This is a genomic window from Paenarthrobacter sp. NPDC089714, assembly GCF_044748905.1.
Taxonomy (GTDB): Bacteria; Actinomycetota; Actinomycetes; order Actinomycetales; family Micrococcaceae; genus Arthrobacter.
Genome location: NZ_JBIVGX010000020.1, coordinates 1 through 51,813 on the forward strand (window position 1 = coordinate 1; position 51,813 = coordinate 51,813).

The window sequence follows — 51,813 nt, forward strand, 5'->3', positions numbered from 1 at the left end:
CACACCGGGCCGCACCCTTCAAGCGGCCCACGCAATCAACACCACGCGGGCCGCTCACCACTGCCCTTGACACCCCAACCTACATATCAGTTGGGCGGGTTAACGACGACGGCGACCCTCACCATTCCGGTGGGGGTCGCCGTCGTTTGGGGTGCTTGTGAGGGGTGTTGGTCCTAGCCGACCAGCATGCTGCGGAGGTCCTTGAGGATCAGCTTGGCACCCGTGGGGCCGAGGCCGAGGAACCAGACGTCGTCGTTGACTTGCTTGGCGTGGCCGGCCTTGACTGCGCCAAGCGTGGGCCATACGGCACCTTCAACCACCGACGTTTCGCCTGTGGCCGCGGGATCGCCGTAGCTGCTGTAGAAGATCCAGTCAGCGTCGCCCTGCTCGATGTTCTCCGCCGAGACCTCGGCGGCCAGTTCATCGATGTTCTGGTTCTCCGGGCGGGCCAGGCCAGCGTCCTTCAGGATCACGCCGATCAAGGACTTGTTGGCGTACAGCCGGATCTTGCCGGGAAGGAAGCGGACCAGGGAGATCTTGGGATTGCCGGTGACGTCCTTCTTCAGGGCGTCGGCTTCAGTCTGGTAGTCGTTGAGGGCCTTGACGGCCTTGTCTTCCTCGCCGAGGGCCTTGCCCACCAGGAGGAAGTTTTCCTTCCACGGGAAGCCGGGACGGATGCTGAACACCGTGGGGGCGATCGAGGACAGCTGCTTGTAGAGCTTGTCCGCGCGGAGCTGGCTTCCCAGGATGAGGTCCGGCTTCAGGGCCGCGATGGCTTCCAGGTTGAGGTTCTGGATGGTGCCAACCGACTGCACGTCCTTAACCTTGTCCGCCAGGTAGGTGGGGACAGGGTTGGCGCCTTCGGTGGTGGCCATGCCCACCGGAGTCACGCCCAAGGTGACGACGTCGTCCAACTCACCGGTGTCCAGGACCACCACGCGGCTGGGCTTCTTGTCCAGTGTGGTTTCCCCGTTGGCGTGGGTGAGTGTGCGGGGGAAGACGCCCGGGGCAGCGTCCGTGCCGAGCTTGGCTGTTTCCTGGTCCGCGGTGGTGAATTTGGAGCCACCGGTAGCAACATCGGCGTTACCGGCGCTGGAACCGGAGCCGCCGCTGGTGCCGCAGCCGGCAAGCAGGGCCATGGCCAGCACAGCTGCACCTGCCTTCACGGCGAGGCTGCGCATGCTTCCGGCTTTGCGCGGCTTCATTTCAGAATCGTCATTTTTCACGGAGTAAGGCTAACCTAATTAAGGCAACCCTGCGTAATGCGTGAGCATCATCACACGGATGTCCCTCAGATCGTCAGCCGAGCCCTCCGGAGTGGTGTTTGTTGTGTCCAACGTGACGGCTCCGGCCACCGAAGCAGGCGATGGCAAGCCGCCTGCCACCGCCCCCGCGGGCAACAACGCGGCCGCGGGTTCCGGCGTCGTACGCACCAACCGGTGGCGCGTGCTGATCCTTGCCGTGGCCGCCGCAGCCCTGCTCTGCGCCGCGCTCCTGAGCCTCGGCGTGGGCGCCAAGTTCATCCCGGCCGGCACCATCCTGGACGCGTTTACCCAGCCACAGAACACTGCGGACCACGGGATCATCCTGCAAAGCCGCCTTCCCCGCACCTTGATGGGGATCGCTGCCGGGATTGCGCTCGGTGTATCCGGCGCGCTCATCCAGGCCATCACGCGGAACCCGCTGGCCGACCCCGGCATCCTGGGGGTCAATGCCGGCGCCTCGTTTGCCATGGTGCTGGCCATCGGCATCCTGGGGATCAGCTCGCTGGGCGGCTACATCTGGTTCGCGTTCCTCGGAGCCATCCTGACCACCGCCGCCGTGTACTTGATAGGGACGTCCGGCCGGAATGTGGTGAATCCCATCCGGCTCACCTTGGCCGGCGTAGCCCTGGGAGCCGTACTGACAGGCATTGGTTCCGGGCTGACCCTGCTCAATCCCAAGGCGTTCGACCATTTGCGCTCATGGAGCATCGGCTCCCTGGACACCCGCAGCATGGAAGCCGTCACCACTGTGGCCCCGTTCATTGCCGCAGGACTCCTGATCGCCCTGTTCTGCGTGCGTGGGCTCAACGCCGTAGCCCTCGGCGACGACCTGGCCACATCCCTCGGGGCGAACGTCAACCGGACGCGGATCCTGGGCGTCATCGCCATCACGCTGCTCAGCGGAGCTGCGACAGCCGGCGCCGGTGCCATCGGCTTCGTCGGCCTCATGATCCCGCACGTCGCACGATGGATCGTCGGGCCGGACCAGCGCTGGATCCTGGCCACCACGTTGCTGCTCTCCCCTACTCTCTTGCTGGTTTCCGATGTGGTGGGCAGGGTGGCCGCGCCCGGCGAACTGCCGGTAGGTGTGGTCACCGCGTTTGTTGGCGCGCCCGTGCTGATCGCCCTGGCCCGGCGCCGGAAGGTGAGCGGACTGTGACGCGTTTGGACGCCCGGCAAGGGGTCGACTTTGGCCGTTCCACCGTCTTGGTGCGTGTTCGTTCCCTCAGCGTCCGGTTCGATGTCCGGAGCATCCTGGTGTGCTTCGCCCTGCTCGCTGCGACGCTTGCCGTTGCCGTGGTTTCCCTGTCCATCGGCGACTACGAGGTCTCCGTGCATCAGGTCCTGCAGGCGTTCACGGGCGACGCTCCCGGGTTCGCCCAGACCATCGTGATGGAGTGGCGGCTCCCCAGGGTCCTGTCGGCGCTCGTCTTCGGTGCGGCCCTGGGAATGAGCGGCGGCGTCTTCCAATCCATGACCCGCAACCCGCTGGGCAGCCCGGACATCATCGGCTTCAACACCGGCGCGTACACCGGGGCCCTCGTCGTGATGCTCACACTTGGTGGGGGCTACCTTGGAGTGGCCGCCGGAGCGCTGGTTGGCGGCGTGCTCACGGCGATCGCGGTGTACCTGCTCGCCTTCCGCCGGGGGTCGCAGGGCTTCCGGCTCATCATCGTCGGCATCGGCATCAGCGCCATGCTCGCGGCCCTCAACCATTGGCTCATCCTCCAGGCCGAGCTTGAAGCGGCCCTGGCCGCCGCCGTCTGGGGAGCCGGGTCCCTCAACGGCATCACGTGGGAGCAAGCGGCGCCTGCCGCCGTCGTGGTTGTCCTGGTTGGCTTGGCAACGCTTGTTGTGTCGCGGCGGATGCAGTTGCTGGAAATGGGCGACGACGCCGCACGCGCCTTGGGCGTCCGGGCTGAACCCACCCGTTTGCTGCTGCTGGTCCTCGGCGTAGCCCTGACTGCCGCCGTCACCGCGGTGGCCGGGCCCATCGCTTTCGTAGCCCTCGCCGCACCGCAACTGGCCCGCCGGCTGACCCGGAGCGCCGGCATCACCTTGCTGCCGTCGGCCTTCATGGGCGCGTTCCTCCTGGCCGCGAGCGACCTCGCGGCACAACGCCTGTTCGCCCCGATCCAACTGCCCGTGGGCGTGGTGACGGTGTGCATCGGCGGCATCTACCTCGTTTGGCTCCTGGCCAGGGAAGCAAGGAAATCATGACCACTCTTTCAACGGCACCCCAGCTCCGCGCCGAGGCCCTGACCATCGGCTACGAGCAACGCATCATCTCGAAGGACCTCACCGTCCAGATCCCCGAGGGCTCGTTCACGGTGATCGTGGGGCCCAACGCGTGCGGCAAGTCCACGCTTTTGAGGGCACTCGCCCGGCTGATCAAGCCACGCCACGGGCAGGTGCTGCTGGATGGAAAGTCCGTCCACTCGCTGCCTGCGAAGGAACTGGCGCGGCGCCTGGGCTTGCTGCCGCAATCGTCCATCGCTCCGGACGGCATCACCGTGGCGGACCTCGTGGCCCGAGGCCGGTACCCGCACCAGAAGCTGCTGCGGCAATGGAGTGTGGAGGACGAAGCCGCCGTGGTTTCCGCCATGGAGGCTACCGGTGTTTCCGCGTTGTCCGGGCGTTTGGTGGACGAGCTGTCCGGCGGCCAGCGCCAGCGGGTGTGGGTAGCCATGGTCCTGGCCCAGCAGACCCCGCTCCTGCTCCTCGACGAACCCACCACGTTCTTGGACATCGCCCACCAGATCGAGCTGCTGGAACTGTGCCGCGAGCTCAACCTGGACAAGGGCCACACGCTGGTTGCCGTGCTGCACGACCTCAACCACGCCAGCCGCTACGCGGACAACATCATCGCCATGAAGGACGGAGTGGTGGTGGCCGAGGGTGCGCCCGCTTCCGTGATCACCGAATCCTTGGTGGAGGAAGTGTTCGGGATGGCCTGCCGGATCATTGATGACCCCGTCACGCACACCCCGCTGGTGGTGCCGCTCGGCCGCCCCCGCTTACCCAACTGAGTCGCATTTGTGCGCGTTTTGACGGGTCAAAACGCGCTCAACTGCGACCCAGTTGGGCGGGTTAACGACGACGGCGACCCTCACCATTTCGGTGGGGGTCGCCGTCGTCGTTTGTGGAACTACCTGGCTTCGATCGCTGGCTTGGCCTTCGGATCCGAGTCGTTCAGGAACTGCTCGATCCGCTCCGGCTCGTCTGCTTCACCGATGGCGGCCGCAGCACGGCCCAGCGCGTAGAGCGCACGCAGGAAGCCCTGGTTGGGTTCGTGCTCCCACGGGATGGGCCCGACGCCGCGCCAACCGTTCCGGCGCAGGGCGTCCAGGCCGCGGTGGTAGCCAACGCGGGCGTAGGCGTAGGACTCGATGGTCCGGCCCTCTGCCCAGGCTTCCTCCGCGAGGATGGCCCACAGCAGGGACGACGTGGGGTTCTGCGCCACAAGGTCCAGTGCTTCCTTGCCGAGGGCAAGGTGCTGGTACACATCGGTTTCGGCGGGCAGGAGCGTGGGCTCCGGCCCCATGAGGTTCTTCCGGAATTCGTCGGACATTAGAACGTCTTGCCAGCCGATCCGAGCTGCTGGGCGGCCTCGACAATGCGTGCTGCCATACCGGCTTCAGCCGAAGCACCCCAGACGCGGGGGTCGTAGGTCTTCTTGTTGCCCAAACCGCCGTCGACCTTCAGCACACCGTCGTAGTTGGCGAGCATGTGGCCGGCCACCGGGCGGGTGAACGCGTACTGCGTGTCGGTGTCGATGTTCATCTTGATCACGCCGAAGGACACAGCGTCAGCGATTTCCTGCTCGGTGGAACCCGAACCGCCGTGGAAGACGAGGTCGAAGGGGTTTTCCTTGCCGATCTTGGCGCCCACCTCGGCCTGGATCTGCTTGAGCAGTTCAGGGCGGAGTTTAACGTTGCCCGGCTTGTAGACGCCGTGCACGTTGCCGAAGGTCAGAGCGGTCAGGTAACGGCCGTTTTCACCGGCACCCAGGGCTTCGATGGTGGCGAGGGCGTCTTCGGTGGTGGTGTAGAGCTTGTCGTTGATCTCGTTCTCCACGCCGTCTTCTTCACCGCCGACGGTGCCGATTTCCACTTCGAGGATGATCTTGGCGGCAGCCGCACGCTGCAGCAGTTCGCGGCCAATGCGCAGGTTGTCTTCCAGGGTCTCGTGCGAGCCGTCCCACATGTGGGAGTTGAAGATGGGGTCCTTGCCGGCCTTGACGGCTTCCTCGGAAGCGGCCAGCAGCGGGAGGACAAAGCCCTCAAGCTTGTCCTGCGGGCAGTGGTCCGTGTGCAGGGCGATGTTGACGTTGTAGTTCTTGGCAACCTCGCGGGCGAACGCGGCGAAGCCGAGGGAACCGGCCACCATGTCCTTGACGGAGGCGCCGGACCAGTAGGCAGCGCCACCGGTGGAGACCTGGATGATGCCGTCGGATTCGGCCTCGGCGAAACCGCGGATCGCAGCATTCAGAGTCTGCGACGACGTCACGTTGACCGCGGGGAAGGCGAAGCCGCCAGCCTTTGCGCGGTCGATCATCTCGGAGTAAATCTCTGGGGTTGCAATGGGCATGGTGACTCCTATGCTGAATTCGTCTGTGGGTTGGTGACCCTGGAGTAGACCGCTTACGGCTAGCACCATCCTAGCGACAACCATCCGGCCCCCGTGTTTCCGGTCACGCGGGCTGGTAACACTTCCGCTTCGAAGGTGCGGGAGGGCTACACGGGCTGGTTGAACACGTGCCGGCGCACCCAGGCGTGCATGGCAATGGCTGCGGCGGAGGCTGCGTTCATGGAGCGGGTGGAGCCGAATTGCTCGATGGAAAGCGTCGCGACGGCGGCATCGTGGACCTCGGGAGTGAGGCCCGGGCCTTCCTGCCCGAACACCAGCACGCACTTCCGGGGGAGGTCGTAGGTTTCCAGCGGCACCGAATCCGGGAAGATGTCGATGCCGATCACCGCGAGCCCTTCCTCCTCCGCCCACTGCACAAAATCCTCAACAGTCGGGTGGTGGCGGACGTGCTGGTAGCGGTCGGTGACCATGGCCCCGCGACGGTTCCACCGCCGTCGTCCGATGATGTGGACTTCCTTGGCGAGGAACGCATTCGCAGTACGCACCACGGTGCCGATGTTGAGGTCGTGCTGCCAGTTCTCGATCGCGATATGGAAGTCGTGGCGCTTGGCATCCAGGTCCGCCACGATCGATTCGTGCTTCCAGTAACGGTACTGGTCCACCACGTTCCGGCGGTCGCCGTCGCGCAGCAGGTCCGGGTCCCAGTGCCCGCCTTCGGGCCACTCACCTTCCCAAGGCCCGACGCCGACCTCCACCTTCGCTTCCGCCTCGCCTTCCGCAGGGGTTGCGTCGGGGGCGGGCAGGGCTGCGTTGGGCCCGGAGGCATCAGTGGGGAGGTCAGTCACCCTTCAACTTTAGCCGCGTGCGCGGTGCCCGCTCAGCCGAACGGGCTGGTTAGCCAACCTTCCACTTGTTGATGCGGTAGGAATTGGCCAACTGCTGCATGAGGCCCGGGTGCGCGTCCCAGTACGTCTTGTGTCCGCTCACGCCCAGCATCTGCGGGGTGCCCCACGGTGTGACGGAGAACAGGTTGACGGCCTGAATTTCTTCACCGCGTGCGTTGGTGCACGTGAACCCGACCACCACAGCAGCTCCGCGGCGGAATTCGCGGGTCTCCGGCATGGTGGTCTTGAAGTCCGAGGCGCACTTATGGCCCACCAGGTTCTGCGGCAATTCCGTGGCGGTCATGCCCTTGTAGCGGGCTTCAATGTCCGTGATGGCTTTCTTGACATCCGCGGGATCCTTCCCGAACTTCCCTTCCTCGGATTCGGCGAAGAAGGCGTAGGCCACTGCGATCCCGTCGCCATCGGTTTCCGTGGTGCCTTGGGCCTTCTTCTGGATTTCCTCACCTGTAGAAGGGTCCTTGGTGATGCCGAACGACTCGTCGTGCGTCCACTCGGCCAGGTACTGGAACGAGGATTCGCCCGTCACCCACTTGCTGAACAACGGATCGCCGTCGGCGGGCACGTTGCTGGGGCCTGCCAATTGGTCCCAGCCCGCGGGGAGCGGGATGGCGCCGGCGGGGATGTCCGAGGACGCCGACGGTTCGGCTTCCGCCGACGGCTCGGCCTCCCCCGACGGGTCCGCTTCCGCGGAGGGGTCCGCGGCAGCATCGCTGGCCTGCGCGCTTGGGGCTGCCGTGTCCACGGCCACGGGCTTGGCGACCGAAGGGATCAGCCAGGCGAAGACCACCACCAGCGCAATAACCACGACGACGGCGATCCCGCCGAGGATCAGGAACAGCGCCTTCTTGTTGTGGTCGCCCGGGTTGGGGTTGGGTCCGCCGGGCTGGCCGGGGTACCCAGGCTGGCCGGGCTGGGGTGCGGTTCCGGGGTAGCCGGGCTGGCCTGGGCCTCCGGGCTGGGTGGGGAACGCCTGGGTCGGGGCCTCGTTCTGGCCGGGAATCCCTGGTTGCGCCGGGAACGCCTGGGTCGGGGCCTCATTCTGGCCGGGAACCCCCGGTTGCGCCGGGAACGCCTGGGTCGGGGCCTCATTCTGGCCGGGAACCCCCGGTTGCGCCGGGAACGCCTGCGTAGGCGCCTCGTGCGGGTTGCCTGTTGCTTGTTGCGGACTGGCTTGGTGTTGTTCCTCCGGCCTGTACATCGGCTGCGCCTGGCCGGGCTGGTACTGCTGATACTGGCCTTGGCTGGTGTCATAGCGCGGCTGGGGAATGCCGTCGGGGTTGTAGGGAGGCTGCGGCGCTCCGTTGGTGTTGCTCATGTGGCAGGGCCCTTTCAGGAGACCGGCGTTTTGCGTTGCCGGCATGGCGATCAGAACAGGGGACCTGGTCCGCGCCGACGCCTCTGAAGTCACCGTGTCGATCCCCCGATCCACGGTTGCGGGACGCCTGCGCAGCCACAAGGGTAGTGCAGCCGAGGGAGGTGGCCGCAAGTCAAACTCCGCTTTCCGCATGGGGAGATCTATCCACATAGCAAGACCCCGAGGTGTCTGGAGGTCCGAATAATGAAAGACTGGGACGCAGTGCATGAACAATCCCAGCCGGAGGCAAATATGGCAGAAGAATCCACGCCCCAGACGTCCGACTCCGTGTACCGCAACGGCCATGAAATCGAGTGTTGGCTGACGGACATGGACGGCGTACTGGTCCACGAAAACCAGGCAATCCCCGGAGCTGCCGAGCTCATCCAGCGCTGGGTGGATACCTCCAAGCGCTTCCTGGTACTGACCAACAACTCCATCTTCACCCCCAGGGACCTCGCAGCACGCCTGCGCGCCTCCGGACTTGAGATCCCGGAAGAAAACATCTGGACCTCGGCCCTGGCCACGGCGCAGTTCCTCAAGGACCAGGTCAAGTCCTCGGACTCCGGAAACCGCGCCTACACCATCGGCGAAGCAGGCCTCACCACTGCCCTCCACGAGGCCGGGTTCATCCTCACGGACACCGATCCCGATTTCGTGGTCCTCGGCGAAACCCGCACCTACTCCTTCGAGGCAATCACCACGGCAGTGCGCCACATCCTGGCCGGCGCCCGCTTCATCGCCACCAACCCTGACGCCACCGGCCCTTCCAAGGACGGCCCGCTCCCCGCTACCGGAGCCATCGCGGCAATGATCACCAAGGCCACCGGCCGCGAGCCGTACATCGTGGGCAAACCGAACCCCATGATGTTCCGCTCGGCCATGAACCAGATCGATGCCCACTCCGAAACCACCGCCATGATCGGTGACCGCATGGACACCGACATCATCGCGGGCATGGAAGCCGGCCTCCACACCGTGCTGGTCCTCAGCGGCATCACCCAGCGCGACGAGATCGTGTCCTTCCCGTTCCGGCCTAACCAGGTCCTGAACTCCGTGGCCGACCTCAAGAGCCAGATCTAAGGACTCCACCATGGCTGTGCTCAATCTGCGTCCCCTGGCCGGCGGCCGGATTCTCAGGGGGAGCCAGCCGTTTGGCCTGGATGCCGCATCGACGTCGGATTTCCTGACGGAACACGGCATCCAGGCCATCGTCGATCTCCGAAGCGAGCTCGAGCGGACAATGGTTCCGTGGTTGGTCAGCGAGGGCTCGCCGGAACTGATCAACAACCCGCTGGATCCCAACGCAGTTGCCGGATCGCTGCAGGCTGTGGAGACGCCGGAAGATTTGGGCGATCTTTATCTGGGCTGGCTCCGTATCCGGCCCGAATGGGCTGCGGATGCGCTGCGACCTGTGGCCCAGGGGAAAAGGACCTTGATCCATTGCTCTTTGGGTAAGGACCGGACGGGTGTGGTGTCGGCCTTGGCGCTCCTGGCCTCCGGCGCTTCATACGAAGCTGTGGTGAACGACTACACGGCAACCACTGCCAACCTGCCTACCGTTCTGGAGACCATGGCTGCCACGTGGCGGCTGCACGTCCCTTCGACTCCGGCACAATACTTCAGCCCCGAGCTCATGATCCTGCAAAGCCCGGAAGCTGCCATCCGGCATTTCCTGGTTGGCTTTGCCCGCGAGTTCGGCGACGCCGGCGCCTTCCTGCGCCAGGCAGGCCTGACCGCCGTCGAGGTTGAAACCCTGCGCCTCGGGTCCTGAAAGCTACGCGGGGCGAATGGTCCGACCGTTCGGTTCCTTGTAAGACGGTTCTTCGCTTGTTGGCGGCAAGGGTTCCAGCTGGTTCTGCACATGCTCCAGCAACGGCCGGTACACGTCGGGGTTCCATTGCGGGCTGGCGTGTGCCGGCCGTGCTCCCTCGGTACTGAGGATGGGCAGCTTCATGTTCTCGGCGAACACCCTGCTCCACCCGGCACGGGCCGTCACGTAGTTCACGGTGGCATCGGCTGAATTGCCCATGTAGGCCATCTTTGCCGGGCCCAGCTTTCCCACGAAGCGCAGCCCATCGAAATGGTAGATGTAGGCGGACTCAGTCTGGACCAGCACACTCGACGGCGCGATCGGCGAGAGTTGCTCGGCGGTTTGGTCCAGGATCTGCCGCCAGGAGCGCTCGTCCTTATGGACCAGCCGCTCCCCCAGTTCGTAGCCGCCGCGCAGGACGGACGGAATGCGGAAGCCGTTCTCGTAAAGGAACACCACGCCGTCGAACCAGCTTTGATCCAGGACATCGGCCCTGCTGAAGGGACTGGAATCCAGGACGATCAGTTCGGTTTCCACACCGTGCAATTCCAGCAAACGGGCTGCGACCTGGGTGGCCAGCATCCCGCCGAAGCTGTGGCCGTAGAAATACAGCTTCTCCAGGCCCAGCTCGCGGACGTGGAGGACGAGTTCGCGGACAACCTCGTCAACGTCCAACCCCAGGTTGGAGTATCCGACGGCGGCCAGGCGTCCCCGCTGGTGCAGGGCAGGGCGCAATGAGTTGAGGATCCACTGGGCCTCTTCCCAGCTGGTTTTGTAACCCGGAAAGAGGATCCAGCTGGCCTTCGGGAAGTACAGGTCCGCGAAGGAGTCCGGAACGCGGAGGATCTTCGGAGCGCGGCGTTCGGCCTGCACATGTCGGGTGAAGAGCATGTCCCCCGCCAGTGCCGCCGAGGCGCCGGCGGTGATGAGGAAGTTACGCCGGGATGTCTTCTTCAACCGGGCAGCATAAGGCAGGATCCGGGCCCATGAACCCGGATCCTCCGCCGGCTCCGTCCCCGCTCCGGGCTCAGGGCCCGGCGCAGGCGTGGCGGGCAGCGGGAGGTCTTCCTCTACTTCCGGCGGTGCCGGAAGTTTCCCTACCTGAACGCCCACGCAGCAAGCATAGGCTTCGAAGGCACGGCCTTACAGCCCCGTGGAAAGTGCACCGCGGATGCCCGTAGGATGCGCCCTTGAGGACGCGCCCCCTGCCGCATTTTCCTTAGTCGAGGCCGAGTTCGTCCTTGCCGAACGCGAAGAGGTACGGAACGCCGGTTTCGGCTTCGATCTTTTCCTTGGCGCCAGTGTTGCGATCCACGATCACGGCGACGGCCACTACGTTGCCGCCCGCCTTGCGGACACCTTCGACGGCGGTCAGCGCGGACCCGCCGGTGGTGGAGGTGTCCTCGAGGACCACCACGTTGCGGCCTTCAACGGAAGGACCTTCCACCTGACGACCCATGCCGTACGACTTCTGCGCCTTGCGGACAACGAACGCGTCAACCACACGGCCCGCGTCAACGGCAGCGTGCATCACGGCGGTACCGACGGGGTCGGCACCCATGGTGAGTCCGCCGGCGCACTCAAGCGGGATCCCGGCGTCGTCAATCATTGCCAGCATGACCTGGCCCACCAGCTTGGAGGCCTCGTGGTGGAGGGTGATGCGGCGGAGGTCGATGTAGTAGTCGGCTTCCTTGCCACTGGAGAGGATCACCTTTCCGCGGACCACCGCCAATTCTTTGATGAGTTCAAGAAGGCGGGCGCGGGCAACGGAGGTCTCAGGCGAGGAAGTCATGGCTCCTATTCTACGGAGCATCCGACCCCCTTCGAGCCCGGGCCGGATCGTGACGCCGGAATGGAAAAAACCCGGCACGGCCTTGTGGGCCGTACCGGGCATTCCGCGCGTCCTCCGTGATGGCGGGGAGGACGCGCCCCTGTATCAAAGCCTCCCGGCCGAGAGCCAGGAGCTAGAGGCGGGTGTCGAATGAATCGCAGAACACGTTCTCGTTGAACGTTCCCTGGAACTCGGACTTCCCTTGGATTTTCTGGATGGTGGCACGGATTGCTTCGCGCGTCCCAGCGTGGGCGTGGATGGCGGTTTTGACCATGGGCACGTCGATCAGGTGGTTCGGCTGGTTCAAGGAGACGAACACCGTGGGAACCTCCGTGGCGTACCAGGGGATCTCGGCAGCCATCGGCGAGGACCACTTGATGCGGATGGCCGCTTCCTGCGCGAAACCCTTCACGTTGGCGAAGACGAGGGCCGCGTCATAACGCTCGGGGTAGTCGGCGGTGGCTTCCTCTGAGAGGACCCGCATGAAGTTCATGCCCGTCTCCCCCGCGGCTTCGCGCTGCTCGGCGGTCTTGAACACGTCAACCGCAAACCCCGCGGCTTCGAGCTCTTCCTTGACCGTGTCCAGATAGGCCAGAGGATCGGCCCGGGTAAAGTCCGCCCCACCCGAGATGCCGTAAAGCCGGATGCGCTTGTGGGTTTCCGGCGTGATGGGCAGGTTGTGGGCGGTGTCCTTGACCAGGGTGACAGTTTTGTCCGCGATGTCAGCGGCGATCGCTCTGTGGGCTTCACTGCCGATCACAGCCAGCGCTTCCGCTGGTGGAACCAGCTGGGTGCGAACGTGCAGCCCCAGGCTCGCCTTCAGCCCAAGGATCCTGCGCAGCGCATCTTCCAGGCGCGCGTCAGAGATGACACCGGCCTTGTAGCCATCCAGCATGAACCCGAAGTCCTCCTCCGGATTACGGAAGAAGAGGAACATGTCGCAACCGGCAGCGATGGTTGCAGGCACCAGGTCGCGCCGCTTCATGGCCTGGGTCAGGCCCACCATGAGCGAAGCGTCCGTGAGGACCAGGCCGTTGAAGCCCAGTTCGCCACGAAGGAGGTCCTGCAGCAGTTCAGGCGCGAGCGTTGCGGGACGGATCTCCGCGTCCGCCAACCCAGGCCGGAAATGCCGGGAAACCTCGGGGGCGCCTATATGCCCCACCATGATCGACTGCACGCCGTGCCCGATCATCTCCCGGTACACGTGCCCGTACGTGCGGTTCCATTCCTCGTAGCCCAAGGTGTTGTAGGAGGTCACCACGTGCTGGTCGCGCTCATCGATCCCGTCGCCGGGAAAGTGCTTCATGGCGCAGACGGTGGGCGACTCGCTGATGCCGTCGAAGTACTCCTTGGCCCGCTCCACCACAATCTCCGGGGTGTTCCCGAAGGCGCGCGTGGAGATGACGGTGTTCCGCCAGTTGTAGTGGATGTCCACGGATCGGCGCGAACGCCCAATTGCAGCCGAGGGCAGCGGTTTCGACGCCGGCAACCTCGCCCATGCGGCGTGCGATCGACTTGTCCGGGTGCGAACCGGCCTGCAGGTGCGTGGAGACGAACGTGCCGTCATCGCAGCTTCCTGCACCGCCCATTTCCGGGTTCGACGCCACCAACAACGGAATCCGCGTCTTGGACTGCGCGTACCGGATGTGTTCCTGCACCGCCGCGGACGGACCGGGCCGGTACCGCATCCCACCCACATGGAAGTTCTCCAGGACACCGTCAAGGTATTCGGGCGAGTAGTCATTGTTGTGGTTGATGAAGAGTTGCCCGATCTTCTCTTCGAGCGTCATGGACGCCAACGTGGATTCAACCCATTCCACGGCGGAATCGTCCAGGTTGAAGGGCGCGGCCTTGAGGTCCACCAGGAACCTGGCGGCATCATCCTGCGAGCCGAGCAACTCCTCCGCGGCTCGGTCAACGATCTGCTGCACGGGCGTTTCGATATCCACAACCACTCCTGCTTCGTCGGCCTGGAGATGTTCAAGGGTAGCCAATTGCGAGTCGAGCAGTGAGGCCGGCATGAAGTGGCCCGGGCGGGAGTTCATGCGTTCGTTCAGGATTTCGCGGGTTCCGTGCAGGTGCACGAACGTCACGGTCGGGTCACCGGACCGGATGATGTCCCGGTAGGCGCGCTTGAGCGCGCTGCACGCGATCACCAAGGGAGCGTCCGACGCCGAGAATCGCCTGCCGATTTCGGCCAGCCAGGGTGCCCGGTCGTCGTCGTTGAGCGGAGTACCGGAGGCCATCTTGTCGATGTTCGACTGCGGGTGCAGCGCATCGCCGTCGAGGAATTCCGCACCGAGGCGTTCGGCCAGGGCGGCACCGACGGTGCTTTTGCCGCAGCCAGCCACGCCCATCACCACAACGTGGCGACCGGAAGCAGCGGGGCGGGTGCCGCCGTCGTAAGTGCCGCCGTCATTAATTGCGCGGGATTTACCAGTCATGAACGGTGCCGTCCACGAGGCGGTTGTAAGGCAGGTAGGCCTGTTGGTACGGGAAGGCCGCAGCTGCTTCTTCGTTGAATTCGACGCCGATGCCGGGGTTGTCGCCCGGGTGCAGGTAGCCGTCCTTGAAGGTCATGGACTGCTGGAAGACCTCGTTGGTCTTGTCCGAGTGCTGCATGTATTCCTGGATGCCGTAGTTGTGGATCGCCAGGCCCACGTGCAGCTGCGCGGCGAACCCGACCGGGGAAATGTCCGTGGGGCCGTGGAAGCCGGACTTGATCTGGTACTGCGCGGCGAAGTCCATGACCTTCTTCAACGGGCTGATGCCACCGAAGTGCGTGGACGCGGCGCGGACGTAGTCGATCAGCTGTTCCTTGATGAGCGTCTGGTAGTCGTACACCGTGTTGAAGATTTCGCCGATGGCCAGCGGGGTGGTGGTGTGCTGGCGGACCAGGCGCAGGCCTTCCTGGTTCTCGGCCGGGGTGCAGTCTTCGAGCCAGAAGAGGTCGTACGGTTCCAGGGCCTTGCCGAGCTTGGCGGCCTGGATGGGGGTCATGCGGTGGTGGCCGTCGTGGAGGAGCGGGATTTCCGGGCCGAACTCGTTGCGCACAGCCTCGAACACGGTGGGCAGGTGCCGCAGGTACGCGCGGGTGTCCCAGTCCTCTTCCTGCGGGAACGCACCGCGCCCGGCAGGCTCGTAGTCGTACCGTTCACCCGAGGCCTGGGCCTGCGCGGCCACACCATACACGGCCTTGATGCCCGGGATCGCGGTCTGGATCCGGATCGACTTGTAGCCAAGTTCCAGGTGCTCACGGACCGAATCGAACAGCGACGGGATGTCCGAACCCGAAGCATGCCCGTACGCGCGCAGCCCGTTGCGGGACGCGCCGCCCAGGAGCTGGTACACCGGCATGCCGGCCATCTTGCCCTTGATATCCCACAACGCCATGTCGACGGCGGCAATCGCGGCCATCGTCACCGGGCCGCGGCGCCAGTACGAGGACCGGTAAAGGAACTGCCAGGTGTCCTCGATCCGGTGCGGGTCCTTGCCGATCAGCAGCTGGGCCACGTGCTCCTTCAAGTACGCAGCAACGGCGAGTTCACGGCCGTTCAGGGTCGCGTCACCGATGCCGGTCACACCGTCTTCGGTGGTGATCCGCAGGGTAACGAAGTTACGGGACGGGCTGGTCACGAAGACGTCAGCGGCGATGATTTTCATGATCAAGGATCCTTTCGGGCCGCGAGGGTGGGATCTCGGCTCTTTGACGGTGGGAAGACTTCGAATGTGTGGAAGCCGGGAGCAAGCCCCTCGGCGAGAGGTTGATTGGAATTGAGTGTAAAGCGGTTGGCAGTTTTTGGCAATCGGTTGCCAAGTGCTGGACTGAATGACTGGTGCTGTCTACGGGATGCGTGGGTGACGGTCGGAGAACCGGACCCCGCGAGTGCGCCTCTTCGGGTCAGGGGCCCGGTGACGCCAGGCCGCCTGAGGGTTTACTCGCAACCCCGCTGCGCTCACCCACCAAGCCCGGCAGCCCGCCGTCGTTATTTACGACGGCGGCGTGCCCCGCCTCAGCGGCGACCTCCCGCCCCGGCGGCGTTGCCCTGGGGTGCGTTGGCCGTCTCAGCGGCGTTGCCTTGAGGTGCGCTGTCCGCCCCAGCGGCGTTGCTCTGGGGTGCGTTGGCCGCCCCAGCGGCGTTGCCCTGGGGTGCGTTGGCCGCCCCAGCGGCGTTGCCCTGGCGTGCGTTGACCGCCTCAGCGGCGATGCCTTGAGGTGCGCTGCCCGCCTCAGCGGTGCGACGCGCCTTGATCTCATTGACGATCTCGGCGTGCATGGCATCGGTGAGCTTGTACTTGGCCATGACCGCGATGGCGAGGACCACCATGATGGCCGGCAGGGCGCCGGCGGCGAACTGGATACCCATCACGGCCTCCGGAGTCTGGGGGGCTCCGGACTTGTAACCGCCCATCGCCAGGGCGTAGGCAGCAAGGGCGCCGCCGACGGCCTGCCCGGTCTTACGGGTGAAGGAGAACAGGGCATAGGTGATGCCTTCTGTCCGGACGCCCGTCTTCCACTCGCCGTATTCAACGGTGTCGGCCTCGAGCGCCCAGACCACGATGCTCACAGCCATCACGCCGAGCATACTGACCAGCAGCCCGGAGAAGCCGACCCAGGTCATGGTGGCCGGGGTGAAGAAAATGATCACCCCTCCGACTGCGCTCAGGGCGCCGGCTGCAACATAGACGGTCTTCTTGCCGAACTTGTGGACAAGCCGCGGCATGAAGGCGGCCAGGACGAACGTCATGACGAGCTGGACGATGGACATCACGGCATACAGGTCCAGGCGGCCCAGGACGTCGCGCAGGTAGTAGAGCTGCACGGAGGACAGGGCCATGTAGCCGGTGAGGAACAGGAACGAGCTCAAGCACAGCATGAGCAGCGGGCGGTTGGTCTTCAACGTGTCCATGCTCTGCTTGAAGGAAACCTTGGGAACCGAGCGGTGCACTCGCTCCTTGGCTGTGACGAACGTGAAGAAGTAGAGGGCCGCGCCGATCACCACGAACACCAGCGTGATGGTGGTGAAGAGCCCTTGGAGGTTGGCGCCTGGCTTGATGAGCGGAGCGACGAAGATACCCAGGCCTGAGCCGACCAGCAGCGCGCCGACCATGCGGGCGGAGCCCAGCTTCGCGCGGTCGCCCGGATCCTGCGTCATGGCCCCTGCGAGTGAGCCGTAGGGAATGTTCACGAGAGAATACGCAAGGCCGAGCGCGGCATAGGTGACGTAGGCGTAGAGGAGGGTGCCCGTCTCGCCGATCTGCGGAACGGAGAACGTTGCGACGCTCAGGAGCAGCAGTGGAATGGAACCGAACATGATGAAGGGACGGAACTTGCCGAAGCGCTTGCTGTAGCTGCGGTCCACGAGGCGGCCCGCGAAGACATCGGCGAAGGCGTCGAACACCCGCACCACAAGCAGGAGGGTACCTGCTGCCGCCGCCGAGATGCCGGCAACGTCGGTGTAATAGACCAGGAGGAACATGGTGGCCGTGGTGAAGGCCAGGTTGTTGGCGGCATCACCGGCTCCGTAGCCGAGGATGCTGAGTTTGCTGAGCTTGTTCAATGCGGGCTCCTTTACCCATTGCGTCATTGCGTGCCGGACGTCTCAACAGTTGTTGTGCCACTGGAGCTTTGGGCCCGGCCTGTGCAGCTGATGTAATTCTAGTCACGTTGGCAAAGGTTTGGCAATCGGTTGCCGCAAATTGCTTCAGAACGATGCGACCCGTCCCTGCTTGACGACGCCGGGGACTTGCCTTGCCGGGCCTGCCTGCGCCCCACGATTCACGAATGGCACGCAGAGAAGGCCCAACAACAAGACCCACCCGCCCACACGAACACCTTGAGGGGCCCGCTTTGCACCCAGAACCCCCGAAATGCCAGGCAGATCGGGCCACGCAATGGGGTTGCTATAGCAGCGGGTTGTTAAAGCACAGATTGGCCCAGGCCAGTCCGGGACTACCGGGCGGCCTGAGCCAATCAAAGGGTGCGATGAATATGCCCGGAGGGCTACGCGGCGGTCCCCGAACCTGCCTCGGCGGGCACGGCTGCGAAGGCCTCGCCGAGTTCATGGATCAACGACACCACGCCCGCGTCCTTGGCCAACTCCGCGTCGAGCAGAGCCAGTAATGCCGCCGTTCGGGCTTGACCGGACAGGAGGGACGCTTGAGCCACTGCGTCGGACAGGGGGTCCTGCAAACCAGGTTGAACGGCCAGGAAAGCAGACCACACCGCGATCATCCGCGCCGCGGCCCGTCCGGTTCGGCCGTCCGCACGCTCCGCGCGAAGGACCGGAATGGCGCGCATCCGCAGCTTGGTGCTGCCGTCCAGGGCGATCTGGGCCAGGTGGTGGGCGATCCGGGAGTTCCCGAAGCGCTCCAGCAAGGCAGCCCGGTATTCGGTGATGCGAAGTTCTTCTCCGGGGAGGTGCTTGGAGGCTTCGTCCCAGAATTCCTCCACGGCGTCGCGGCATACGGGGTCGGCCAAAGCTTCGGACACTGTAGTGTGCCCGCGGAGTTGTCCGGCGTAGGCCAGGATGGAATGCGCGCCGTTGAGGAGCCAGAGCTTGCGGTTTTCGTACGGCTCAATGTCGTCCACGAAGACTGCGCCGGCGTCTTCCCACCGGGGTCGCCCGGCGGGGAACGCACCGCTCAGCACCCAGTTATGGAAAGGCTCGGTGACCACAGGAGCTTCGTCCTGGTAGCCGCACGCAGCGGCCACGGCAGAGATATCGGAGGCAGTGGTCCGCGGAGTAATCCGGTCCACCGAGGTGCTGACGAAACTGACATTCGCTTCAATCCAGGCTGCGAGCCCGGCGTCAAACTCCCGGGCCAACGAGAGAACCCCGTTCCGGGCTACGTTTCCGTTGTCCGAGAGGTTGTCGCAACTGACGACGGCGAGCGGTCCGGCGTCGGAGGCCCTGCGGGCGGCGAGGCCCGCGACCAAGCGGCCCATCGGCGTCGTGGGTTCCCCTCCGGCGAGCAGAACCGAGAGGTCGGCGGCGCCCAGACCATACGCCGCTTCCGTGATGGTGAGGGTGACTACGGCAGTGGAGGGAGCGGCGAGCAGCTCGACGAACCGGGCAACATCGGCCCCGTCAACGGCCTCGACGATGCTGCCCACCACTTCGAAGGAGTCCCCGGAATCCGATCGTTCCACCACGGTGAAGAGGCCATCCTGGGCAGCCAAAACCGTTGCGGCGTCCGGGCGTCGGCCGGTGAAGGAGGCGATGCCCCACTCCCCCGCGTCGCCGGCGTGCTGGGTGTACCAGGCTTGGTGGGAGCGGTGGAACGCCCCAAGGCCCAGGTGCACGATGCGGACCGGGGCCGCCGGAGCCGTCCGGCGAAGCAGCCCGCTCACAGCTTGAACACCCGTCGCGGCGATCCATCGACGATGTCGAGAATCAGCTCGTGCGCGCGGTCCTCGCTGACGCGGTGCTCGGCAACCAAACGAGCGAGGAAGGACGCTTCGATGCGGCGGGACGCGTCGTGCCGGGCCGGGATGGAGCAGAATGCTCGGGTGTCGTCGATGAAGCCGGAGGAGCGCGAGAAGCCGGCGGTTTCGGTGACGGCCGAGCGGAAGCGCAGCATCGCATCCGGAGCATCAAGGAACCACCACGGCGCACCGAGGTACACGGATGGGTAGAAACCGGCAAGGGGTGCGAGTTCGCGGGAAAACACGGTCTCGTCCAGGGTGAACAGGACCAGGTGGAAGTCCTTGGCCGTGCCGAAGTCCTGCAGCAGGGGGCGGATTGCCTCGGTGTAGTTGATGGCGAACGGGATGTCGTGGCCGGTGTCTGCGCCGAACGACTCGAACGTGGGTCCGTGGTGGTTGCGGTACGAGCCCGGGTGGATGGTCATCACCAGACCGTCTTCCACGGACATCCGCGCCATCTGGTACATCATGTGGGCCTCGAACGCGTCCCGGTCCGCGGCGGTGGCCTCGCCGGAGCGGGCGTTCTCGAACAGGGCCTCGGCTTCGGCGGCATCGAGTTTGAGCGTCGCCGGGGTACGGACGCCGTGGTCCGCGGATACCGCGCCATGGTCCACGAAATAACGACGGCGGTTTTCCAGGGCTGCGATGTAGCCGGCGTAGCCCCTGCCGCCGTCGGCCGCGGTTTCGATCAACCGCTCAACGTTCGCGGCCCAGGTGGGGTGGGCGACATTGAGATACGCATCAGGGCGGAACGTGGGCAGGACGCGGCCGTTGAAGGTGGGGTCCTCGGTAAGCGCCTTGTGGCTCGCGAGGTTGTCCAAGGGATCATCCGTGGTGGCCAGGACCTCGATGTTGAAGTCCTTGAACAGCTGCCGGGGACGGAAATCCGGCTCCACGAGCTTCGCTGAAATCGCATCGTAGCTGGCATCGGCGGACATACCGGAGAGGTCCGCACCGAGCTTGAACACCTGCTCGAACTGGGTCCTGAGCCAGTAGCCCGAGGCCGTGCCCTCGAAGAGCGGCCAAGCCTCGACGAACCGCCGCCAGACCTCGCGGGAATCCTGGGACTCGCTCGCGTGGAGCTGGTCCATGGAGACGCCGTCGGCGTGGATCAAGCGGGTCACGTAATGGTCCGGGCTGACCAGCAGCGCGGCGGGATCCGGAAACGGCGTGTTCTGCTCGATGACCGCGGCGTCAACGTGGCCGTGCGGGGAGATGATGGGCAGGTCCTGGACGCGCTCCAGCAAGGACCGCGCGATGCTGCGCGTCCCGGGATCTGCGGGCAGGAGCCGGTCAGGGTGGGCTGCAAGGGACTGTGACATAGATCAATCTTCCGGCGCCCGTTGCCATTTTGTCAACCGGTTGCCAAAAATTGCCAAGTCGTTGCAAAGGGCGCTGCAACGAGGAGTGAGGGGCTAACTCAGGAGCCTGCCACTGGAACCGCGGACCACGAGTTCAGTCTCGACGCTGACGGCCCCGGCAGGCGGCTCGTGACCAAGCAACAGATCAAGGAGAATAGTGACTGCCCGGGTACCGCATTCCCGCAGCGGGGAACGCACGGTGGTCAGTGCTGGGGTGGTGAAATCCGCCCCGAAAATGTCGTCGAACCCAACAATGCTGATCTGGTCGGGAACCTGCATCCCGCCCGCCTGCAACTCCTGCATCAAGCCGATGGCAATGAGGTCGTTGTAGGTGATGACGGCGGTGGCCCCGCTGTCCAGCACGTCGCGCGCAACCTTCCTGCCGCCGTCGACCGTTGGCTTGCTCGACTCCAGGCGGACGGCAGTCAGTTTGGACCATTCCGCTGCGGCCTTGACGCCCTCCCAACGCCGGGCCGTCATCCAGGATTGGGGCGGGCCGGCAACGTAGGCAAGCTGCTCGTGGCCGTTCGCGGCGAGGCTCCGCACTGCCTCGCTGATGCCCTTGTTGACGTCGGGGACCACGCAGGGGACGCCTTCGATGTCGCGGTTGACCACGACGACGGGCTTGTCGCCGGCCAGCGAGCGGATGTTGTCGTCGTCCATCCGGGGGCTGGCCAGGATGAGCCCGTCGACGGTAGCGAGCAGCCGCCTGGCCGCCGTGACTTCGGTTTCGGGCGACTCGGACGACTCCGCGAGGACCAGTGTGTAATCCCGGGCCGCGCCCGTGGTTTCGGCGCCGCGGATGATGTCGAAGAACGTGGGGTTGGTGATGTCCGCGACGATCAGGCCGATGGTCTGCGTACGGCCGGTTGGCAGCGCCCGCGCGAAGGGGTTCACCTGGTAGTTCAGCTGTTCGGCCGCGTCCTCGATGATCTTTTGCGTCTTGGCGCTGACCCGTCCCGGCTTGCTGAGGGCGCGGGAAACCGTGGAGGGGTTGACTCCCGCGAGCTTGGCGATGTCGTAAATGGTGGGCGAAGACTTCTCACCCCGGCCGCGCTTGGAGGGGGCAGTGGAGGTTCCGGCGTTCGTCGCTTCAGTCACGGGTCCATCGTAGTGCCGTTTGGCAACAAAAGGCTGGACGGTTGCCAAACGCTCTCTCACGGATTCCCCCTCTAACGCCAACGCTCTCTCACGGACTCCCCCTCTAACGCCGACGCTCTCTCACTTTCGTGAGGAAAGTGAGAGAGCGCCGGCCGTGAAGGGCGATTTGGTGAGAGAGCGTCGGAGGGGTGGGTGTCGGGAGGGGTGGGTTAGGCGCGTTCGGGGAACTTGCCTTCTTCCGCGACGCGCTTGTTCAGTTCCTGCAGGAACTCGTCCTCGTCGAAGTCCAGGGAGACTTCCTTGCCGGTCCAGCTGGAGAGGTGGATGGCATTGGCCAGGCGGACGCCGTTGATGCCGTCGGAGCCCGGAGCCAGCAGCGGAGTTCCATCCAGGATGTTTGCGGCGAAGTTCTCCAGGACGCCCGCGTGCTGGCCGCCCCAGACGGACTCGAACTCGATGACCTCGGTGGAGTAGAGCTCCTCCCGGTTCAGCTGGCCCATGAAGAGCTTGCGGACATCGTCCATGCCCATGGAATCGCTGATCTCACGCTCGGGCTTGACCAGCCGCGTCACAGTGGCCACCTTGCTGTCTTCCACCACGATCTTGCCCTGGTCGCCGAGGATTTCGAACCTGTCGGTTCCCACGATGTCGTGGGTGGCGGTTACGAAAACGCCCGTGGCGCCGTCGCCATAATCGACGACGGCGGTGACCTCGTCTTCGACGGCGATGTCGCGGCGGAAGCCGTACGCAACCTTCGAGTAGACGGACTTGGGGACACCGCAGATCCACTGCCACAGGTCCAGCTGGTGCGGAGCCTGGTTGACCAGGACGCCGCCGCCCTCGCCGCCCCACGTCGCGCGCCATTCACTGGAGTTGTAGTAGCCCTGCGGACGCCACCAGTTGGTGATGATCCAGTTGGTGCGGCGGATGCTGCCGATCTCGCCGCCGTCGACGATTTCCTTGAGCTTCTTGTAGAGCGGGTTGTTCCGTTGGTTGAACATGATCCCGAAGGTCAGCTCCGGCTTGGTGGCAGCGTACTCGTTGAGTTCCTTGACCTGCTTGGTGTAGACGCCGGCAGGCTTCTCCACGAGGGCGTGAATGTCCCGCTTCAGGGACTCAATGCCCATCTCAGGATGGAGGTAGTGCGGAACGCACGTGACCACGGCATCAACGGAACCGCTTTCCAGCAGGGCGATGTAGTCGTCGAAGAACGGTGCCTCCGGGTAGAGGGAAGCCGCGAGTTCCTTCTTCGCCGGATCAGTGTCGCAGATGGCGCCGATTTCCATGTTCGGGACCATGCCGTCCTTGATGAACTTGGCGTAGGCGCCGCCCTGCTGGCCCAGGCCGATGATGCCGAGGCGTACTTTCTTGCTCATGAACTTAATCTCCGTCCGTTGAAGAATCTAGAAAAGGTCACTGTGGCCCATGGCCACCAGGTTGTCGTGGGAGGTCTGGAGGGCGTCCCACACCGTGCGCCCGTAGAGTTCGTCCTGCTCCACCAGGAGGTACTGCGCCCCGGCCTCAATGGCGGCGGGCACAATGGACGGGAAGTCGAGATTGCCTTCGCCCACCTCGGCGAACTGGACGACGTTCTTGAACTCGGCCATGAACCCGGCAAAATCGCCCTGTTCCAGGAGCCCGAAAGACGACTCGGGCATCTGCCCGATCCGGTAGTCCTTCAAGTGCACCATGGCAGTCCTTCCCGCGTACTTTTGCAGCGTCCGGACCGGGTCCAGACCCCCGCGCTGGACCCAGTGCACGTCGATTTCCATGCCCATGGCCGGCGAATTGTCGGCGATGATGTCCAGCATGTATTTGCCGTCGAACTTCGCGAACTCCACGTGGTGGTTGTGGTAGTACAGGCTGATGCCGTGCTCCTGCAGCCGCTCGGCGTAGCCGTTGGCTGTCTGGGCGAAGTCCACCACGGCGTCCAGGGACTTCATGGCGGGGAAGGGCAGCATGCCGATGCGCAGCAGCTTGGAGTCCAGGCGCTTGGCGTCGTCCACGATTTTGTCGAAGTTGTCCGCGAGCGACTCCACAGGGAAGCCCTTGCGGCCTTCCACCGCTACGGACAACGCAGCAATGTCCATGCCCAGTTCCGTCCGGGCACGCTCCAGTTCGGCCACGTTCTCCGGGGTCATGGGGATCTGGGAGACCTCCACGGCGTTGTAGCCGATTGCGCTGACCTTGCGCAGGGTCTCGAACGCTCCCACTTCGGCGAAGCTCTCCTTGAGCATCATCGCCTGTACGCCTATCTTGGCCACTGTTTTCCTCCGTGGTTCTCCGGCCCGCTAAGGCCCTGTTGATGTGTTGGCAAGACGCGGCAGCTACGCCGCGGCGCCAGCCTGTTCGGTCTGTCGGCGCTGCTGCTCGAGCAGGCGGTGGCGGTCTGCGCGGCGTTGTTCCTGGCGGTCCGGGTCGGGCACCGGCGAAGCCAGCAACAACCGTTGTGTATAGGGATGTTCGGGGTCCCGGGTGACGGTCTCCGCAGGTCCCTGCTCCACGATTTCCCCGCGGTACATGACGGCGACGCGGTGGCTGATGTGCCGCACCACGTCGAGGTCGTGGGAGACGAACAGGTACGACACCCCGGTGTCTTTCTGGATCTGCAGGAACAGGTCCAGCACGCGGGCCTGCGTGGACAGGTCCAGTGCGCTGACGGGCTCGTCGCAGACGATCAGCTTGGGAGAGAGCGCCAAAGCCCGGGCAATCGCCACACGCTGGCGCTGGCCACCGCTGAACTCCCGCGGGAGCCGGTGGATCGCGTCCGACGGCAGTCCAACCTGGTCCAGCAGTTCGCGCACGCGCTTCTTCGCTTCCGCGGCAGCCATGCCTTGCACGCCGAGTGGCTCGGCCAGGATGTCGCCGATCTCGAGGGCCGGGTTGAGCGAGGTGTACGGGTCCTGGAAGACCACCTGCAGGTCGCGGCTCAGCGTGCGGCGTTCCCTGCGGGAGGCGTTGCTGATGTCGTTTCCCTCGAAAATGACTTTCCCGGCCGTCACTGGAGCCAGGCCGAGCACGGCCCGGCCAAGGGTGGTCTTGCCCGATCCGGACTCCCCCACCAGCCCCAGGGTTTCCCCTTGGCCGATGGTGATGTTGATGTCCGTCAGCGCCCGGAAAGGCTTGGCACGGAATCTCTTGCTGGGGTACTCCACCACCAGGTTTTCCACGGACAGCAGCGGGGCTTCCTGACGCGAAACGGTGCTCATGCCACCGGCTCCTTCTCTGCTACGCGGCCCGTACCGGAATCTGCGTGTGAAACGGGCCCCTCCGGCGGGGAAACAAGCATGGTCATGGGCGTCTTACCTTCAAGCATGGACCCCAGCAGGGTCTGGGTGTACTTCTCTTTCGGGTTCCGGAGGATGTCCCGGACAGTCCCTTCCTCCACGAGCCGGCCGTTCTGCATCACGGCCACGCGGTCGCAGAGGTCGGCGACAACACCGAAGTTGTGGGTCACCAGGATGACGCCGATGTTCAAGCGCTGCTGCAGCTCCCGCAGCAGGTCCAGCACGTCGGCCTGCACGGTAACGTCCAGGGCTGTGGTGGGCTCGTCGGCGATCACCAGGTCCGGCTCGCAGCTGATCGCTCCGGCGATCAGCACCCGCTGGGCCATGCCGCCGGAAACTTCGTGCGGATAGGCGGCGAACGTCCGCTCCGGGTTGACGATCCCGACGTCGGTCAGCAGCTTCAGCGCGCGGGTCCGGGCCTCCGCTTTGGAGATGCCCAGGACGCGGACCATGGGCGTGACCAGCTGGTACCCGATGGTGAACGCGGGGTCCAGGTTGCTCATGGGTTCCTGGGGAATGTAGGAGATCCGCTTGCCGCGCAGCTTGGACAACCGTTCCTGGCTGACGCGGTCCTCGCCCGGGGCCACGGTGTAGTTGCCGTCGAACTGGATGGAACCGGCCACGATCCGTGCGTTGTCCGGCAGCAGGCCCAGGATGGAGAAGGCGGTCTGGGACTTGCCCGAACCCGACTCCCCCACAATGCCCAGGATTTCGCCGCGGTCCACGTGGAAGGACACGTCGTCCACCACTTTCTTGATGGAACCATCCGCCTGCGGATAGCCGACGCCGAGGTTGGTCACCTTGACCAAGTGGTGTTCGGTTCCAAGCTCGACGGCGGCAACCGACTTACGCGACGGGCGCGCCTTGGCGGGTTCGGCCGTCGTGCTGGCGCCGACTGTGCCCGAAGCAGGGGTGCGCTTCTTGCGGTGCTTGATCTTTTCGCCGTCTTCCAGGGCGTCGCGGATGGCGTTGCCCAGCAGGACGAGGCCGCCGATGGTGAGGGCCATGGCGAGGGCCGGCCACAGGAGGAGCGTGGGCGTCAGGTAGACGTTCTTGAAGCCCTCGGAGAGCATGACGCCCCACGTTGCCTTGGTGGGATCGCCGAGGCCCAGGAATTCCAGGCCGGATTGGATGGCGATGGCAACACCGGCGATCGCGGCTGTCTGGATGATGATGGGCGCGCGCACCACGGAGAAGATGTGGCGGGCAACAATCCGGATGTCGGAGAGGCCGGACACGCGGGCCGCGTCGACGTACAACTCATTGCGCACCGACTGGACGGCGGCACGGGTCAGCCTGAAGTAGGAAGGGCTGATCAGGATGCCGAAAGCGATCATGGAGATCCACACCGACGGGCCGAACGCTGCACGGATGGTGAGCAGGACGATCAGGCCGGGCAGGCTCATGAGGATGCTGACCACCCAGTTGGATACGGCCTCGAACTTGCCGGCGTAGTAGCCGGCGATGAGTCCGGCCGGGAGGCCGATGGCGATGGCCACCCCTGCACAGAGCAGCGCCGAAAGCAGGGTCAGTTGGGCGCCGAAGAGCAACCGGCTCCAGGTATCCCGTCCTGCGCTGTCGGTTCCCAGGATGTTGGTGGAGTCCGGAGCGGCGAGGGTCTTGCTGATGTTGGCGAAATTCTCTTCGAACGGGGCCAGCACAGGGGCGAAGATCGCCAGCAATGCGATGGTTGTCAGGATCACCAAGGCCGCTATGCCCAAGGGGTTCTTGATGAGCCGGCGCATCACGGTGGAACGGACCACGGTGCCGCTTTGGCCTGTTGCGGGCTTCGCCGCAAGATCTGCTGTTGAATTTATGGAGTCGCTCATGACACACGCACTTTCGGGTTGAGCCAACCATTGAGGATGTCCACCAGGAGGTTCACCACGATGACCACCACCACGGTGTACATCACCACTCCCATGACGACGGGAAGGTCAGTCTGGCCGGTCGCTGCCACGGCCAACGGACCCATGCCCGGAAGGGCGAAGATTTGCTCGATGATCACCACGCCGCCCAGCATGCCGATCAACTGCAGGCTCAGGACCGTCAAACCGGCGGGGGCGGCACTGCGCAGGACGTGCTTGAACAGGATCTCCCGCTCGCCGATGCCACGGCTGCGAAGCGTGCGGACGTAGTCGCGTTCAAGCTGCTTGATGACGGCACTGCGGATCTGTTGGGCACCGCCGGTCACGCCGTTGATCAGGAGGGCGATGACCGGCAAGGTCATCGAGACGATCCACGCTTCAGGCCCTACCTCGGGCGAGATGGTGCTGGTAGCGGGGAACATGCCCAGCTGGATGGCCAGGATGGTAACCAGGAACACGCCGATCACATACCCCGGAATGGAGTCACCAATGATCGCGCCAATCTGGACCACCCTGTCCACCCAGCCGCGCTTGACGGCTGCGGCAACACCAATCAGTGCTGCGCAGAGGGCGATCAGGATCATTGCTGCGAAAACCATGGTCATGGTTACGGGAATCCGGGTGGCCAGGGAGTTGGCTACCGGCTCCGAGGTGAACCACGAGGCGCCGAGGTTTCCGTTCAAGGCATCGCCCAACCAGGCGAAGTAGCGGGTGAAGAGGGGCTGGTCCAGACCCAGTTCGTGTTCCTTCGCGGCGACTTGTTCAGGGGTTGCCTGGTCGCCCAGGATGTTTTGCGCAATGCTTCCGCTGGCGGTGTACAGGAGGGTGAAGGTGAGCAGTGAAACCACCAGCAGCACCACCACCCCGCTGCCCAGCCTCTTCGCAATGAACTTGATCATGGGTTCCTACTTGGCAGGCGAGTAGTTGTAGATGGAAGGAACGGCCTGCTGGGCCTGCGGAACCACGTTCACCTTGTCGTTGTGGTAATACATCTGGTTCACGCGGAACAGCGGAGCGAACCAGGCCTGCTCAACCACGTACTTGTTGACTTCTTTGGCTGCTTCTCCGGCTTGGTCGCCGGCAGTGCGCACTGCTTGGATCTTGGCATCGAGTTCGGGAGTGGCGGTCTTGAACGGGTTGTACAGGGCCTTGGTGGACACGATCTGGTCGATGGCAACCGTGGGCTCGCCCTGGAACAGGTTGAAGTAGAGGGCGCTGTACTTCTGCGCAGCCACATCGGCGGTGAAGGTGTTGGTGATGGCAGCACCCGGGTTCAGGGTGATCCCCACATCGGCGAGCTGCTGCTTGAGGACGGAGATCAGGGTCTCGGCACCGGGAAGGGTGGGTACGTCGATGCTGACCCTGCCTTCGAAGCCGGATTCCTTCAGGAGCTGCTTGGCCTTGGCGGGATCGTAGCTGTAGTAGTTCTCCAGCTCTTCGCTCCAGGCACCGCTGTCCTTGCCGAACGGCTGGGAGGTGGGTGTGCCCTGGCCGAGCATCACTTGGTCCAGGATGGTCTTGCGGTCGAAGGCGTAGTTGATGGCCTGACGGACCTTGACGTTGGCCAGCGCAGGGTTCTTGGTGCCGTCGCGGTCAAGAAGGAGCAATCCGGCCCAGTCCACCTGGTTGGTTTCCAGCTTCATCTTGGCGCCCTCAGCCTGCTTGCCGTTCTTGGGGTCAAGGAGCGTGGCATCGATCTGGCCGGAGACCAGCGCGTTGGTGCGGGCTGTGGGATCAAGCAGGACCTTGAGGGTCAGCTTCTTGTACTTCTGCAGGTCCTTGTTCCAGTACCCTTCGCGGGCGGTGAAGACCGTCTGGGAATCCTTGACGGAAGCTGCCTTGTCCATCACGTACGGGCCGGAGCCGACGGGGACGGTCTTGATGGCGTCGGTGCCCAGTGCCTTGGGGCTGCCCATCAGGCCGGCGGCCTGGCTGAGGAAGAACTCGAGGGCCGGTTCGGGAGCGGTGAGGTTGATGTCGATGGTGTCAGCATCCACCACGGCAACGTCAGATACCGAGCTGAGTTGGGCCATCTGAGGACCGTTGGCCTTCTTGAAGTGGTCCAGGTTGGCCTTGGCCGCTTCGGCGTCGAACTTGGCCCCGTCGCTGAATGTGACATCCGTGCGGAGGTCCACGGTGAGCTTGGTGTTGGTGTCGTTGTACTTCCACGCGGTGGCCAGCATGGGGCTCAGCTTGCCGTCCGGTTCGCGAAGGATCAGGGAGTCATACGCTGCCTGGTATGGCTGCAGCGCGTGGCCCACGTGGGCCTGGGCCGGGTCCCACGAGGTAAGGTCGCGGAGGGTTCCCAACGTGAGTGCCGTGACGGTGGTTCCGCCGGCGTTCGAACCTGCGCCGGCTCCACCGCCGCCACAGGCCGTGAGCGCGAGAGAGGCACTCAGTACAAGGGCAGCTGCTGCCGCCTTGGGACCTAACTTCATTGTCGGCTCCTAAAGAGTCTTGCCTGATGCGAACGGGATCGGATCAGAGCTTAGAAGGTGTGGCCTGGGCCACATATTTCTGGGGTGTGGGATTTACAGTACGGTCTTTGGCCGCCTTTGGCAACCGATTGTCAAAAGTTTCTAAAGTTGTTGCCATGCGTGCTTCCGGAGGCAATGCGCGAACACCCAAGTAGGTCGCAGTTGTGCGCGTTTTGAGGGCTCATAACGCGCACAAATGCGACCTACTTGGGTGCGTAAGGCGGAATGTCAGCCCACCCGGTCAAGCATTTCCGGGTAGCTCTGGGCATAGACGTCCTTCACGATCCGCAGCGACTTGGCCGCCTCGGCAGGGCTGATCCAGAACGGCTCGGGATGGTTGAGCTTGGCGTAGAAGTCCCGGATCAGCAGCTCATGGGAAACGCCCCAATAAGCCCGGCCTCCGGACTCCAAGGCACGCTCGGGAATCACGTCCACTCTGCCGTCGGCGTACGTGACGGTCAGCTCGCCGCGGAGGCTCAGGGTGGCGTTCTCCGTAACGATGTCCAGCGTCACGGGTGCGTTCACGGCATTGGCGAGCGTTGCGAAGAAGACGCTGCGGGCTCCGTTCTCGTGCTCGGCAACAAACTCGGCGGTGTCCTCCACCTCGATCACGCCGGCAAGCGCCCGGGTGGAAGCCCTGCCCTCAACTTTCGCCACGTCACCCACGAGCCACTGCAGCAGGTCCACGGTGTGGATGGCCTGGTTCATCATCAGCCCGCCACCACCTCCGGCCCACGTGCCACGCCACGGCCGGTCGCGGTAGTAGTCACCCGAACGGTGCCACATCACAGTGGCCGACGCCCCGAGCACCTGGCCCAGCGTGCCGCCGTCGAGCAGTTCCCGCATGGCTTGCGACGTCGCGTTGTAGCGGTTCTGGAAACACACGGCGATCTTCGCCGTGCTCCGTTCCGCCACCTCGATCAGCCGACGCCCCTCTTCAAGAGTGTGCGCAAGCGGCTTTTCGACGATCACGCTGACGCCGGCCTCCAGGCAGTCGGCGGCAATCGAGGCGTGGAGGTGGTGCGGCGTGCAGATATGCACGACGTCGGGACGCACCTTTTCGAGCAGGTCGAGGTGGCTCGCGTACCCCGGGACGCCGTGGGCAGCTGCCGCCGCTTCCAGGCGTTCGGGATTGGTATCGCAGACCGCAACCAATTCGGCATCTGCCAAGGTTGCCAGCGCCGCGAAATGGACACTCGATACGTCACCGCAACCGATGACAGCCGCTGTTGGCATGTTCCTGCTCCTTCGAAGGAATGGGTTGGTTTTGGGCCGCCCTGGTGTGCGCGGCGCTGTTATGTGCCGCGCAGGCCAGGGGCCCAGGTTGGCGGACGCCAAGGCTGGCGAGTGCGCCGGTTGCCGGACGCCCTGGGCTCACGCCAGGCTGACGCCGTTCTTGGCGGCAAGCCCGGCAAACGCCCGGGCAGCGACGCCGAAGGCCACCGGCCCGGAGAAGCCGCCGAGTTCGTGCGCCTGGGCCAGGTGCGGCTCCAGCGAGGCGAACCCGCCGAACCCGTCTGCGGCGAGTGCGGCGATGGTTTCTTCGAGTTCACCATCACCCTCGCCGGACGGCACCACCTCGCCCGTCGATGCCAGCGCATCCTTCACCTGGAAGTACTCGAGGTACGGGCGCAGGATGGCATAGCCCTGGGTGTAGGGCTTGACGCCCACCTGGACAAAGTTGGCGTTGTCCCAGGCAACCCGGAGTGCCCGCGAGTTCACGGCTTCCATGATGTCCAGGACACGCTCCGGGATATCTCCGTAGATACCCTTTTCGTTTTCGTGGAGGAGGACAACGCCTTCCTTTTCGGCCACCTGCGCCAGCGCTGCCATGCGTTCGATCACGGCGTCGCGGATATCTTCCTGGGTCTGGCCTTCGCCGCGGTAGAAGGAGAAAATCCGGACGTACGTGGTGTCCAGGCCCTTGGCCACGGAGATGATCTGCCGCAGCCGTTCCACTTCATGTTCCACAGGGAGGCTGACGTCTACTTTTCCGATCGGGCTGGCCACCGCGGAGACTTTCAGGCCCTTTTCGTCGAGGATGGCTTTGAGGCGCTCGACGTCGGCCGGCGCCAGTTCCGAGACGTTGGTCCCCCAGGCGCTGCGCACTTCGATATGGCTCGCGCCGAGTGCAAGGAGCACCGCAGCCTGGATGGTGGGGTCGGGGTCTACTTCATCGCCGAAACCTGACAGGCTCCACACGGCGCTGGGTTGAGTCACAAAATCTCCTTGATGTACCGGCGATACCCTGATCGGAATGCGCGCGGTGATGCAGTTCACAGCGGGTCTTGTCCGTTTGAGTCTAGCTATCTTGGCACGTTATTGACAACCGATTGCCAAAAGTTTGCAAGTGTGGCACGGTTGATCCACACTGTGGCAGTGGTCACAGCAGGATTCCACGCTCACGGAATCCTTTGTTCAGAGAGGAACGCCCATGGCGACGCCACCCGTGGCAGCAGACCGTCCTGCCACCATCCATGACATTGCCGCGCTGTGCGGCGTCGCAGCGTCAACCGTCTCACGGGCACTGACCAATCCCGACCGCGTGAATATCCGCACCCGGCAGCGGATCCAGGCAGCCGCCGTCGAACTTAACTACACGCCGAACTCCCAGGCGAAGGCGCTGAGTTCCGGGAAGACCGGAGCCGTGGGCGTCCTGGTCCCGGATATCACCAACCCGTTCTACTTCGACCTCATCCGCGGGACGCAGCTCCAGCTCAAGGCCGCCGGTTACACGCAGCTCCTGGTGGACACCGAGGAGTCGGACGAGGTTGAGGCCAGCACCTTGGAGCAACTCCGGAAGAGCGCCGACGGGGTTATTGTTGCGGCGTCCAGGCTCAACGACTCCTCGCTTTCCGAGGCGGCGCTGCGGATGCCCATGGTCACCGTCAACCGGGACGTGGACGGCGTGCCGGCAGTCATCATCGATACGCCGTCGGCCATGACGCAGGCCCTCGACCACCTCATCTCACTGGGGCATACGTCGGTGGCCTACCTTTCCGGCCCCGTCGTCTCCCAATCAGGCTCCCGCCGCTGGGCCGTCCTGTCGGCAGCAGCGGAGGACCGCGGGATCGACCTGCGCCTCCTTGGCCCGTTTGCCCCGAAGACCCAATCCGGGGCAGCGGCCGCAGATGCCGCCGTCCACAGCGGCGTCACGGCGTGCATTGTCTTCAATGACCTCATTGCCATCGGGATGCTGCAACGCCTGCGCGAACGGGGCATCCGCGTGCCGGAAGACATGAGCATCGTGGGGTGCGACGACATCTTCGGTGCCGACTTCTGCAACCCGCCACTGACCACGTTGAGCTCACCGATTGAACAAGCAGGCCGGGTGGCGGTATCCATGCTGTTGGCCCAGCTCAATCCCCTGGCCGGCGGGGGCAGCCGGAGCCGTTCGGTCATGCCCACGCATCTCACGGTCCGCGGCTCCACCGGCCCGGCACCCAGCTCCACCCGCCCCGCCCCCAAGTAAGTCGCATTTGTGCGCGTTTTGAGCGCTCAAAACGCGCACTACTGCGACTTAGTTGGGCCGCGCGGGGCAATATGGTTGAGCGGTCACAACTGCGCTGGCTAGTGTTGAACACATGCGCGAACTCCAGGCCAAGATCATCGAGGAAATGGGCGTCCAGCCCCGGATCAATCCCGCAGAGGAGGTCCGCAAACGGGTTGCCTTCCTGAAGGACTACTTGAAGGCCACGGGCACCAAGGGCTTTGTGCTCGGCATCTCCGGCGGCATCGACTCGTCGCTGGCAGGCCGGCTGGCCCAGTTGGCCGTCGAGGAGCTTGAAGCCGAGGGCGTTGAGGCCAACTTCGTCGCCGTCCGCTTGCCTTACGGCATCCAGCACGACGAAGACGACGCCCAGGCAGCCCTGGACTTCATCAAGGCCAAGACCGAGTGGACGTTCAACATCTCCCAGGCCGTGGACGGCTTCGAGGAGGAGTTCGAGAAGACCACCGGCGCCGCGATCTCGGATTTCCACAAGGGCAACACCAAAGCCCGCGCCCGCATGATCGCCCAGTACGCACTGGCCGGCGAACACAACTACCTGGTGATCGGCACCGACCACGGCGCCGAGTCAGTGACGGGCTTCTTCACCAAGTTCGGCGACGGCGGTGCGGACATCCTCCCGCTGTTCGGCCTCAACAAGCGCCAGAACCGCGAGCTCCTGGCTGAACTGGGCGCTCCCTCGCGCGTGTGGGAAAAGGTCCCCACCGCCGACCTCCTTGATGGCAAGCCCGGCCGGACCGACGAGGACGAACTTGGCATCACCTACGACCAGATCGACGATTACCTTGAGGGCCGCGACATCGCCGAGGACGCAGCTGGGCTCATCGAGCAGAAGTACCTCCGGACCCGCCACAAGCGCACGGTTCCGGTCACGATCTTCGATACCTGGTGGAAGTAGCGTCTACCCCTTAGGTGCCACCTCACGGAACCACGCCTTATTCACGCACCACGCTTAACCACGACGGCGGGTGCGGACTTCACGCGAAGTCCGCACCCGCCGTCGGGCTTTAACAACGCTCTCTCACCAAACACCCCCTCCCGCAAACCCTCTCCCACCAAACACCCTTCTCCCACCAAACACCCTTCTCCCACAAACTCTCTCTCAGCACCCTTGACGATGTGATAGTTACCGATATATCGTTAACTATCGCCGATACTCGATCGGTGATACCTATCGAAAGGACGATGCTGTTATGAAAGGCATCCACGAACACCACGAAAATTCCTTCCCGGAGCACGGCGACGACTCCCACGGGCGCGGCCGATTCAACCGGGGCAAGGGCCGGCGCGGTCCGGGCGGCCACGGCGGAGGCGGGTTTGGTCCGGGCTTCGGTCCCGGATTTGGCCCAGGCTTCGGACCCGGCGGGTTCGGCCCACGGGGCTTCGGCCCGGGTGGTCCGCGTCGCAACCGCGGCGACGTCCGGGCAGCAATTCTGTCGCTCTTGGCAGAGGCTCCCTCGAACGGCTACGGACTGATCAAGACCATTGCCGAAAAGACCTCCGGCGCCTGGCGTCCCAGCCCCGGCTCGGTCTACCCCACACTGCAGCAGTTGGTCGATGAAGGACTGATTGTCGCCGTCGGTGAGGGTCGCCGCACGGAATTCACCCTCACAGAAGACGGCCGCGCGTACATCGCCGAGCACGAGGAAGAACTGGCCAACGCCTGGAACACGGAGGCCGACTCCACCGGCGCAGCCTTCCACCAAAGCGTTGGAAAGCTCATGGGCGTCATCCACCAGTTCCGTTCCGCCGCCACCGACGAGCAGCGCCAGGCCGCCATTGAGAAGCTCGACGAGACACGTCGCGCGCTCTACCTGATCCTGGCTGACTAGTTTCGAATTCATCCCCTTGACCTTGACGTAACGTCAACCTCTACTGTCGAAGTACAGGCACAGGACGGAGGACGGATGGACTGGTCAATCCAGGAAATCGCCAAGATGGCAGGCACCACCAGTCGCACGCTGCGTCACTACGACGACATCGGGCTGCTGAAGCCAAGCCGGACCGCCCACAATGGCTACCGCTATTACGACGGTCCGGCACTGGTCCAGCTCCAGCGCATCCTGCTCCTGCGGGAACTCGGGCTGGGCTTGCCGGCGATATCGGACGTTCTTTCCCGGGAGACGGACACCGTCAAAGCCCTGAGCGGCCATCTGGAATGGCTCGGACAGGAACAGGACCGTCTCGCACGGCAGATCGCGTCCGTGCAGCAAACCATTGCGACATTGAAAGGGGATGGAAAGTACATGGCACAGGACATGTTTGACGGCTTTGACCACACTCAGTACAAGGACGAGGTGGAGGAGCGATGGGGCAAGGACGCCTACGCCGCGAGTGACGCGTGGTGGCGGGGAATGGGCTCCGAAGAAAAGCAGGCTTGGAAAGACAGGGCCCAGAAGCTGGGCAGCGACTGGATCGCCGCCGCTGGTTCCGGCGTTGCGCCGGACAGTGCCGAGGCACAGGATCTCGCACGGCGGCACGTCGAGTGGCTGCGAGGTATCCCGGGAACGCCCTCGGCGGCGCCCGGCGGTGACGTGAAGGGCTACGTTATAGGGCTGGGCGAGATGTACGTTGCCGATCCACGTTTTGCAGCCAACTACGGCGGGGAAGACGGAGCCACCTTCGTACGGGACGCGCTGCGGGCCTACGCGGAGGCGAATCTGTAGAGCCCCGCGCTGAACCGGGTGACCCGGACACTGCAGTAGCATCACTTGCATGCCGAGCACGGTCCCTGCGTCCCCCGCTTCCTGGGGGCGATGCTATTTCGCGTTTCAATCCGGGGCCGGTTTGGCGTGGTGGATCTTGGTCTTCGGGTCCACTTGGGTTCGGGATACCACCCTGGGAGGGCTGGATCCGGTACTCGTCGCCATTTTCGACGTGCCGCTGTTCGTTATCGCATCTGCCGCGGCAGCGCTGGGAAGCAGGGCCGCCGCGAAGGTGACATCCGGCTGGACCGTAACTGTCGCCGTCGTACTTGGACTCTACGCGACCATCACGACGCACGCGGGGTGGGGCGTCCTGCTCATGGGCGCCGCCAGCGCGGGGTCGCTGGTGGCCGCGTGCCTCATGATGTTCGGGCGGGTTCCCACAGAGTGGATCCTCAAAGGGCCGTTTGCGTTCCGGGCCGCCCGCGAGAGTGGCACCGCGGTGCCCCATTTGGCCAGGACCATGCTGCAACTGCTGTTCTTTTGGGGGTTGTTCCTTGGCCTGATCCCCTGGATTCTGGCTTTTCTGGAACAGCGGTGGGGAGTTGCTGCCGTGCCTCCAGCAGGGGTAGGGGCCGTGGGGGCGTCGGTCTTCCTTTTAGGGAGTGCGCTCGGCGTGTCTTCTGCCATCACGATGTCGACGCTGGGGCGCGGGACTCCGCTGCCCTCGGCGATGCCCAACCGCTTGGTGATTGCCGGACCGTATCGATGGGTGCGAAACCCCATGGCCGTAGCGGGGATCGGGCAGGGGGTGGCCGTCGGCCTGATGCTGGGCTCGTGGATGGTAGTAACTTACGCGGCCGCGGGATCCCTGGTGTGGAACTATGCCGTCCGACCACTCGAGGAGGCCGATCTGGAGGGACGGTTCGGGGAAGACTTCCGTAGTTACCGGGCCAACGTCCAGTGCTGGATTCCGAGGCTGCCCGCGCGCTCCTGACCTCCCCTGCAGTTTCTTGTAACAATCAGCAGCGAATCACAATCTTGTAATTTCGATACTAGAATCCCCGAGGGCGTCCAGCCACAGGCGCTCTTCTATCGGCCGTTGACTCACGGTCCGATGTTCGAAATGGGGATTTTTTGTCTAATCACACTCCGCCCGATACGGGTTCTTTCCGGCTGCCCACCTCCACCATTTGCGTGGGCATCCTTGCTTTACTTTTACTGGTGATCGGCGCTGTTGCCTCGGGCATCGGTGGGGTTCTCATCATGTTGGGGCTCTTTGCCCTGGTGACCGGTATCTACGTCGCCGCTACCGGACGACGCTCGTGGGCGCTGGTGCCCGGTGGTCGTCGTTCCGGGGCAATCGTGCTGACCGGCGCATTGGTCTTGTTCGTCGTGGGGGCCGCCCTGAGCCCGGCCAAGCCCAAGGAGAACCTTGAGGCATCACCGGCTGCTGCCGAAGCCCAGAGGTTGGTGGAATCCAGCACCTCCGCCAGCGCTACTCCGTCTCCAACGCCCTCGGAGTCTGATTCCGTCGCACCGATGGACCCCGAGACCACGACTGAACTCGCTGCCAGCGCCACTTACAAAGCTCCGCACGCCCAGCCGGCCTACGCTTCCAAAGCCCTCGACGTCCTGGCAACCCTTGCCGTCAAGGGCCGTGCCCCGAAGACGGGATATGAACGCGAACAGTTTGGCCAGGCATGGGCTGACGTTGACCGCAACGGATGCGATACCCGCAATGACATCCTCAAGCGCGACCTCACCCAAGTGGCATACACCAACAGCGTCCCCTGCAAAATCCAGAGTGGGATGCTCGCGGACCCTTATACCGCCAAGTCCATCGCCTTCCTTCGTGGTGCAACCACCAGCACCGCCGTGCAAATCGACCATGTGGTAGCACTCAGCGATGCCTGGCAGAAGGGCGCACAGCAGTTGAGCTTGGAACAACGTACCGCGCTGGCGAACGACCCCCTTAACCTGCAGGCCACGGATGGTCCCACCAACCAACAGAAGAGCGACGGCGACGCCGCCACCTGGCTGCCGCCGAGCACGTCGTTCCGCTGTGAATACGTTGCGCGGCAGATCTCCGTCAAGGCCACCTACAGCCTCTGGGTAACGCAGGCCGAGCACGATGCCATGGCCCGGATCCTTGCGGATTGCCCGAACCAGGCTGCGCCAACCAACGAAAAGGCCCCAGCACCTGTCCCCGTGCCGACTCCGGCAACTGTTCCCGCGCCGGTAGCTGAGCCCGCACCCGCAGCCCCTGCGCCGGCGGCTCCAGCCCCGGCACCAGCCGCGCCGGCTGTCGTTCCGGCCCCGGCTCCAGCTCCTGCTCCTGCCGCGCCGGCTGGACCTAACGTGGTTCATCCCGGAGCGTTCTGCAGTGGTGGAACAGGTGTAAGTTCAACCGGCAAGCCAATGGTTTGCGCTCCTGCCAAGGATGGCCGGATGCGCTGGATCAGCGCGTAACGCTTTCGGGTACGACGACGGCGGGTCCCGGTTCCGTCGTAGAGAAAGCTTAACGTTGCAGCCTTTGTTGTCGATGTGGCGGTCGGCTTCGCGTCGTATTAGTGATAGCTCTAGTGGAGAGCTTGAAGAAAGGCTAAATGATGGCGAAGTATCTGGTTCTTATCTACGGCGACGAGACGGCAGCGAGTCAGGCGGCTGGCGAGACAATCAGTGCCCCGTATAGGGAGTTCATGGAGCGACGGCAGAGTGTGCTTGTCGGTGGTGCCGCATTGGAGCCAGCGGCGATGGCAACATCGCTCCGGTCGGACGGCGCAGGTGACTTCATTGTCACGGACGGCCCGTTCGCGGAATCGAAGGAAGCCTTGGGTGGCTACTACATAATCGAGGCAGCCGATCTGGACGAGGCTCTGGAAATAGCGAAAGAGGTCCCGGCACCGTTCGGCGGTGTCGAGGTCCGTCCGATCCGACTGGTGAGCTGATGGGCGTGGTTGCCAGCGCGAACGTTGCAGCAGCTGTGGCGGATGCACATCGCCGAGAGTGGGGCTTCGTGCTGGCAGCCACAGTCCCGGTCATCGGTGATCTGGGACTTGCCGAGGAAGCCGTTCAAGATGCCTACGCTCGCGCTCTTGAGACATGGGGCTCGCGCGGCATCCCCGCTAATGCTGGTGCTTGGTTGACTACCGCCGCCCGGCGACGTGCACTCGACATTCATCGTCGGGCGGCAACCGCGCTGCGCGCGCTCCCCAAACTTGCTGAACAAGCAGACGCGACGACGCCGGATCCTTTCGACCTGGAAGACATTCCCGACGATCGGCTCCGGCTGATCTTCACGTGTTGCCACCCTTCGCTAGCACTCGAAGCGCAAGTCGCGCTGACCTTGCGGCTGCTCTGCGGACTGTCCACTGCTGACGTTGCTCGAGCCTTCTTGGTCCCCGAGGCGACGATGGCGGCACGAATTACGCGAGCGAAGAAGAAGATCAAAACCGCTCGCATCCCTTATCGAGTTCCTCCCCTGGAGGAGTTGCCCGGCAGGGTGAGAGCGGTGCTGTCGGTCATTCACCTGGTGTTCACAACGGGTCAGACCGCTCCGACCGGCGAAGAACTGATGCGTCACGATCTCGCTGAACGTGGGCTGGAACTGGCGAGACTGCTTCGGGTTCTCCTGCCTGATAACCCCGATGTCGGCGGGTTGCTCGCCTTGATCCTCCTCACTGACGCGCGCCGCGACGCGCGACTCGATGAGCATGGACAGCTCGTCCTTCTGCGGGATCAAGACCGACTTCGGTGGGATAGGCAATTCATTGACGAGGGTGCGCGGCTGCTCCGCGAGTCGCTACGGTTGCAGGCTCCGAGTCGGTTCACCATCATGGCTGCGATCGCCGCTGTGCACGATCAGAGCCCATCGTGGCCCGAAACCGACTGGGCAGAGATCGTCGGCCTTTACGACCTGCTGTTCGAAGTGTGGCCCACACCGGTCGTCTCGCTGAATCGCGCGATTGCAATCGGATTTGCGCTTGGGCCGAAAGAAGGCCTCACTGAACTCGATCGATTAACCGGTGAACCACAATTGGCCCACTACGGCTACCTTTCCTCGGCCAGGGCCGAGTTTCTCGCTCAGCTGGGTCGAACAACCGCAGCGAGAGAAGCCTACGAGGAGGCGTTGCTCTTGACAGGCAACGGCGTTGAGCGCGATTTCCTCGCCGCTCGGCTCGACCAACTCGGATTGTAGGGGCCCAGTTCGGAGTTCCTGTCGATTTCAACGACACCTCGGCGTCGATTCGGCAGAGGGCACGGCCCGCGAGCATGTCGTCCTCCACTCGGGACACAGGAGCAGGGCATGTGCCCCTCAGACGAACGCCGACTTACCCGTCACAGCCCGGGCAACGATCATCGAGTTGATCTCGTAGCTGCCTTCGTAGGTATAGAGGATCTCGGCGTCTCCGAAGAGTTTCCCCATCTCGTAATCCGTGGTGATCCCATTGCCGCCCAGCAGCGAGCGCCCCATCGCCACGGAGGCTCTGGCCAAACGGGTGGTGGTGGCCTTGGCCATAGCAGCCTGGACCATCTCCAGCTTTCCCGCTTGCTGGATCCGGGCGAGTTCCACCATCAGGGACAACGAAGCGTGGGCATTGCCCAGGATGTCCGCGAGCTGTTGCTGGACAAGCTGGAAGCGTGCCAACTCCCGGCCGAATTGGAACCGGCTCAACGCGTAGCTTCGGGCCACATCGAAGGCCGCGAGCTGAATCCCCGCGGCCTGCCATCCGACCCACGCCCGGGAGTCGCGCAGCAAATCGTTGGCGCGGGAAAACTCGGTAGCTCCAGGAAGGAGATTGTCCAAGGGCACCCGGACCTCGTCCAGGACGATGTCCGCGTTCTGCATGATGCGCAGGCCGATCTTGTGCGTGATCTTTGTTGCCGAGTAACCGGTCCGGTCCGTTTCCACGATGAACCCCTTGACGTGCCCGTCGGCTTCATCGCGGGCCCACACCAGGGCGAAGTCCGCGATGGTACCGGCGCCGATCCAGCGCTTGGCGCCGCTGATGACCCATTCGCCGCCGTCGCGCCGCGCCGTCGTCGAGAGTCCTCCGGCGATGTCCGAGCCGTGGTCAGGTTCCGTGAGTGCGAAGGCGCCCAGTTGCGTGAAGGATTCGAGCCCCGGCAACCACCGCTGTTTCTGCTCGGGGGACCCCAACTCGTGGATCATTCCGACGATGAGCTCGTTGTGGATGCCCACCAACGCGGAGAGCGAAACGTCGGCCCTGGCGATCTCGGTGTACATGAGCCCTTTGAAGAGCTTCGATGAGCCATCCGTTTGCAGCCTTCCGAGCCCAAATTTGGCCATGTCGGCCAGCAGGCCAAAGGGGAACTCTTCCCGGTTCCAGTAGTCGATGCTGGCGGCCCGCACCTGCCCTTGAAGGAACTCGCGCACCTCGGCGTAGCGGGCGCGTTCCCCGTCGGGGAGCAGGTCCACCACGTACATCAGGTCCGCCTCCGGATAAGGAGGGAGGACATTTTCCTTGGCCGCACCGCTTGTGGCCGTGCCGGCTTTTTCGTCGAGCATGTGACCCCTTCGTCATGTCCCGCGCAGGCTCTTCCAAACCCTTGGATGTCCTAGTATATTGCAAGGTGATGTGGATCACTAGGCCGGCTCAGCGGCCCACAAACGCCAGGTCCGGCGTCGATGCCCCAGCGAAAGGCGGACTATGACAGTCACCGACGACTTCCGTGCGGCCCGCGACCGCCTGCTTGGGCTTCGCGAGAATTACGGTCAGGCACACAGCGAGTTCCATTGGCCCCGCTTCGAACATTTCAACTTCGCCTTGGATTGGTTTGACCAGATCGCCGCTACCCCGGAACGGCAAAACCAAGCAGCACTCGTGATCGTCGAGCAGGACGGCAGTTCCACCCGGCGCACGTTCAAAGAACTGTCGGAGAGGTCTTCCCAAGTGGCCAGCTGGCTGCGCGGACAAGGAGTCAAACGCGGCGAGCACATGATCGTCATGCTTGGCAACCAGGTGGAACTCTGGGAGCTGATGCTGGCGGGCATCAAGCTCGGCATCGTCCTGATCCCCACCACCACGCTCATGGGCGCCCGCGACCTGCAGGACCGGGTGGAGCGCGGCGGGGCGTCATGGGTTGCTGTCGGCAGCGGAAACATCGGCAAGTTCGCCGAGGTCACAGGAAACTACACGCTCATAGAGGTGGGCCGGGAACGCACCGTCGCTGACGCGAAACAGTACGAAGACTCCCACGACGCCGGCACGGACTTCACTCCCGACGCCCCCACACATGCGGACGAGACGCTGCTGCTGTACTTCACCTCGGGCACCACGTCGCGGGCCAAGCTGGTGGAGCACACCCACACCTCGTACCCCGTGGGTCACTTGTCCACCATGTACTGGATCGGCGTGGAACCCGGCGACATCCACCTCAATGTTGCATCTCCCGGCTGGGCCAAGCATGCCTGGTCCAACGTCTTCACCCCGTGGATCGCCGAAGCCTCCGTTTTCATCTACAACTACGATCGCTTCAGTGCCACAGCCCTCATGGAACAGATGGACCGCGAGGGTGTCACGAGTTTCTGCGCCCCGCCCACGGTGTGGCGGATGCTCATCCAGGCGGACCTCACCCAACTGAAGAACCCGCCCCACAAGGTTGTTTCCGCAGGCGAACCCCTCAACGCGGAGGTGATCGGCCAGGTGGAGGAAGCCTGGGGCGTGACCATCCGGGACGGCTTCGGCCAGACCGAGACCACCGTCCAGATCGCCAACACTCCTGCACAGCCGGTGAAGATCGGCTCCATGGGAAGGCCGCTGCCCGGGTACGACGTCGTCCTGGTGGACCCGCTCACCGGTGAAGAAGCCGACGACGGCGAGCTCTGCTTGCGCTTGGACCCGCGGCCCGTGGGACTCATGAAAAGCTACTTCGGCGACGAGGCGAAAACGGCGGAAGCCTTCCGTGACGGCTTCTACCACACCGGAGACATGGCCAGCCGGGACGCTGATGGCGTGATCACCTACGTCGGCCGGGACGACGATGTCTTCAAGTCATCGGACTACCGTTTGTCGCCTTTCGAACTCGAAAGCGTCCTGATCGAACACCCCGCAGTGGCGGAGGCCGCCGTCGTACCTTCGCCCGACGCGCTGAAGCTCTCGGTGCCCAAAGCGTTCGTGGTGCTCGCCTCCGGCTACGAACCCGGACCCGCCGTCGCAGAGGACATCCTCCGTTACGCCCGGGAGCACCTGGCCCCGTTCAAGAGGATCCGCAGGCTCGAATTCGGCGAACTGCCCAAGACGATCTCCGGCAAGATCCGCCGGGTTGAGCTGCGCGGCACGGAGATCAAACGGCATGGAGACGGCCCGCTGCCCGCCGGGTTGGGCGTGGAATACACGGAAGAAGAGTTCCCGAATCTGAAAGACTAGTCCCCCACACCACCAAGGAGGCCCATGGGCAACCCGCTCCCCCGAGACCCCATTGCCGACGCCCAGCGGAACTGGGAACGGCATGGTTGGGGCGACGTCGCCGCGCCCATGGCTGCCATCACCGCGATCATGCGGACGCAGCAGATCCTGTTGGCCCGCATCGAAACGGTCCTCAAACCCTTCGGCCTGACCTTCGCGCGCTACGAACTCCTCGCCCTGCTCAGCTTCGCCCGCAGCGGTGCGCTGCCCATGAACAAAGCCAGCGCCCTCCTGCAGGTGCATCCCACCTCGGTGACCAACGCCGTCGACCGTTTGGAACGGGCCGCCTTGGTGGCCCGTTCGCCGCACCCCACGGACGGCAGGACCACGCTGATCGAGCTCACCGCCGAGGGCCGCGCCCTTGCGAAAAAAGCGACGGCGGCGCTCAACGCCGAGGTTTTCGGCAAGTCGGGCTTCGAGGACGACGACGTCGACCACCTCATCCGCGTCCTGGGCACCTTCCGCAGGGATGCCGGGGATTTCACCGACGATTAGTACTCAGGTCAGCGCCGTCGCGTTGGCGGGCGACCCGGTTCCGCCCACGATGTTGAGTGGTTTGACGCTGACGAACGCCTCCCAGGCACCGGTTGTCCGCATGTGCCTGGCCAGCGGACCCAGCCGCCACAGTTCACCGAGCGGCATGCCCAGTTTGGCGAGGAGTTGCTGGTGCATCATCCCGTTGTCGTTGGGAGCCGACTCCAGGAACGGGCTGCCCGGAACAGCCGGGAGGCATTCGAAAGCGAAGTTGTCGGCTGCCAGCAGCGCGAGCCGGTTGTCCCAAGCCCAGGCCACGAATTCGCCGGACTGTTCCACCCCGGTTGCTTTGCGGCTGGAACGGACCTCCCGTTTCTCCTCCAATGGAAGCCCGAGGAACCACTCGCACCAGCCGGTGTGCAGCAGCAGGATGTCTCCCGGCCGGATCTCAAGGGACTGGGCTTCGATGGCGGCCTGGATCAACCCCAGTCCCAGTGGTTCGCCGGCCGGGTGATCGATCGGGAATCCCTGCGCCGCACGGTATCCTTCGAGGTCAACCAGTACAGCCCGCCCGACGATAGGTTGCTCCGCCCATTCCTGGATGCCGAGCTCCGGGGTGCCTTCGCACACCAGATGGTCCGGGGTGCCGTTGTAGAACCCCACATCGTCCGCCCGCCGGTGCCGGAGACCGTCGATCTGCGTGGACCCTTGGAGGTAGTAACCGTCCAGGTAGTCGTCGCGGTGTGCCGGGTGGGCTGAATAGATGATGTGCCGGGGTGCACCTCGTTTGAGCGACATCCCGGGGTCGAAATCGTCGGCTGCGTAGTCCAGGCCAAAAACCGTTCCGGTTCGGATGCATTCCTTCGCCGCAAGGACCGCTTCAGGGGTAATGAAGGACGGCGTCCCGCGGTCCTTCTCGGGGAAGAGCTCCCATGATGTCCCGGCGAGCCGCCCTTCGCGCCGCAGCAACTGGGCGTAGCTCGGATAGTCGGCTGGTGATTCCTTCATCGCGTGCCTGCCTCCTGTTTCGTTTCCGCTCCCTGCCGGCTTTTGTAGCTCAGCAGAAACCCAGCCATGGCACACACAGAGGCCGCGACGCACATCCCCGGCTTGAAGAACTCGTTGAGGAACGTCAGCCAAACGCCCTGCCCGGCCGCCAATCCCGCGGCCTGTCCCAGCACGAACACCACTCCCCCGGCCAGGAGCAAAGCGAGGGTGATCACGAAGACTACCTGGATGGCTCGTCGTATCTGTTGCATGGGGTGTTCCTTAGATGGGGAGGATGCCCAGGATGATCAGCACACCGATGCCCAGCAACGGCAAGGCGTAATGCGTGAGGAGCCTGGAGAAGGTCTTGATCGGGTTGACGTCGGCGATCCCGCACGCCACGTACAGCGGGGCACCGCCTGGCGGGACCGCGGCCTCGCAGGAGGAAAACACCAGCACGGCGACGGCTGCGGTGGTCGCCGGAACTCCGGCTGCCACCAGGGTGGCTACGCCCACGGTTCCGACGGCGGCCATGGTGGCGGTGGCGGACAGCGGCGCGGCTACGGCGATCACGATCAGCCCGATCAGGATCGCGAGCAGCCACAGCGGCAGGTTCATCTGGCCCAGCAGTGCGGTCATCTGCTTCGGCAACCCGGTGGCGGCGAGCGCATTGGCCCCGGCGAAGGCAAACACCACGGTGATTCCCACCACCCCGAAGCGCGGAGCCGATGACTGCAGCAGGTCCCACCAGGCCCTGCCGTTCCGGGGCAGCAGTTTCCACCCCAGCAGTGCGCCCGTGATGATGAGGACCACGGGGATCCACACAATGACGCTCAAGGACTTGGCGACGTCCCCGCCGGTCCAGTCGGACAGGGCGGAGGCGATGGCTCCCGAGGTGAGAATCAGCGGAACAGCCACCACCACGAAGAGGAGCAGCGTTGCCCAGCCTTGGCCGAACGCCGTCCTGACCGCCAGACGATGGGCTGGATCCAAGGGCGTCATGCCGCTTCTGCGGACCAACAGCCAGGTCACCACCAGCCGGTGCAGGAAGCACCACAGGCCACCCACCAGCAAGGGCAGCACGAGGTCGTTGACGTCCAGCAGCGGACCGACGGTGGCAGATCCCACGAGCACGAACATGGAGGCGCTGAACGGGAACGTGATGCCCATGCCCGCGTTTCCCGCCACCAGCGTGGCAGCGGCCGGTTTGTCCAGCTTGGATTTCTCCATCCACGGGATGGTCACCGAACCCACGGTCGCGGCGATGGCTGCCTGGTTGTGGACCACGCCTCCCAGGCCCGCGGATGCCACGGTGGAAACCCAGGCCGGGCCACCCTTCACGCCGCCGATCATCGAGTTCAAGAGGTCAATCAGTTTGTCCAGCACACCCGTCTTGTCCAGGAGATACCCCATGAAAACGAACGCCATGGTGGCGTACACGATCTCGTCCGTCACTGCGGAGTACAGCGACGCCCAGCCCACCTGGGCTGCGGCGGCTCCGGTGAACGGGAGGACGGCCAGGAAGCCGATGATCATTGCTTCCCCGACACTGCGCTTCAACAGGGTGGTCCAAAGCAGGATCACGGCAAGATAGGCTCCGAGGGCCCAGATGCCGATCATGGCGTTGCTCCTGACGGGTTTGGCGTAGCTGCTGCGTACTTCATTGTTGCTCTTGTCCCGATTCTTCCCGCTGTGCCGCTTAGCGCAAGGCTGCCGCAGGCTGGGCTGGTTCGGCGGCCATCCGCACCAGGGCCGCGGCAGCCGCCGTCGTCATTTCTGCCGGCACTTTCAGGTCGTCCGCGAGGTAGCCCGCGGTGTCCTGCATTTCCTTCGAGCGGCGCTGCGCGTGCTTGGCTGTGCCCACCAGGAAGCGGTCGATCACTGCCTGTCCGTCGCCTGCCAACTGGCGGGCAATCTGGCCGCGGATCCACTCCTCCAGCCCGGCTGCCCGCCCTGCCGTGACCGCCTCGACAACCACCGACGCCAAACCTTTCATCAGGACGCTCCGCAAGAGCTTGTGCGCCATGGCAGCGCCCGGTTCGCCGTCGGCAATTTCGACGTCGGCACCCAGGGGAGCGAGCAGCGCGGCAACCGCCGCGGAACCGGGACCGCTGACCATCAGGGGTGTCCGGGCACCCTCTGTCGGCACCGGGCCGAGGATGGCGACGTCAGCGAAGAGCGCCCCGGACGGAATGCGTCCGAGTTCCTGCATCACCTGTGGAGCGGAAGAGGTGAAGTCTGCGTAGCAACTGCCCTCGGCAAGGACGGGAAGGCACTCTTCGGCGACGAAGGGGGCAGCGGCCGCCCCTGTCAGGACCAGGACGATGTCCGCCCCGGCGCAGGCTTCAGCTGCGGTCGAAGCACGGACAACCCCGGCCGGCGTGGACGGTGCCACGGGGTCGAACCCCTTGACGTGGTGACCGGCAGCAACGAGCGCTGCGGCGTAGGTGGCTCCGGCTTCTCCGAGGCCGATGACCGTGCAAACTGTCATGATCTTGTCTTTCTGTGGGGTTCAGTGGGCACGCCGGTGCTGACCTGCCGGACCGGGAACGGAGGTCCGCTGCTTGGCTCCGGCAGGTCCAGGCGTGTTCCGGCGTGTTCCGGCGTCTACTTGTGGCGGTCAGCGATGATCGCTGCCCGCCGGTTGGTTTCGTCGGCGAAGACCGCCTCGGCGGCGTCGGCGACGGCGGCAGCCTGCTCGCGCGGGATGACCACCACGCCGTCCGGGTCGCCGATGATAATGTCGCCGGGCATCACGGGCACGCCGCCGAAAGCCACCGGGCCACCCAGCCTGGAAGGACCGTTCTTGTACGGTCCGGCCGGGGTGATGGCGCGTGCGAAGACGGGCATTCCGATCTCGGCGAGGGCCTCCGCGTCCCGGGCGGCCCCGTCCAGGGCAAAGCCTGCGATGCCGAGGTTGATGGCCTTTTCGCCAATCAGTTCGCCCAGCAAAGCCCGCGATTCGTCGGCGCCACCGGCTACCACAATCACGTCCCCGGGCTGGGCCACCTGAAGGGCCTGGTGGATGCCCTGGTTGTCACCCGGACGGGTCCAGACAGTGAACGCCGGCCCGGCCAGGCGGGCGCCGGACCAGATGGCCTGGATGGCCGAGTCGGCCACGCCAAGCCGGTCCATAGCGTCGCCGATGTTGGCGGCAGGCAACTTCGCCAAGCGATCCAGCACTGCCCGGTCGGGACGGGGGAAGTCGGAGTCGATGTGGTCGAGGACGGGAGATGTCATGGTGTCTCTTCTTTCTGGAGGGTTGTGCCCGGCCGGGCCAGTCCTTCTTCCGGGCTGGTCCTTCTTCTGGGCTAGTCCTTCTTCTGGATCAGGGGCAGGACCTTCTTGAAGTCCTCTTCCTGGGAGGCCCAGAACTGCTTGTAGTCGGAGCCGTTCAGGTAGCTCGTCTGCAGGCCGAGGTCCTTCATTTTCTGGACCACCGTGGGATCTTCGATCGCCTTTTGCAGGGCTGCTTCGATCTTCTTGGCGACGGCGTCCGGCAAGCCTGCCGGCGCGGAGTACCCACGGACCGTGCCGGCCTCGAGCTCGTAGCCGGATTCCTTGAACGTGGGCACGTCCGGGAGCGAGGGCGCACGCTCGGCCGTCATGACACCCAACACACGCGCCTTGCCCTGCTTGGACAGGTCCGTGACGTCGCTGACGTTGGCCACCAGGATGTCCACATGCTTGCCGAGGAAGGCCGTGGTTGCCTGGGAGGCGCCTTCGGAAAAGTGCACGGGAGCGAACTCCGCCCCGGTGGTTTCCTGCATCTGGGCCAGCGCGAAGTGTTCGCCGGTCTGCAGTCCCGTGGTGCTGGCCGTCATGGACTTGGGCTTGGCCTTGGCCGCATCAAGGAGCTCCTTGAGCGTCTTGTACGGGCTGTCCGGCTGGACCGCGATGACCGTGGGGTCGATGACCTGGCGTCCCAGTGGCTGGAAACTGTCGCGGGTGTACTTGGCGCCGCGGGCCGGGTCCAGCGGGGAAACGACGACGGACGGCGAACCGGTGGCGCCAATGGTGTAGCCGTCCGGCTTGGCGCTGGTGAGCTGCGTGTAGCCGATCTGTCCGCCGGCACCGGGCTTGTTGATGACCTCGACGTTGGTGCCGAGCTCCTTTTCGAGGATGGGCTGGACCAGCCGGGCCGCGGTATCCACGGCGCCGCCGGACGAGAAGGAGACGATCAAGTCGATCGATTTGCCCTTCTTGGGGAAGTCGTCGGCGGCATTGTTGGCTGCGCCGGCGTTGGCGCCACAGCCGGTGAGGGCCATCAGGGTTACGGCTGCGAAGGCAGCAGCGATGCGTACACGGGGCATGGGGGTCTTCTCCTTTGAAGTGTTGCGGGTGGAACGTGGGCGATGAAGGGTTGTTTACGTTTCCGGGTCTTCGGTGAGCGCCTTGGGCTTGCGGAGCTTGAGCAGCGGGCTGAGGACAATGAGGAGCCCCACCCCGATCAGCACCATGGAGATGGGCCGGTTCACGAAGATTCCGAAGTCGCCCTGGGAGATCTCCAGCGACTCGCGCAGGGACCTCTCCATGAGCGGCCCGAGCACGAGCGTCAGCACCATGGGGGCCAGCGGAATATCGAGGTGCCGCAGGGCAAGGCCAAGCAGTCCGAACGCGATCATGACGAACACATCGAAGACATTGAAGTTGATGGTGTAGGCACCGATCACCATGAAGAGCAGGATCAGGGCTGTCAGGATGGACGCCGGCACACGGAGGATGGAGGTCCAGAGGCCCACCAGCGGAACGTTCAGGAGCAGCAACAGCAGATTGCCGATGAACAGGCTGGCAATGATGGCCCAGGCGATCTCGGAGTGTTCGGTGAAGAGGGTGGGACCCGGGGTCAGCCCTTGCTGCAGGAACGCGCCCATCAGCACGGCGATGGTGGGCGAGGCCGGAATGCCCAGCGTAAACAACGGGATGAGGGCTGCGTTGGCGTGGGCGTTGTTGGCCGTTTCCGGTCCCGCGACACCCTCGATGGCTCCGTGTCCCAGCTCGTTGCGGTGCTTGGAGAACTTCTTCTCGGCACCGTACGCCAGCAGTGAGGACACCGAACCCGTCATGCCGGGGATGAGTCCCAGGCCAAATCCGATGCCGGTGCCGCGCGCCATGGACGGAGCACTGCGGCGCCACTCCGTACGGTTGGGCAGCAGCGACTTCAAGCCGGGCGCGTGGACGGTGTCCGCCGTGGCCCCCTTCCGGTAGGAGAGGATCTCCGACAGTCCGAATACGCCCACAATCACCGCCACGAAGCTGACGCCGTCAAGCAGGTTGTCCGAGCCGAAGGTGAACCGGGGAGCGCCGGCAACGGGGTCGATGCCCACCATGGAGATCAGCAGGCCCAAGGCTCCGGAAATGAGCGCCTTGACCATGGACTTCCCGGCCAGCGCAACAAGCAGCGAGATGCCCACCACCATCAAGGCAAAGAATTCCGGCGGGCCAACCAGCAGGCCCATCTCACCCAGCGGCTTCGCGGCCGCCACGAGTCCCAGCGTGGCGATGGTTCCGCCCACGAAGGACCCGACGGCGGCAATGGTCAGGGCCGCTCCGGCCTTGCCGATCTTGGTCATGGCATAACCGTCGATGGTGGTGATCGCCGAGGCTGCTTCGCCGGGGGTATTCAGCAGGACACTGGTGATGGTTCCGCCGTAGGCCGTGCCGTAGAAGATGGCGCACAGCATGATGATCGCCCCGGTGGCATCGAGGTTCATGGTGAGCGGGATGAGCAGCGCGACGCCGGCCACGGGACCGATGCCCGGCAGCACTCCGATGATGGTGCCGAGCAGGCAACCGAGGAAGGCGAAGATCAGGTTCTGCCAGGTCATCGCCGCAGCGAAGCCGCCAAGCAGTTCGTTGAGTGTGTCCACGTCTAGAGTCCGATCGAGTTCAGGAAGGGGATGCCCGCCGTGGGCAGGGCGACGTTGAGCCCGTAGTTGAAGGCGTAGAAGGCCCCCACGCTGCCCGCGAGCGCGATGATCAGCGAGGAGATCCAGCCCCGGCGCCCACGCACTTTGAGGTGGTAGAGCAGGAACAGGAACATGGCCAGTTGGAAGCCGAGCAGGTCAAGGACGGCGGCCAGTACCGCCAGGCTTACGACGACGGCAATCACCAGCCCGCCGTCCACTCCCCCGGGCGTTTCGCTGGGTTTGCGGAGCTCCTGGACGAGCCAGATGCCGGACATGGCCACCAGAAGGACGCCCATGGCAAAGGGGAACAAGCCCGGCCCGGGCCCAAGGGTGGTCCAGAGGCCGAGGCCGATGGAACTGATGAGGACATAGACGCCGACTGCGACGAAAGCGCCAATCCCCGCGAGCACGGATTTCGCCACCCGCCCCTTGGCCCGGGGCTCGGCGATAAGTGACTCCGTTGTCATGGTTTCCTTCTTACGTTTGGTGGTTCTTTGCATTCCGCAGACCGTCAGAGTCCGTTCCAACGCTTACATTGTGCGGATCTTGATTTCATAGAATGAAAGAACATTGCGTATGAAGAAATAGTGACAGGAGCCACAATGCATGTCAAGCGCAAGGAAGTTACATAGAATGAAAGGATGACCGTGAGCTCCACGCACTCAGCCGGCGCAGCCGAGGACGGCCCCAAGGCCGCCAACATGCGTTCCCTCTCCAGGGCCATGGAAGTCTTTGCCGAGCTGCAGCGGGCCGAACGCCCGCAGAGGCTGAGCGACCTTGCCCGGACGTGCGGAATGAGCCTTCCCACCACATTGCGGATACTGCGTGTCCTGCAGGACTTCGGCATGGTCAGCCAAACGGACAAGTCCTATCGCATTGGCCCGGCAGTACTGCCCGCAGCGCGGAGCTACCTGGAGAACGATCCTTTGGTGGTCGCCGCGCGGCCCATCCTGCAGCAGGTGGCCACCCAAACCGGGCTTACGGCCTCGCTGTACACCCGCCTCGGCTTTGAACGGATCCTGGTGGCACGCGTCGACGGCGAATCTCCGCTGCGCTACGACCTTCCCTTGGGCAAGCGGCTGCCCCTCACCGTTGGAGCCGCCGGCAAAATCCTGCTGGCGGCGGCACCTGATGCCGAGCTGGACCAAGTGACCGCAGCGGCGATCACGGCAGGCCACGAGAAGGACACCTTCACGGTGGAGGAACTCCGCAGCCGCCTCCCCCAGGACGGGGTTGATTTCGCCTATTCGGAGGACGAGCGGGCCACCGGCGTGCTCTCGGTGGCCGTCGCAGTTCCACACCCCACCGCGCGGCCCAGCGAATCCATCTCCCTGACCAGTCCCGTGGAGACCGCCACGGAGGAAGCACTCAAGGCCGGGGTTCCCGAGCTCAAGCGTGCGGCCGGCCGATTGTCCGAAATCCTGCAAGGATCTGTTTACTAGCCCCACCCAACTGACTGGCACTTGTGGTTGTTCCCAGCGCTTCGAATCATGCGGTGATCGCAACACCTGATTATTGAAGGGTGTCGATTGCCGTGGTGAAGTTCTCGAATCGTTTGGTTTCTGAGGTTGTTCAG

General features: G+C 64.5%; 45 protein-coding genes and 1 pseudogene. 16 read left to right on the top strand and 30 right to left on the bottom strand.

The window, feature by feature from the left end:
• Window positions 1-173: 173 nt before the first annotated feature.
• Window positions 174-1,181: an ABC transporter substrate-binding protein gene (locus ACIPY3_RS21510; protein ID WP_400337354.1), complete on the bottom strand. Its 1,008-nt coding sequence runs from the start codon at window positions 1,179-1,181 to the stop codon at window positions 174-176.
• 103 nt (window positions 1,182-1,284) lie between these two features.
• Here ACIPY3_RS21510 and ACIPY3_RS21515 point away from each other — a divergent pair, with 103 nt between their 5' ends.
• From ACIPY3_RS21515 to ACIPY3_RS21525, 3 genes are read left to right on the top strand one after another with little or no spacing between them, the layout of a single operon-like run.
• On the top strand, window positions 1,285-2,424 hold the full coding sequence (locus tag ACIPY3_RS21515) for an iron chelate uptake ABC transporter family permease subunit (RefSeq protein ID WP_400337356.1): 1,140 nt from the start codon (window positions 1,285-1,287) through the stop codon (window positions 2,422-2,424).
• A complete protein-coding gene (gene fepG / locus ACIPY3_RS21520) occupies window positions 2,421-3,485 on the top strand; it encodes an iron-enterobactin ABC transporter permease (RefSeq protein WP_400337278.1) in 1,065 nt (354 codons plus the stop codon). Before ACIPY3_RS21515 ends, fepG begins: the two co-directional genes overlap by 4 nt.
• Window positions 3,482-4,294 (top strand): ABC transporter ATP-binding protein, encoded by an 813-nt coding sequence (locus ACIPY3_RS21525; protein WP_400337280.1) that lies wholly within the window; start codon window positions 3,482-3,484, stop codon window positions 4,292-4,294. Before fepG ends, ACIPY3_RS21525 begins: the two co-directional genes overlap by 4 nt.
• 119 nt (window positions 4,295-4,413) lie before the next feature.
• Here the strand turns inward: ACIPY3_RS21525 and ACIPY3_RS21530 are convergent, their stop codons facing one another.
• The 4 genes from ACIPY3_RS21530 to ACIPY3_RS21545 all read right to left on the bottom strand — a co-directional run bounded on the left by ACIPY3_RS21530 (window position 4,414) and on the right by ACIPY3_RS21545 (window position 8,075).
• A complete protein-coding gene (locus tag ACIPY3_RS21530; protein WP_400337282.1) occupies window positions 4,414-4,836 on the bottom strand; it encodes a DUF3151 domain-containing protein in 423 nt (140 codons plus the stop codon).
• Window positions 4,836-5,855: a class II fructose-bisphosphate aldolase gene (gene fbaA / locus ACIPY3_RS21535; RefSeq protein WP_397326363.1), complete on the bottom strand. Its 1,020-nt coding sequence runs from the start codon at window positions 5,853-5,855 to the stop codon at window positions 4,836-4,838. The genes ACIPY3_RS21530 and fbaA overlap by 1 nt, the downstream gene beginning before the upstream one ends.
• 146 nt (window positions 5,856-6,001) lie before the next feature.
• Window positions 6,002-6,658, bottom strand: a complete 657-nt coding sequence (locus ACIPY3_RS21540) for a TrmH family RNA methyltransferase (RefSeq protein WP_400337358.1) — start codon at window positions 6,656-6,658, stop codon at window positions 6,002-6,004.
• 91 nt (window positions 6,659-6,749) lie between these two features.
• On the bottom strand, window positions 6,750-8,075 hold the full coding sequence (locus ACIPY3_RS21545) for a hypothetical protein (RefSeq protein WP_400337284.1): 1,326 nt from the start codon (window positions 8,073-8,075) through the stop codon (window positions 6,750-6,752).
• Between the two features lie 291 nt (window positions 8,076-8,366).
• Between ACIPY3_RS21545 and ACIPY3_RS21550 the strand changes: the two genes are divergently transcribed.
• Together ACIPY3_RS21550 and ACIPY3_RS21555 are read left to right on the top strand one after the other, a co-directional pair.
• A complete protein-coding gene (locus ACIPY3_RS21550; protein WP_400337286.1) occupies window positions 8,367-9,197 on the top strand; it encodes an HAD-IIA family hydrolase in 831 nt (276 codons plus the stop codon).
• Between the two features lie 10 nt (window positions 9,198-9,207).
• Complete coding sequence (locus tag ACIPY3_RS21555) at window positions 9,208-9,888, top strand: tyrosine-protein phosphatase (RefSeq protein WP_400337288.1); 681 nt, start codon at window positions 9,208-9,210, stop codon at window positions 9,886-9,888.
• 3 nt (window positions 9,889-9,891) lie between these two features.
• Here ACIPY3_RS21555 and ACIPY3_RS21560 read toward each other — a convergent pair whose 3' ends face one another.
• From ACIPY3_RS21560 to ACIPY3_RS21635, 16 genes and pseudogenes are all read right to left on the bottom strand, one after another.
• Window positions 9,892-11,040, bottom strand: coding sequence for an alpha/beta fold hydrolase (locus ACIPY3_RS21560; RefSeq protein ID WP_400337290.1), 1,149 nt, complete (start codon window positions 11,038-11,040; stop codon window positions 9,892-9,894).
• Window positions 11,041-11,146: 106 nt separating this feature from the next.
• Window positions 11,147-11,719 carry an orotate phosphoribosyltransferase gene (gene pyrE, locus ACIPY3_RS21565; protein WP_397326356.1) on the bottom strand — a complete coding sequence of 191 codons (573 nt, stop codon included), beginning with the start codon at window positions 11,717-11,719 and terminating at the stop codon, window positions 11,147-11,149.
• Window positions 11,720-11,891: 172 nt separating this feature from the next.
• Window positions 11,892-14,115, bottom strand: a pseudogene (locus ACIPY3_RS21570) (gluconokinase, GntK/IdnK-type).
• Window positions 14,116-14,191: 76 nt separating this feature from the next.
• On the bottom strand, window positions 14,192-15,421 hold the full coding sequence (gene manD / locus ACIPY3_RS21575; protein ID WP_400337292.1) for a D-mannonate dehydratase ManD: 1,230 nt from the start codon (window positions 15,419-15,421) through the stop codon (window positions 14,192-14,194).
• A 350-nt stretch (window positions 15,422-15,771) separates the two neighbouring features.
• On the bottom strand, window positions 15,772-17,319 hold the full coding sequence (gene uidB / locus ACIPY3_RS21580; protein ID WP_400337294.1) for a glucuronide transporter: 1,548 nt from the start codon (window positions 17,317-17,319) through the stop codon (window positions 15,772-15,774).
• A 443-nt stretch (window positions 17,320-17,762) separates the two neighbouring features.
• Window positions 17,763-19,112: a mannitol dehydrogenase family protein gene (locus tag ACIPY3_RS21585; protein WP_400337296.1), complete on the bottom strand. Its 1,350-nt coding sequence runs from the start codon at window positions 19,110-19,112 to the stop codon at window positions 17,763-17,765.
• Window positions 19,109-20,509: a glucuronate isomerase gene (uxaC, locus tag ACIPY3_RS21590; RefSeq protein ID WP_400337298.1), complete on the bottom strand. Its 1,401-nt coding sequence runs from the start codon at window positions 20,507-20,509 to the stop codon at window positions 19,109-19,111. The genes ACIPY3_RS21585 and uxaC overlap by 4 nt, the downstream gene beginning before the upstream one ends.
• A 93-nt stretch (window positions 20,510-20,602) precedes the next feature.
• Window positions 20,603-21,649: a LacI family DNA-binding transcriptional regulator gene (locus ACIPY3_RS21595; RefSeq protein WP_400337300.1), complete on the bottom strand. Its 1,047-nt coding sequence runs from the start codon at window positions 21,647-21,649 to the stop codon at window positions 20,603-20,605.
• 209 nt (window positions 21,650-21,858) lie between these two features.
• On the bottom strand, window positions 21,859-23,025 hold the full coding sequence (locus ACIPY3_RS21600; RefSeq protein WP_400337302.1) for a Gfo/Idh/MocA family protein: 1,167 nt from the start codon (window positions 23,023-23,025) through the stop codon (window positions 21,859-21,861).
• Window positions 23,026-23,052: 27 nt separating this feature from the next.
• Window positions 23,053-23,913, bottom strand: a complete 861-nt coding sequence (locus ACIPY3_RS21605; RefSeq protein ID WP_400337304.1) for a sugar phosphate isomerase/epimerase family protein — start codon at window positions 23,911-23,913, stop codon at window positions 23,053-23,055.
• Window positions 23,914-23,976: 63 nt separating this feature from the next.
• Window positions 23,977-24,858 carry an ATP-binding cassette domain-containing protein gene (locus ACIPY3_RS21610; RefSeq protein WP_400337305.1) on the bottom strand — a complete coding sequence of 294 codons (882 nt, stop codon included), beginning with the start codon at window positions 24,856-24,858 and terminating at the stop codon, window positions 23,977-23,979.
• Complete coding sequence (locus ACIPY3_RS21615; RefSeq protein WP_400337307.1) at window positions 24,855-26,765, bottom strand: dipeptide/oligopeptide/nickel ABC transporter permease/ATP-binding protein; 1,911 nt, start codon at window positions 26,763-26,765, stop codon at window positions 24,855-24,857. The genes ACIPY3_RS21610 and ACIPY3_RS21615 overlap by 4 nt, the downstream gene beginning before the upstream one ends.
• Window positions 26,762-27,703, bottom strand: coding sequence for an ABC transporter permease (locus ACIPY3_RS21620; protein WP_400337308.1), 942 nt, complete (start codon window positions 27,701-27,703; stop codon window positions 26,762-26,764). The genes ACIPY3_RS21615 and ACIPY3_RS21620 overlap by 4 nt, the downstream gene beginning before the upstream one ends.
• A gap of 6 nt (window positions 27,704-27,709) precedes the next feature.
• The gene (locus tag ACIPY3_RS21625) at window positions 27,710-29,242 is read right to left on the bottom strand and encodes an ABC transporter substrate-binding protein (RefSeq protein ID WP_400337310.1); all 1,533 of its coding nucleotides are present in this window, start codon (window positions 29,240-29,242) and stop codon (window positions 27,710-27,712) included.
• Between the two features lie 267 nt (window positions 29,243-29,509).
• Complete coding sequence (locus ACIPY3_RS21630; RefSeq protein WP_400337312.1) at window positions 29,510-30,517, bottom strand: Gfo/Idh/MocA family protein; 1,008 nt, start codon at window positions 30,515-30,517, stop codon at window positions 29,510-29,512.
• A 138-nt stretch (window positions 30,518-30,655) separates the two neighbouring features.
• Window positions 30,656-31,501 (bottom strand): sugar phosphate isomerase/epimerase family protein, encoded by an 846-nt coding sequence (locus ACIPY3_RS21635; RefSeq protein WP_400337314.1) that lies wholly within the window; start codon window positions 31,499-31,501, stop codon window positions 30,656-30,658.
• Between the two features lie 214 nt (window positions 31,502-31,715).
• Between ACIPY3_RS21635 and ACIPY3_RS21640 the strand changes: the two genes are divergently transcribed.
• The 8 genes from ACIPY3_RS21640 to ACIPY3_RS21675 all read left to right on the top strand — a co-directional run bounded on the left by ACIPY3_RS21640 (window position 31,716) and on the right by ACIPY3_RS21675 (window position 39,635).
• On the top strand, window positions 31,716-32,753 hold the full coding sequence (locus ACIPY3_RS21640) for a LacI family DNA-binding transcriptional regulator (RefSeq protein ID WP_400337316.1): 1,038 nt from the start codon (window positions 31,716-31,718) through the stop codon (window positions 32,751-32,753).
• Between the two features lie 112 nt (window positions 32,754-32,865).
• Window positions 32,866-33,687, top strand: coding sequence for an ammonia-dependent NAD(+) synthetase (nadE, locus tag ACIPY3_RS21645; protein WP_400337318.1), 822 nt, complete (start codon window positions 32,866-32,868; stop codon window positions 33,685-33,687).
• A gap of 295 nt (window positions 33,688-33,982) precedes the next feature.
• Window positions 33,983-34,621: a PadR family transcriptional regulator gene (locus tag ACIPY3_RS21650; protein ID WP_400337319.1), complete on the top strand. Its 639-nt coding sequence runs from the start codon at window positions 33,983-33,985 to the stop codon at window positions 34,619-34,621.
• A gap of 75 nt (window positions 34,622-34,696) precedes the next feature.
• Window positions 34,697-35,455 (top strand): MerR family transcriptional regulator, encoded by a 759-nt coding sequence (locus tag ACIPY3_RS21655; protein ID WP_400337321.1) that lies wholly within the window; start codon window positions 34,697-34,699, stop codon window positions 35,453-35,455.
• A 49-nt stretch (window positions 35,456-35,504) separates the two neighbouring features.
• Window positions 35,505-36,431: a methyltransferase family protein gene (locus tag ACIPY3_RS21660; RefSeq protein WP_400337323.1), complete on the top strand. Its 927-nt coding sequence runs from the start codon at window positions 35,505-35,507 to the stop codon at window positions 36,429-36,431.
• A gap of 140 nt (window positions 36,432-36,571) precedes the next feature.
• Window positions 36,572-37,906, top strand: coding sequence for a DUF1524 domain-containing protein (locus tag ACIPY3_RS21665; RefSeq protein WP_400337325.1), 1,335 nt, complete (start codon window positions 36,572-36,574; stop codon window positions 37,904-37,906).
• 137 nt (window positions 37,907-38,043) lie between these two features.
• Window positions 38,044-38,385 carry a YciI family protein gene (locus ACIPY3_RS21670; protein WP_400337327.1) on the top strand — a complete coding sequence of 114 codons (342 nt, stop codon included), beginning with the start codon at window positions 38,044-38,046 and terminating at the stop codon, window positions 38,383-38,385.
• Complete coding sequence (locus ACIPY3_RS21675; RefSeq protein ID WP_400337329.1) at window positions 38,385-39,635, top strand: RNA polymerase sigma factor; 1,251 nt, start codon at window positions 38,385-38,387, stop codon at window positions 39,633-39,635. Before ACIPY3_RS21670 ends, ACIPY3_RS21675 begins: the two co-directional genes overlap by 1 nt.
• Before the next feature lie 117 nt (window positions 39,636-39,752).
• Here the strand turns inward: ACIPY3_RS21675 and ACIPY3_RS21680 are convergent, their stop codons facing one another.
• Entirely contained in the window at window positions 39,753-40,967 is a 1,215-nt protein-coding gene (locus ACIPY3_RS21680) for an acyl-CoA dehydrogenase family protein (protein WP_400337331.1), read from the bottom strand.
• A 142-nt stretch (window positions 40,968-41,109) separates the two neighbouring features.
• Here ACIPY3_RS21680 and ACIPY3_RS21685 point away from each other — a divergent pair, with 142 nt between their 5' ends.
• Together ACIPY3_RS21685 and ACIPY3_RS21690 are read left to right on the top strand one after the other, a co-directional pair.
• Window positions 41,110-42,828: an AMP-binding protein gene (locus ACIPY3_RS21685; RefSeq protein WP_400337332.1), complete on the top strand. Its 1,719-nt coding sequence runs from the start codon at window positions 41,110-41,112 to the stop codon at window positions 42,826-42,828.
• A 24-nt stretch (window positions 42,829-42,852) separates the two neighbouring features.
• Window positions 42,853-43,362 (top strand): MarR family winged helix-turn-helix transcriptional regulator, encoded by a 510-nt coding sequence (locus tag ACIPY3_RS21690; RefSeq protein ID WP_400337334.1) that lies wholly within the window; start codon window positions 42,853-42,855, stop codon window positions 43,360-43,362.
• A 3-nt stretch (window positions 43,363-43,365) separates the two neighbouring features.
• Here ACIPY3_RS21690 and ACIPY3_RS21695 read toward each other — a convergent pair whose 3' ends face one another.
• The 8 genes from ACIPY3_RS21695 to ACIPY3_RS21730 form a co-directional block, all read right to left on the bottom strand.
• Entirely contained in the window at window positions 43,366-44,349 is a 984-nt protein-coding gene (locus ACIPY3_RS21695; RefSeq protein WP_400337336.1) for a cyclase family protein, read from the bottom strand.
• The gene (locus tag ACIPY3_RS21700; RefSeq protein ID WP_400337338.1) at window positions 44,346-44,600 is read right to left on the bottom strand and encodes a hypothetical protein; all 255 of its coding nucleotides are present in this window, start codon (window positions 44,598-44,600) and stop codon (window positions 44,346-44,348) included. Before ACIPY3_RS21700 ends, ACIPY3_RS21695 begins: the two co-directional genes overlap by 4 nt.
• Before the next feature lie 10 nt (window positions 44,601-44,610).
• Window positions 44,611-45,948 (bottom strand): TRAP transporter large permease subunit, encoded by a 1,338-nt coding sequence (locus ACIPY3_RS21705; RefSeq protein ID WP_400337340.1) that lies wholly within the window; start codon window positions 45,946-45,948, stop codon window positions 44,611-44,613.
• Between the two features lie 79 nt (window positions 45,949-46,027).
• Complete coding sequence (locus tag ACIPY3_RS21710) at window positions 46,028-46,819, bottom strand: DUF1932 domain-containing protein (protein ID WP_400337342.1); 792 nt, start codon at window positions 46,817-46,819, stop codon at window positions 46,028-46,030.
• Between the two features lie 116 nt (window positions 46,820-46,935).
• A complete protein-coding gene (locus ACIPY3_RS21715; protein ID WP_400337344.1) occupies window positions 46,936-47,568 on the bottom strand; it encodes a methyltransferase in 633 nt (210 codons plus the stop codon).
• A gap of 71 nt (window positions 47,569-47,639) precedes the next feature.
• The gene (locus ACIPY3_RS21720) at window positions 47,640-48,641 is read right to left on the bottom strand and encodes a tripartite tricarboxylate transporter substrate binding protein (RefSeq protein ID WP_400337346.1); all 1,002 of its coding nucleotides are present in this window, start codon (window positions 48,639-48,641) and stop codon (window positions 47,640-47,642) included.
• A gap of 54 nt (window positions 48,642-48,695) precedes the next feature.
• On the bottom strand, window positions 48,696-50,198 hold the full coding sequence (locus ACIPY3_RS21725; RefSeq protein WP_400337348.1) for a tripartite tricarboxylate transporter permease: 1,503 nt from the start codon (window positions 50,196-50,198) through the stop codon (window positions 48,696-48,698).
• Between the two features lie 2 nt (window positions 50,199-50,200).
• Window positions 50,201-50,704 carry a tripartite tricarboxylate transporter TctB family protein gene (locus ACIPY3_RS21730; protein WP_400337350.1) on the bottom strand — a complete coding sequence of 168 codons (504 nt, stop codon included), beginning with the start codon at window positions 50,702-50,704 and terminating at the stop codon, window positions 50,201-50,203.
• A gap of 174 nt (window positions 50,705-50,878) precedes the next feature.
• Between ACIPY3_RS21730 and ACIPY3_RS21735 the strand changes: the two genes are divergently transcribed.
• Window positions 50,879-51,679 carry an IclR family transcriptional regulator gene (locus ACIPY3_RS21735; protein WP_400337352.1) on the top strand — a complete coding sequence of 267 codons (801 nt, stop codon included), beginning with the start codon at window positions 50,879-50,881 and terminating at the stop codon, window positions 51,677-51,679.
• The last annotated feature ends 134 nt before the right edge of the window (window positions 51,680-51,813 follow it).

What these genes read in the sequence shown, in the direction of transcription:
- ACIPY3_RS21685 (WP_400337332.1), top strand. Translation starts at nt 41,110, where the DNA reads ATGACAGTCACCGACGACTTCCGTGCGGCCCGCGACCGCCTGCTTGGG.
- ACIPY3_RS21525 (WP_400337280.1), top strand. Translation starts at nt 3,482, where the DNA reads ATGACCACTCTTTCAACGGCACCCCAGCTCCGCGCCGAGGCCCTGACC.
- ACIPY3_RS21640 (WP_400337316.1), top strand. Translation starts at nt 31,716, where the DNA reads ATGGCGACGCCACCCGTGGCAGCAGACCGTCCTGCCACCATCCATGAC.
- ACIPY3_RS21715 (WP_400337344.1), bottom strand. Translation starts at nt 47,568, where the DNA reads ATGACATCTCCCGTCCTCGACCACATCGACTCCGACTTCCCCCGTCCC.
- ACIPY3_RS21720 (WP_400337346.1), bottom strand. Translation starts at nt 48,641, where the DNA reads ATGCCCCGTGTACGCATCGCTGCTGCCTTCGCAGCCGTAACCCTGATG.
- ACIPY3_RS21670 (WP_400337327.1), top strand. Translation starts at nt 38,044, where the DNA reads ATGATGGCGAAGTATCTGGTTCTTATCTACGGCGACGAGACGGCAGCG.
- ACIPY3_RS21735 (WP_400337352.1), top strand. Translation starts at nt 50,879, where the DNA reads ATGACCGTGAGCTCCACGCACTCAGCCGGCGCAGCCGAGGACGGCCCC.
- ACIPY3_RS21510 (WP_400337354.1), bottom strand. Translation starts at nt 1,181, where the DNA reads ATGCGCAGCCTCGCCGTGAAGGCAGGTGCAGCTGTGCTGGCCATGGCC.
- ACIPY3_RS21610 (WP_400337305.1), bottom strand. Translation starts at nt 24,858, where the DNA reads ATGAGCACCGTTTCGCGTCAGGAAGCCCCGCTGCTGTCCGTGGAAAAC.
- ACIPY3_RS21650 (WP_400337319.1), top strand. Translation starts at nt 33,983, where the DNA reads ATGAAAGGCATCCACGAACACCACGAAAATTCCTTCCCGGAGCACGGC.
- ACIPY3_RS21660 (WP_400337323.1), top strand. Translation starts at nt 35,505, where the DNA reads ATGCCGAGCACGGTCCCTGCGTCCCCCGCTTCCTGGGGGCGATGCTAT.
- nadE (WP_400337318.1), top strand. Translation starts at nt 32,866, where the DNA reads ATGCGCGAACTCCAGGCCAAGATCATCGAGGAAATGGGCGTCCAGCCC.
- pyrE (WP_397326356.1), bottom strand. Translation starts at nt 11,719, where the DNA reads ATGACTTCCTCGCCTGAGACCTCCGTTGCCCGCGCCCGCCTTCTTGAA.
- ACIPY3_RS21710 (WP_400337342.1), bottom strand. Translation starts at nt 46,819, where the DNA reads ATGACAGTTTGCACGGTCATCGGCCTCGGAGAAGCCGGAGCCACCTAC.
- ACIPY3_RS21680 (WP_400337331.1), bottom strand. Translation starts at nt 40,967, where the DNA reads ATGCTCGACGAAAAAGCCGGCACGGCCACAAGCGGTGCGGCCAAGGAA.
- ACIPY3_RS21600 (WP_400337302.1), bottom strand. Translation starts at nt 23,025, where the DNA reads ATGAGCAAGAAAGTACGCCTCGGCATCATCGGCCTGGGCCAGCAGGGC.
- ACIPY3_RS21625 (WP_400337310.1), bottom strand. Translation starts at nt 29,242, where the DNA reads ATGAAGTTAGGTCCCAAGGCGGCAGCAGCTGCCCTTGTACTGAGTGCC.
- ACIPY3_RS21555 (WP_400337288.1), top strand. Translation starts at nt 9,208, where the DNA reads ATGGCTGTGCTCAATCTGCGTCCCCTGGCCGGCGGCCGGATTCTCAGG.
- ACIPY3_RS21550 (WP_400337286.1), top strand. Translation starts at nt 8,367, where the DNA reads ATGGCAGAAGAATCCACGCCCCAGACGTCCGACTCCGTGTACCGCAAC.
- ACIPY3_RS21615 (WP_400337307.1), bottom strand. Translation starts at nt 26,765, where the DNA reads ATGAGCGACTCCATAAATTCAACAGCAGATCTTGCGGCGAAGCCCGCA.
- manD (WP_400337292.1), bottom strand. Translation starts at nt 15,421, where the DNA reads ATGAAAATCATCGCCGCTGACGTCTTCGTGACCAGCCCGTCCCGTAAC.
- ACIPY3_RS21620 (WP_400337308.1), bottom strand. Translation starts at nt 27,703, where the DNA reads ATGATCAAGTTCATTGCGAAGAGGCTGGGCAGCGGGGTGGTGGTGCTG.
- uxaC (WP_400337298.1), bottom strand. Translation starts at nt 20,509, where the DNA reads ATGTCACAGTCCCTTGCAGCCCACCCTGACCGGCTCCTGCCCGCAGAT.
- ACIPY3_RS21675 (WP_400337329.1), top strand. Translation starts at nt 38,385, where the DNA reads ATGGGCGTGGTTGCCAGCGCGAACGTTGCAGCAGCTGTGGCGGATGCA.
- ACIPY3_RS21655 (WP_400337321.1), top strand. Translation starts at nt 34,697, where the DNA reads ATGGACTGGTCAATCCAGGAAATCGCCAAGATGGCAGGCACCACCAGT.
- ACIPY3_RS21545 (WP_400337284.1), bottom strand. Translation starts at nt 8,075, where the DNA reads ATGAGCAACACCAACGGAGCGCCGCAGCCTCCCTACAACCCCGACGGC.
- ACIPY3_RS21690 (WP_400337334.1), top strand. Translation starts at nt 42,853, where the DNA reads ATGGGCAACCCGCTCCCCCGAGACCCCATTGCCGACGCCCAGCGGAAC.
- ACIPY3_RS21630 (WP_400337312.1), bottom strand. Translation starts at nt 30,517, where the DNA reads ATGCCAACAGCGGCTGTCATCGGTTGCGGTGACGTATCGAGTGTCCAT.
- ACIPY3_RS21530 (WP_400337282.1), bottom strand. Translation starts at nt 4,836, where the DNA reads ATGTCCGACGAATTCCGGAAGAACCTCATGGGGCCGGAGCCCACGCTC.
- ACIPY3_RS21700 (WP_400337338.1), bottom strand. Translation starts at nt 44,600, where the DNA reads ATGCAACAGATACGACGAGCCATCCAGGTAGTCTTCGTGATCACCCTC.
- ACIPY3_RS21695 (WP_400337336.1), bottom strand. Translation starts at nt 44,349, where the DNA reads ATGAAGGAATCACCAGCCGACTATCCGAGCTACGCCCAGTTGCTGCGG.
- ACIPY3_RS21705 (WP_400337340.1), bottom strand. Translation starts at nt 45,948, where the DNA reads ATGATCGGCATCTGGGCCCTCGGAGCCTATCTTGCCGTGATCCTGCTT.
- ACIPY3_RS21515 (WP_400337356.1), top strand. Translation starts at nt 1,285, where the DNA reads ATGTCCCTCAGATCGTCAGCCGAGCCCTCCGGAGTGGTGTTTGTTGTG.
- fbaA (WP_397326363.1), bottom strand. Translation starts at nt 5,855, where the DNA reads ATGCCCATTGCAACCCCAGAGATTTACTCCGAGATGATCGACCGCGCA.
- ACIPY3_RS21730 (WP_400337350.1), bottom strand. Translation starts at nt 50,704, where the DNA reads ATGACAACGGAGTCACTTATCGCCGAGCCCCGGGCCAAGGGGCGGGTG.